The following is a 57,671-nucleotide window of genomic DNA, read 5'->3' as shown; positions in this document are numbered from 1 at the left end:
GGCCGTTGCGCAATACCTGTACCGAAACGTATTTCCAATCCGTCTCTTCCACAACGCCCGTTACCGGTACGCGCGCCTCGCTCGCAGGATCGCGCGGGTAGAGTTGGTAATCCTGCGGCAATTTGCTGAACAGGACGGGATCGAAACGCTGCGCAACGCTGTAAGTAACTGCCGGGAGCGTTAAAATTATTAGTAACAAGAGGGATTTGGCGGCTCTTTTCATGAAGAGTCCGCCCTGGTAGAGGGATTTCAGCACAGGGTTTAGTTGTTTATTTTAAACGAACAGGTTTGACGCCTTCCCGTGTGATTTTTACGGGATTGATCATGCCCTTTTCGTCGAAAGACATTACATCTATACAGGTTTCGCGGTGGTTACCGTCGGTTTCGGTCAGCGGGCGGCGGTGGTATACAATGTACCATTCATCCTTGCCCGGAACCTGGATAACCGAGTGGTGGCCTGCGCCCGTCGCTACGTTCGGGTCCTGTTGCAGGATTTTTCCCACGCGCTCGAACGGCCCGAAAGGCGAATCGGCGATGGCATAGGCCACCGAGTAGTTAGGCCCTGTCCAGCCGCCTTCCGACCACATGAAATAGTATTTGCCATTACGGATAAACATGAACGGCCCTTCTACATAGTTTTCCGGGGTGATCTCGCGGAATATTTTACCATCTTCAAAAGGGATAAAACCGGTGAAATCGCTTTTCAGCTTCGCCACATTGCAATGCTTCCAGCCACCGTAAAACAGGTAATACTGGCCGTCCTTGTCTTTGAAAACGAACTGGTCGATTGGCTGCGCGCCATTATGGAACTTGTCGATCAGCGGCTTGCCGAGGTAATCCTTGAAAGGGCCTTCCGGACGGTCGGCCACAGCCACGCCGATGCCCCCTTTTTCATTATCGTTCTGAATATCGTTGGCGCCGAAAAAGAGGTAATATTTCTTATCCTTTTCGATGATAGAGGGTGCCCACATGGCCCTTTTTGCCCATTTGACAGCGGAGGTGTCGATAATATTCGGATGTTTGTTCCAGGTAACGAGGTCTTTGGACGAAAATGCGTCCATATGCACCTGTTTGTTGTACGGCGCCGAGAAGGTAGGGTAAATCCAGAATGTTTTGTTAAAGATAATGCCCTCGGGATCGGCATACCAGCCGGGGAACACGGGATTGCCCGACTTTGCCGCGCCGGATGTTTTGGCGGATTGTGCAAAAGCGTGGTAACAACAAAGGTTTAGAAGCGTAAAGGCAAGCAGTTTTTTCATGATTAAAGTTTCGGTAAATGGTAATGTAACCGCTGCAAGTTCTAAATTTTTGTCCAATTAATAAGTCTCTCCCGCACCTCCGCCGCCGAATGTACCACCGCCGAATTCGAGCGATGGGCCCGCCGGTGTAACGCCAAGCTCCCGGGCAGTAATGACCGCTTGCAGGTTTTCAAGGCTGTTTTTGCGATTTTGTTCGTCTGAAATGCCGTGTTTGGGTGTATGTAAATATTTGATCAGCGCTATCGCCGCCGCGATCATGAGCGCGCCCGCGAGTACGAGCCCCTGCGAGGCGGTCAATGTCGAGAAATAGTGCTTGTAAGTATAGACGGAGAATGCAAAGGCTATCAACCCGATAATGAACAGGATACGATCTGCCCTTTTCAATCCGAAGAATACATAGGCGGCAGGTATAATGAATGTGAAAAAGTAAAAGAGTGGCGCGAAAGCAATTTGTGGTGCAACTGACACATTCAGATCGCTGATTAATGCATTCAATTCCCTCACTACCAGGTAATTTCCTCCGAGATAAAAAGTTACCAGTGAAAGCACTTCCAGAATCTGGCGGCATTCGTGGTAGTAAATGTCCTTGTTTTTTCTGGCCAAAATATAAATCAACGCCGACAGCATCATAACGGCGAACGGTAGCAGGGCTTTACCGAGCGGGAATTTCATCATCCATTCGGCCATGATCGTGAATATCAATCCGAAAATCGCGATCGGGCCAAGGAGGTCGGCGTAACGCAGTGTGGCCGGGACGATGACCGCAAGTGCGATGAGGCAATATGCCCAAACCGGCGCGTGCTGGAAAAGCAGGAATACCGGTACCATTGCCGCTGTTACCCCGGCATACAGCAATGCGTTATCGACACCGGAATGGAAAAGGTTTTTGGTTTTAATTAAATACTCCAGAACAAAGAAGAAACAGGCGCAGCAAATGAGACTCAATGTCGAAAAGCCGATTTCAGAACTTGCATCAAGCAAAAACAACGACAGGAAACCAACAAAAAACGAAGTGGCCACGACGGCAAAGCAAAACAGTCCGATCTTGACAAATATCCCCGGACGATAAAATTTTTCCGGGAACAGTTCTTTCACCTGTGTTTCCTGCTCTTCGGTAAGCAGGTTGCGGTACTTCCATTCGGCCGCCTGACGTTGCAGGTGGAGATTTTCGACCCAGGTTTGGTTATATGCCTTTTTCATCTTTTGGTCCCGAAGGTTTGATACCCAGAAATTTTTTAAAGTTCAACAGGAAGTAAATCACCCCGACACTCGAAAAAAGGAAATAGAAAATCCCGAGCCCCAGTGCCGCATCGATTCCGAGACTGGTGAAAATGGTGTAAGTGATAATGCAATAGCCGTAAACCGTGCCCATCAGCAGGAATACCAATGATTGCGCCTTCCGTGCGCGTCGGACGAAGAAGTAGCAAAGCCCCAGCCCGATGAAAAAATAAAGGACTTTGGGACTATGGCTGAACAGCCCGATCTGCGCCGCAATGCACGCCAGGTTTCCGCCCATGAGCATGTATGTGAATGCGAAATGCTTTTTGACGTTCTGTTCTTCCGAGATCCATCCCACCGCCGTGAGCACGCAGCCCAGTCCAATGGCGGGAATGATCAGCTTGCCATCGGAAAAGTCATTGTCGGCTAATACGGATAATGGTGCGATGGTGAGCCCGAGCCACGAGGCCAGACCGGTAATGCCCATAGACAGCGCGCCGCGGTGGTCGAAACGGTAGGCGCAAAGGAAGAAAATGATCGTGGGAATGATGACAGCCAACCCGTAGCGCGTGCCGAAAAGGTTGTACTGATATTGCAGGTAGCCTTCAAGCCCCAGAAACGTCGAGCAACCCAGCAGCAGCACGTAGTCGGCGAGCTTGTTCGGATTGTCGATTTCTTCGTGTGAGTAGGGGAGGCTGTTTTTATAAGCGTAGTAAAAACAACCCGCAGTAATGAGCGCGATCACCGCGATGATCACCTGGTGGCCGATGGTGTCGATATTCTCGTATATGAGTATCCCGGCGCCGGAGCTGAAAAACAGGATGCCCAGGTAAAGGACAGCGCGCAGTTCCCAATGAATGGAAAAGGCCTTTTCCCTTTCAAACGAAACGATCGTATCGGCCTGCTGATCGGAAATGATTCCCTTGCTTGTCAGGGAATTAAGGATAGATTTTGGTGTCATGGAAGTTGAGACGAGGGAAAGTAAAGTTAACAAACTTTACCATGATCGCTGCGTCGCAAAACTTACACAATTATTTAGCGGAACCGACGGTATACTTAACGGTACAATATCAAAAGCGGAGCGTAAAATCTTCTTTTACCTGCTCGTCGCGGAAGAATACCAGGCCGATCCAGAACAGGTCGACCGTTACCGTTACCTGCGGGTGCGCTTTGATATATTCCCAGGCCTTCGTCATTTCCTCCGACCAGTATATGTCGTCAAAAATGAACAGCGAGCCGTTTCGGGCATGCGAAAGGCATTGTTCAAAGTAGCGAACGGTGGGTTCGTAGCGATGGTTGGCGTCAAAATAGGCGAAGTCGATCGGGCGATCGAGCGTTTTGAGGCGCTTGGGAAGTGTTTCGTCGATATTACCAAGCACGATTTCGACATTATCCGCGCCCTGGCGGCTGAAATGCTGCTGCGCCTTATCTGCCGTCTGGGGGCAGCCTTCGAATGTGATCAACTGCGCGTCGGGCTTCGCTTTCGACATATATAAGGTAGTCAGCCCGAGCGAGGTGCCGAGTTCGAGAACGGTCGCCGGTTGAAAACGCTTGATGAGCCGGTAAAAAAGCCGCCCGAATTTGGCGGGTTTTTCTGCGTTTTTTGCGATTGTTTTGAGCTGCCGCAGGTTGGATTTGTTCACCCGCGAACCAGCGCCCAGGTCGACGATTTCGATTTGCTCGTCGGAGCGGAGCAGTTCCTTGCGCAATGCGCGGATAGGCTCGTACGCGGGATTATCATCCTTCCGGACCGCAATCACGTTATTGTAGAGCTCGAACAGAAATGGGGAATGGATGGAGTGCTCGTTTCCGGAGCGCAAAAGGTACTTTATATAAGCAGCAATCAATGCAATGGAATTTTAAAATCGGGTTAGCCGACGATTTAATTGAGGCGGTAAGGTGCTACCAGCGAAAATGCGGGGATCACGACGCGGAACTGGCGGCCGTCGAGCACGCGTTCCATCAGGTAGGTGCCGGCCATTTTGCCCATGTCCGTCCGCAGGTTGCATCCCGATACATAGTCGTGCACATCGCCCGGTTCCAGCACGGGTTGCAGCCCCACAATGCCCGCACCTTCTACTTCACGAACCGTTCCGTTGGCGTCGTAGATCAGCCAATGCCTTCTCAACAGCTTGACGGTGTGTTCACTATGGTTCTCGATCAGAATCTTGTACGTGAACACAAAATGATCCTGGCCCGGATTGGAGTAATCGGGCTGATATTCCGTCAAAACGGTGACTTTGACACCATCTGTAACTTTGGAAACCATATAGATCGAGGGTGTTGAAAAGTATTGGGACTCTCGGAGTAACGGCAAATATACCGCTTTGCAACGCACTTTTAACGAAAATAGTAATCAATTGCTGATAAAACCAAATCAAAAAACACATAATTTGGATTCCAAAATAAATTCAACCGCATGGATGTAAAAATTGAGCAGTCGTGGAAAGAGCGACTCGCCCCCGAGTTTGATAAGCCCTATTTCGCCTCGCTCACGGCTTTTGTCAGGGAGGAATATCAGACCAAACAAATATTTCCACCTGCCAGGCAGATATTCAACGCATTTAACTATTGCAGCTTCGACGAATGCAAAGTAGTGATTCTCGGGCAGGATCCCTATCACGGGTTGGGACAGGCCAATGGCCTCTGCTTCTCGGTCAACGACGGCGTGCGGATGCCGCCTTCGCTGCTCAACATTTTCAAGGAAATCCAGCAGGACCTGGGAAAGCCATTCCCGGAAAGCGGCAACCTCGAACGCTGGGCCAAGCAGGGCGTACTGCTTTTGAATGCTACATTGACGGTGCAGGCAGCCTCGGCGGGCTCGCACCAGGGAAAAGGATGGGAGCAGTTTACCGACGCGGTCATCAAATGCGTGTCCGATGAGAAAAGCAATATCGTGTTCATGCTCTGGGGCAGGTACGCGCAGGAGAAAGGCGCGGTGATCGACGCAGCAAAGCATTATGTGTTGAAAGCGAAGCACCCCTCGCCGATGTCGGCTAATGGTGGCGGCTGGTTTGGAACGAAGCATTTCAGCAAGGCCAACCAATACCTGGAAAGCAAAGGTCTCGAACCGATCAACTGGTAGTTGTGCAAATAAAAAGAGAGCCGGGATGCCCGGCTCTCTTTAAGATTTTCACTCCTATTACTATTATTAATTACTTCTCGATGTTGGAATTCATCTCCAACACTTTGTCCCAGTGGCCTTCGTTGGCCTTCACGAATGCAACTCTGTCGGCATTCAATGAGTATTCCCGGGCAGCTTCGTTGGTGCGGAAAGTCAGGTAGTGGATCACATCAAATTGCTCACCGTTGTTATCCGACTTCTGCACATGTCCCGCCGAGTAGGCTACGACATCTTTTACTGCTTTCTTCATGGTCGCAAAATCGCGCAGGTGTTTTTCAACTTCCTGTGTAGTAGTACCCGGTTTGAACTTGATACAAACCACTCGCTGGATTTCGGCGGGCTTGTGTGGCACATAAGCTCCGTAAATGACCAGCATGAATACGCAAAGCGCGAAAATAGGGACTAAATATCCTAATGTTTTATTTCTAGTTCTCATTGTAGCAAATTCAATAAATGCAATTGTCTATTTCTCTTGCTACAAAGGTAAAACTTAAATCGATTATTGTATTATTTGGATATTAAATATAAATAATTTTGAAAATTTAATAATTAAGAAAAGAAACATCCCCCGAAGATCTACTTTCCAAAATATTATTCTGAGACTAATTTTTTGTAAAATTTTCTAATAGCCCTGTCAATCAGGTAACTATCGGTGCCTTCGGAGATAAAAGTTTACCGTTTGGAAAAAACAAGTTTCAAAAAAGTGCATTTCTGTTACCTTTTTTTGCAAATGACGTCTCAACAGGTGTAAAAGTCATAAAAACACCTTCCAAAGATTGTATGGGACCATTTGCTATTTCAAGGCGAAAAAAATCTGAAAAAAACCGATTTATTTTTAAAAATGTGCTGAATTTCAGCCTGCTTGTCCTGTTTTTGACGCTGGAATGCGGTGCTAAATGCCATTGGGGCTTCTGGGCGCACAAGCGGATCAACCGTTTGGCGGTTTTTCGGCTGCCGGTTGAAATGCAGGTTTTCTACAAAAAGTACACGGATTACCTGTCGGAGAATGCGGTGAATCCCGACAAACGCCGGTACGCGGTGGTAGGTGAAGCGGAGCGTCATTTCATCGATCTGGATGTATACGGCGACAGTGCATTTGCAGTACTTCCAAAATACTGGCAGGCTGCCGTGCAGAAAATAGGGGAGGATAGCCTCCGTAAACACGGTATCGTACCCTGGCATGTTCAGATAGCCGCTTCACAACTCACAGCCGCATTCAGGGAGAAGAATACCTCCCGGATTCTGCGCATTTCGGTGGACCTCGGGCATTATATCGCCGACGCGCACGTGCCGCTACACACCACGCGAAACTACAACGGGCAGCTTACCGGTCAGGATGGTATTCACGGTTTCTGGGAATCACGGTTGCCTGAGCTGTTTGCGGAGGATTACGATATGTGGCTCGGGCCTGCGGTTTACCGAAAGGATATTGCGAGGGACATTTGGAAAGTCGTCGAAGACTCGCATGCGGCCATGGATTCGGTGCTGTTATTTGAGCAGCAATTGACAGAAATCTTCAAAGCCGATAAGAAGTACAGTTTCGAGCTTCGGAACAATGTCCTTACCCGCATGCATTCGCGTGAATTTTCGGAGAAATATCACCATATGCTTGCAGGGCAGGTTGAGAAGAGAATGCGCGCTTCCGTGCAAATGGTGGGTGATATTTGGTACACGTCCTGGGTTAATGCCGGGCAGCCGGATTTGGCCACATTAATAAATTCCGGTGTCGATGAAACGGAGCCGAATACAGAAGCCGCCGAACCGCAAAGCTGGTTGCAGCGACTTCTGAATGTACGAGCGGAGTCAGACAATTAGCAATCGTTACTATTAATTGCTGGCCGATCCATTACCGGAACCGGAGATGAGCACTTTGGCGGTTACCAGCAGTTGCCCTACGTGCCGTTGCGTATGTTCGGCCGCGTGAAAAAGCAGGCCCAAATGCGTGGATGGCACCATAGCGCGGCCTACGTAACGTATTTCAGTTAAAGTATCTGGACTGGTATCACGGAGCTGTTTCAAAGCGATTTCCAGTTGGTTGCTGAACTGATCGAGCAAATGGTTATAAGTACAATCTTCAAACGGCTCCTTTCCCTCACTTTTCAGGAACGCCATCTGGCTTTCGCTCAGCGATTCCTCACGCGCATACGTGAACAGGCGGTCGAGCACACCTGCGAGGTGCTGCAAATGGAAGCCTACCGACGCGACGTTGGCCGGTTTTTCCCAAAGCAGTTTAGAAGGAAATGCATTGGCGAAAATGCCCAGTTCCTCACGCGCCTGTAACAATGCGTGCGCGACGGGTTGGAGCAGATCGGGCACGTCGGGAAGCGGCCCGCGGAGCCATACTTCGAGTTGTTCGTTGTTTTGCATGGCTGAAAATAAACGAAAAAGGGGCCTTTTTACAAGCCCCTTTCCGCACTAATTGTTGTCAGAATTTATTTTGCAATGTCGATCTGCACCGGCTTGCCTTTGATGGTGTTACCATCCATCGCACGCAATACCGCACGCGCATCGCGCTCAGGCACGTCCACGAATGTGAATTTGTCGTAAATGTCGATCGCACCGATGGTTTTGCCCGGGATGTTGGCTTCGCCGGCAATAGCGCCCACGATATCCTTCGGCATGATGTGGTCTTTGCGACCAAGGCTGAGGAACAAACGTGTCATACCAGCTTCGGGAGCGGATTGACGACGTTCGCCACGGTCACCACCGCGCTCACCACCACGTGGTGCGTAACGGTCGCCTCCGCGGTCTCCGCCACGGTCGCCAAAGCGGCCACCTTCACGACGGTCTCCGCCTCTTTCGAAACGGCTTCCGCCCTCACGGCGATCGCCTTTTGCATAACGGTCGTTGCCACCTTCACGGCGGTCGCCACGACGTTCTTCCCATGCCAGGTTGCTGTCGGCATATTCGTTTTTCTGAACGCCCATGATCTGCTTCGCCATTGCGCCAACGATTTGCTCGGTTGAGAAACCGCTGTGGTGCAGCATTTCCAGTACGTCGTTGTACAGGCCTTCGTCTTCGGTTTCTTTGATAGAGGCTGAAATATTCTCTACGAAACGCGCTTTACGAACACCTACGATATCTTCGAATGAAGGGATAACGCCTTTTTCGATTTTTACTTTGGTATATCCTTCAATGGATTTCAAACGGTATTTTTCGTCACGGGCTACGAGTGAGAATGCCTTACCGGACATCCCCGCGCGGCCTGTACGACCAATACGGTGTACGTAATATTCTTCATCCATCGGAATGTCGTAGTTAATCACGCCATCCAGGCCGCTTACGTCGATACCACGCGCCGCAACGTCAGTCGCAACAAGGATAGTGGTTACACCAGCCTTGAATTTGCTCATTACATTGCTGCGTTGTTGCTGGCGCAGGTCACCATGGATACCTTCGGAAGCATAACCGCGCAATTGCAGGTCTTCCACGATCTCGTCCACCTTACGCTTGGTATTACAGAAAACCAACAGGGACTTAATGTGGTGCATATCGATCAGGCGGGTCATTACCTCGACTTTCGCCTGTGGCTTCACCTCGAAATAAACCTGCTCGATATTCTGGTTGGTCAGCTCGTTGCGAACGACTTTGATCAATGTAGGGTCGTTCAGGAAGCGTTTGGTGATCGACATAATCGGCTTCGACATGGTTGCCGAGAAGAGGATCGTCTGGCGATCTTCCGGCATGTCGGCCAGAATGCTCTCGATGTCCTCACGGAAGCCCATATCGAGCATCTCGTCAGCCTCGTCGAGTACCATCATACGTACTTCGTCGAATTTCAGGGTGCGGCGCTCCATGTGGTCCATTACACGGCCAGGAGTACCTACTACTATATGTACTCCTTTTTTCAGGGAGCGGATCTGACGGTCGATCGAGTCACCACCGTAGATGGCTTCGATGCGCACACCGCGCACATATTTGGCCAGACGGCCGATTTCTTCGGATACCTGCACCGCGAGTTCGCGGGTTGGGCAAAGGATCAGGGCTTGTACTGCGTTGTTGGAAGTGTCAATTCTTTCCAGCACCGGAATTCCGAAGGCAGCCGTTTTACCGGTACCCGTCTGGGCCTGACCAATTACGTCAGAACCCTGCATTACTGCCGGGATTCCCTGTGCCTGTATCGGTGAGGGTTTTACAAAACCCATTTCTTGCAAGGCTTTCAGGATGTTTTCGTTGAGTCCAAGCTCTTCGAAAGTTTCAAAAGTTTCAGTAGTCATTCTATTGCTTTTAGTATTAATTCTTGATTTGAACGGCTGTTCCGGGGAAGGCGACGATGGCGGGCCATAACATAATGATCCTATGGGCAAGGCCCAACGTATGCATTAGTTCCAATAGAAATTGGACCATCTCACCGGTATCCGGCTGTAATCGGTAAATAATTGAAAGGGATCGCGCAAAGCCCACCACAACCATCCGTGGGGCTCTGCATGTGAACGGTAGGTCCAGCCGGGACAAATTTTTGAGGCTGGCAGGTGATCTGAAATGTACTAGACCGTTTATGAAGCAGAGAAGCGAACGGATGTTCCTTCAAAATTGTGACGCAAAAGTAAGAACAATATTCCGTAATCGCAATGCCTTCAAGAAAGTAATTGTAATATTTTTAGAAAACAAAAACCCGGCACATTAAAAATGGCCGGGTTTATCTAGTCAGGTTTGCTGATTCAGAATAATTCTTTGACGTCCGTATAAGGTAAATGCCATGCTTCGGCAACACCTTTAAATACTACTTTTCCGTGAACGACATTCAATCCTTTACGCAGTTCCTCGTTGGTAGAACAAGCCTGTTTCCAGCCCTGGTTGGCCAATTGCAATGCATAGGGGAGGGTGGCGTTGGTGAGTGCGAGTGTGGAGGTGTAGGGGACTGCGCCGGGCATGTTGGCCACGCAATAATGTACGACGCCGTCGACTTCATAGATCGGATCTTCGTGCGTGGTAGCTTTCGAAGTTTCGAAACATCCACCCTGGTCGATGGCCACGTCAACCATCACGGTTCCGGGTTTCATCAGTTTGAGCATATCGCGGGTAATGAGCGAAGGGGCTTTCGCGCCCGGTATCAACACGCCACCGATGATCAGATTTGTACTTTTGATCAATTCCCGGATGTTGTATTCGTTGGACATGACTGTATCCACGTTCGCCGGCATAATGTCTTCCAGGTAACGCAGCCGCGCGAGACTGATATCGACGATCGTTACATTTGCTCCTAATCCGGCCGCCATTTTGGCCGATTGCGTTCCTACGATCCCGCCGCCGAGTACCAGCACATTCGCCGGTTTCACGCCGGCGACGCCGCCGAGCAGGATACCGAACCCGCCCATGGGTTTTTCGAGGTATTTGGCGCCTTCCTGGATCGCCATACGGCCGGCTACTTCGCTCATCGGAACGAGCAATGGCAAGCTTCTGTCTGTTTTTTCGACGGTTTCATAAGCGAGGCAAACGGCTTTGCGCCCGATCATGGCGTGGGTAAGGGGCTCGGAGGAAGCGAAGTGGAAGTAGGTGAAGAGGAGCTGGTTTTCTTTAATTAGTGGGTATTCACTTTCAATGGGTTCTTTTACTTTAATGATCATTTCGGCAATGCCGTAAACTTCTTCGATCGTTGGGAGAATGCCGGCGCCTGCTTGTGTGTATTGTTCGTCGGTAAAACCGCTGCCTTTGCCCGCCTCTGCCTGCACGTACACTGTGTGTCCGTGCTTACGTAGCTCTGTGACTCCTGCGGGCGTTAAAGCTACCCGGTTCTCGTTGTTCTTGATTTCTTTGGGGACGCCAATGACCATCGGTATGTGTAGTGTTTTATAGTTTAGATTAATGGGTCAAAATTAAATTTTGGCAGAAAAACATACTATAAGGGGCAAAAAAGACAGAAAAGAAAACTATTTTTGGTCTTATCCGTAAGAAAAATTTCTGCCGGGAACGTTCACAGCCCACACTCAGCCACAAAAAATACTTTATGCAGCCCGACCAGACCGACCGTAAAATCCTGGACCTTTTGCAGCAGAATGCCCAAATGACGATCAAGGAGATCGCGAGTAAGATCAATTTGTCGGTCACGCCCGTGCACGAGCGCATACGTAAGCTTGAAAAAGAGGGATTTATCGATAAATATGTGTGCCTGCTCAACCGTAGGAAGCTGGGGAAGGGGCTAGTGGTATACTGTAATGTCACACTCGATAAACAGCGCAAGGAAAGCTTCGAAGACTTTAATCAGGCCATTGTGCAAATGCCGGAAGTGCTCGAATGCTCGGTGGTTTCGGGCAACTTCGATTACATGCTGAAAGTGGTCGTCGAGGATGGCGAGGCTTACAATCAATTTTATCAGCATAAACTTTCTGCCCTGTCGAGCGTGTTACACATCAGCAGTTATTTCGTAATTTCCGAAATCAAGTACACCACCGGAATCGCTGTATTGTAATTCACAACGCTATTTAAACTGATCATCAGGCCGGTAGGCGCGCGCTGATCGCATAATGCCCAGCATATGAACAAGAATTTTAAGGATGGCCTGAACCTGATGTCGAAAGTGACGCCGAAGCGTGCGTGGAATGCGGTGCAGATATTGGGAAGCTATTTTTATTCCAAAATGACGGGAAACCCGGTACACTGGGGAATGCCGATCGCCATTTCTTTCGAACCCACGACTTCCTGCAACCTCCGCTGCCCCGAATGTCCCAGCGGCCTTCGATCATTCACACGGCCAACCGGGATGATGGAAGAGCAATTGTACAAAAGGACGATCGACGAGCTCGGAGATACCTTATTATACCTGATATTTTACTTCCAGGGCGAGCCATATCTACATCCGAAATTCTTCGAACTCGTAAAATACGCGCACAACAAAGGTATTTACACCGCCACTTCCACCAATGCGCATTACCTTACCGACGAGAAAGCCCGCAAAACCGTGGAATCCGGCCTCGATCGCCTGATCATTTCCATCGACGGCACCACACAGGATGTTTACCAGCAATACCGTGTCGGCGGAAACCTTGAAAAAGTGCTGGAAGGAACGCGCAACATCATTAAATGGAAGAAGGAATTGAAATCCGCGACGCCGCATGTGATATTCCAGTTCCTGGTAGTGAAGCCCAACGAGCATCAGATCGAAGATGTGAGAAAGCTGGCCGAGGAGATGGGTGTGGATGAAGTAGGACTGAAAACCGCGCAGATTTACGATTACGAGGAAGGCTCCGATCTGATCCCCACCATTGAAAAGTATTCGCGCTACCAGGTGCAGGAAAACGGGAAGTATTCTATTAAAAACAAATTCGTAGACCATTGCTGGAAAATGTGGCATTCCTGCGTGATCACCTGGGACGGCGCCGTGGTACCCTGCTGCTTCGACAAGGACGCCGAGTACAAGCTGGGCGATATGAAAACTTCGACTTTCCGTCAGCTATGGAAGGGTAAGAAGTACCGAGACTTCCGCGCTTCGTTGATCAGATCCCGTTCAGAGATAGAGATGTGCAAGAACTGTACGGAAGGCACGCAGGTGTGGGCGTGAAACATTTTGCCAATTTTTCGTCCAATTTATTTTTAATTAAATAATAATATCATTTAAAATCTTGATAGTCAAGTAGTTTGATGTTTTCTTGAAAACTCCGTGGAACATTTCTTGGTAGATTGCCCCGAATAATAGAAATTTGACATTGGTAACTCAAATGAATACATGGGCAAAGTAATTGCAATTGCAAACCAAAAAGGAGGGGTAGGGAAAACCACCACTGCTATTAACCTTGCAGCCAGTTTGGCTGCGCTTGAATTCCGCACACTCATTATCGATGCCGACCCGCAGGCCAACTCAACGTCGGGGCTCGGTTTCAATCCGCAGGAGATGGAAAACAGCATTTACGAATGCATGGTGGAGCAGGCCAGAACTTCGGAAATTATCCTGCAAACCGATTTCCCCAACCTCAACCTGCTGCCGTCGCATATTGACCTGGTAGGAGCGGAGATCGAGATGATCAATCTTAAAAACCGGGAACACCGGATGAAGGACGCGATCGAAGAAGTGCGTAATGACTACGACTTCATCATTATAGACTGCTCTCCTTCACTTGGCCTTATCACGATCAACAGCCTCACCGCCGCCGACTCGGTGATCATTCCCGTACAATGCGAGTATTTCGCATTGGAAGGATTGGGTAAACTGTTGAATACCATTACCATCATTCAGTCGCGACTGAATACCAACCTGATCATCGAGGGTATCCTGCTCACGATGTACGACCTCCGCCTGCGTCTGTCCAACCAGGTGGTTTCCGAGGTTACCAACCACTTCGAATCTCTTGTTTTCAACACCATCATACCTCGTAACGTACGTATCAGTGAGGCGCCGAGCTTCGGGATTCCTGTCATGGCACAGGATTCGGACAGCAAGGGGGCCGTTAGCTATCTGAACCTTGCAAGAGAGATTCTCAGTAAAAACGGTTTGCTCTCTTCCGACAGAGTGAACTGATCACGATAGTACGAACAGGCAATGGAGAATAGCAGCAAGACGAAAAAAATGACCGGACTTGGAAGAGGATTAGGCGCTCTTCTGCAAGACTCCGAGAAAGTCAACACGACCAGGACCAATACGCGCCTGTCGCCGACGGAGGTCATCGGCTCGATGAACGAGATCGACGTGAGCCAGATCGAGGCGAACCCTTACCAGCCACGAACGAAGTTTGACCAGGAATCGCTGGAAGAACTCGCCGATTCCATCCGTGTACAGGGCATTATCCAGCCCATTACGGTACGCCAGCTTTCTGAGGACTCTTATCAGTTGATTTCCGGTGAGCGTCGTTTGCAAGCGTCCCGCTCGCTCGGGATGACGAGCATTCCTGCCTATATCCGTACCGCCAACGACCAGCAAATGCTGGAAATGGCGCTGATAGAGAACATTCAGCGTGAAAACCTGAATGCGATCGAGATTGCATTGAGCTACCAGCGGCTGATCCTCGAATGCAGCCTGAAACAGGAAGAGTTGGGTGCGCGCGTAGGTAAGAACCGCACGACCGTCAATAACTATATCCGTTTGCTCAAACTGCCGCCTGTGATCCAGGCATCGCTACGTGACGATAAGATCAGCATGGGGCATGCCCGGGCGCTGATCACGATCAATAGCGACCAGAGCCAGCTCAAAATTTTTAACCAGATCATCGAAGAAGGATGGTCCGTAAGGAAGGTGGAAGACGAGGTGCGCAAGCTCGGAATGATGAGCAATATCGCCACCGAGTCCAAAAAACAGCCGACAATTAATCAGGAAATAAAGTCGTTACAGTTCCAGCTTTCGTCCTTTTTTGGGGCAAAAGTGTCCGTTAAGAGTAATGATGAGCACAAAGGCGAAATCAAGATCCCTTTTGGCTCTCAGGACGAACTGAAAAAGATTTTAGAAACACTGAAATTCAAATAAGCGTTGAAAAACTGGGTATTGTTAGGGTTGATTTTGCTGGTATCAGGTCGGATCGCAGCACAGACAGAGCGTAAGAAAGATAGTCTGAATACCGAAAAATTGCCGGCTGTCGCGTTGGATAGCACTACTCTTGCCCGGGCGGATTCGTTAAAAAACGTTAAAAAGAAGTGGATGCCGGTGCCGAAAACCGCCACGAGATTGGCATTCATCCCAGGGGCCGGGCAGCTTTACAATCGCGATTACTGGAAGGCGCCCATCGTGTATCTCGCATTCGGGGGAGGGCTTTATACCTATTACCTGAACACGATCAAGTACCACGATTTTTTGAATGCGTACGAGTCGTTTTACATTCTGGACAAGAACAACCCGAAATACGGCCAACGAAAACCGGAGCTGGCCAGCGACGACTCCACAGTGAGGGTCAGGGTCAGGAACCTGTTGAACACGAGCAGCGAATACCGCGATGCGACGCACAGCCAGATCGTCCGTCAGAAGAATTACTGGCGCAGGAACCGGGGCTTTGCCATTATTGTAACCGGCCTGATTTACACGCTGTCGATTATCGAGGCCAATGTAGCAGCACATTTGAAGACCTTCGACCTTTCGGACGACCTGACCATCAATGTGAGCCCGAAACTGAACCAGCCGTCGATGCGGACCCCTACGCCGGGTGTGCGGGTGGTTTTTAATTTTAAGTGATTTAAAAGAGTACTGATTTTCAAATATTAGATTAATGAGAATACTATTACTGGGGTACGGAAAGATGGGGAAAACGATCGAACAGATTGCCGTTGACCGGGGGCATTCGATCGTGGGTAAAATTGATGTGCAAAACCGTGCGGATATGGATAAGCTGCAAACCGCCGATGTAGATGTGGCGATCGAGTTCAGCTCACCGGAATCCGCTTTTGAAAATATCATGTATTGCCTCAAAAAAGGCTGGCCGATCGTGTGCGGTACCACAGGCTGGCTCGACCGCCGCACGGAAGTGGAGGCACTTTGCAAGGCCCAGTCCGGATCCTTCTTCTACGCATCCAATTACAGCATTGGTGTTAACCTGTTCTTTCGCCTCAACCGCATGCTGGCTCGCCTGATGAACGGGCACGAGTACCAGAGTTCGATGACGGAGGTTCACCACATTCACAAACTCGACGCGCCCAGCGGCACAGCCATTACCCTCGCGGAAGGCATTATCGAGGAAATAGGGAACGTCGACGGCTGGAAGCTGGCTCCTGACAATGAAGAAGGTTACCTGCAAATCCTGGCCGAGCGCCGCGGCGAAGTACCCGGCACCCACATTGTCCGCTACGAATCGGAAGTGGATACGATTGAAATATCCCACACGGCCCACAACCGCCAGGGTTTCGCATTGGGCGCCGTGGTAGCTGCCGAATGGCTTCCGGGCAAATTCGGGGTGTTCGGGATGAACGACCTCCTCAAAATTTAAAGTATTCTAACTATCAATCATCGCATGGCTGTTAATAGAGAGTTGACTTCCAGTTCAGTTGAATCCAAAAAGAAGAAGTCACCGGTACGGGAGTGGTTCGACTCCATTTTGTTCGCGGTAGTGGCCGCAACGTTGATCCGCTGGCTGTTTTTTGAAGCATTTACCATTCCTACGCCTTCGATGGAGAACAGTCTGCTCGTGGGCGACTTCCTTTTCGTGAGCAAGCTGCATTATGGTACCCGCACGCCGAAAACGCCTTTGCAGGTACCGCTCACGCACCAGACGATCTGGGGAACCAACATTCCTTCTTACACGAGCCTGATCCAGTTGCCGCAATACCGCCTGCCGGGTTTCAGCGAAGTGAAGCGGGGCGACGTGGTGGTATTCAACTATCCTCCCGAATTGCAGCATCCGGTTGATTTGAAAACCAATTATATCAAACGCTGCGTCGGTATTCCGGGTGATAAAGTGGAAGTACGCGACTTGCAGGTGTACGCGAACGGCCAGGCGATGGAAAACCCGCCGCGCATGGAGAACGAATACTTCGTGGCAACTACGACGGCCGTTAATGAAGAGAAAGTTTTCCGTGAAAACGGGGTTTCGGAATTCAATACCTATACCGAAGGCGATAACGACACGATCAGAGGAAACGAGCAAATGGGTTACCTGGTTTTTACGACCACGGAGATCGCTGCGAAGCTTAAAACCTATGATTTTGTAAAAAACATTACCCTCGTGAAATCACCAAAGGATATCAGCGAGCCGATGCTTTATCCTAATTCGTCGCTTTTCAAATGGAACCGCGACAACTATGGCCCGATCACCGTGCCCAAAGAGGGCATGACGGTGCAGCTGACGCCTGAAAATATCGCGACTTACGGACCGGTTATCAAAAACTATGAGGACAACGAAGACGTCGTAATCGACGAAAAATCGGTTAAAGTGGGAGGAAAGGCCATTACCAGCTATACATTCAAGCAGGATTACTACTTTATGATGGGGGATAACCGCCACAACTCGGCGGATTCACGCTATTGGGGTTTTGTTCCAATGGACCACATTGTAGGTAAGGCTGTATTCGTGTGGATGTCCATCGACCCGAATCCGACCAGCTTCTTTAACAAGATCCGTTGGAGCCGCATTTTCAGGGTTATCAATTAGCGATCTGAATATAGATATTGTCGAAGGGAAGGCTGAAAGTCTTCCCTTTTCTTTTGTGTATTATATATAAATTAATATTATATAGTGATTATCGATTTATAGAGATAAAAAGTATATTGCGTAGCGAATTCATCGCTAACCCATTACTTTCTATGTCAGTAGCAGAAACAATTTCAAAGCCGACCAGCACCCCTAAAAAGAAATCTGCCGCCCGCGAATGGTTCGACTCGGTACTGTTCGCCGTCGTTGCCGCCACATTGATCCGCTGGTTATTTTTCAGCGCGTTCGTCATTCCTACGCCTTCCATGGAAAATAGCTTGCTGGTGGGCGACTACCTGTTCGTGAGCAGGCTGCATTATGGTACTACCACGCCGGTTACGCCCTTGCAGGTACCGCTCTCGCATCAAACGATCTGGGGTACGAATATTCCTTCTTATCTCGACTGGATCCAGCTCCCGCAATACCGCCTGCCGGGGTTTACGGATATTAAAAATGGCGATGTAGTCGTGTTTTACCTGCCGGTGGAACATCCGGATATGTACAAGAAATACAGCAATGTGCTTCCGGACCTGCATCCGCACCCGACCGATCTGCGTTCCAATTACATCAAGCGATGCGTGGGTATTCCGGGTGACAAGCTGGAAGTCCGGCTCGGGCAGGTGTACGTGAACGGGCAGGCGCAGGCGTCGCCCGTGCGTATGCAGAACGAGTATTTTGTTTCTGTTAAAACGGCCGTGAATGAGGAGAATGTGTTCCATAAAAACGGGATCGTAGACTACGCCCCATTTACCGAAACATTCGGCGACAGCATTGCTGCGAATGATGAAATGGGGTATGTGGTGAAAACGACGGGTGCTTTGGCGGAGAAACTGAAAACCTACGATTTCGTGAAGCGCGTGCAACCGGTGTTTATGGAAAAAGGACTGAAAGAACCTTATCTCTTTCCGGCCAGCGATGCCATTGACTGGAACAAAGATAATTACGGGCCAGTAATCGTACCCAAAGCCGGCATGACCGTTCCGTTAACCGAAGTCAATATTGCGCTTTACGGAGATATTATCCGCAATTTCGATGGTAACGAGAATGTAGTGGTTGACAAAGACAAAATCACGATCGGCGGTAAGCTAATCACCAGCTACACTTTTGAACAGGATTACTATTTCATGATGGGCGACAACCGCCACGATTCCGCCGATTCGCGGTACTGGGGCTTTGTACCCAAAGATCATGTGGTAGGAAAAGCTGTTTTCGTTTGGATGTCCATTGATCCAAATCCTACCAGTTTTATCAAAAAAATCCGTTGGGACCGTATTTTTAGGAGTATTGATTAGAAAGGAAAAGGAGGAAGAAGAAAGGGTCTTACGCCTTTCTTCTTCCTCCTTTTCCTCCATTAAAATTACTCTTCCTGCGAAAAGATCAAAGCCGAATAGGGCGGGATTTGCAATGAGCCGAATTGTCCGCAGTCGTCCATTTCACCTTCCATCGTGTCGATGTCGAAGACGCCGAGGTGTGAGAAATCCGCGTCATAATATTCGTTGTCGCTGTTGAACCGGAGGTTCCATTTACCCGCACGCGGGAACCCGACTTTGTAATCGGAGAAGGTTTCCGTTGAAAAATTGAAAACGACCACGACGCTGTCTTTGGGACCACCTTCGTCCCAGCGGTGCATTACGATCACCTTCTTCTCATTATCCTGCCTGATAATCGCTGAATTTTGTCCTTGGAGACCTTTGGTTACGCCAAACCAGTTTCTGCGGATGTGGATCATGTCGCGGTGCAATGCTGCGAAGCCGCTGAATTTTTCAAGCCTTGACCAGTCGATCGGGTCGCTGTCCGAAAACCATTTGTCTTCCAGCAGCGGCTGCCCCTGGAATATCATCGGAATGCCGGGAGAGGTGAGTACCAACGCTACGCCTAATGCAGCACGTTTTTTGGAATACCAGTTATTTACGTCGCCATCCGCGATTTCCTCGGCCACACGCGCCTGGCCATTAGCTACTTCGTCGTGCGATTCGGTGTAGATAATGCGCTGGAACGAGTCTGCATTGTAGCGGTTGGTGATGGCCGCCACCACGCTGTCCATATTTCGGTCCTGATCGTTGGCCGTAATGATAGCGTCGCGGATCGAATGCACGAACTCCGCGTCCCATTGTGAGCCGTATCCCAAACCGCCATTCTCGACCGAATTGGTAATGAAATCCAGCGAATGCATATCCTCGGCGATGGTAATGCAATTGGCGCAGCTTTCGCGGATATCCTTATTGATCCATTGCATGAGCGAAATGCCTTCCGGTATGTCGTCGCCGGGATTGCCGTTGGCTTTTACATTGCGTATGTAAGGCACCATATCCATGCGCAGGCCGTCGATGCGGTAGTCGCGGAGCCACATCATGGCATTGTCGTGTACGTATTGGCGCACTTCGCCGCGGCCATAATCGGGGCGGGTGTTGCCCCACGGCGTTTCGGAGCGCCAGTCGTTATAGAAATAAATTCCGCCGCCATCGTTCTCGTGCCAGCCGTCGAACTGCCAGAGATCAAGGTCGGAGGGCCCGAAATGGTTGTATACCACATCGAGGATTACGGCTATACCTGCCTCATGGGCGGCTTTGACAAATGCTTTCAATCCGTCCGGACCGCCGTAATCGGATTCGATCGCAAATGGATTGGCCGGGTTGTAACCCCATGACCTCGAACCCGGAAACTCCGAGCAGGGCATGAGCTCAACAGCATTAAAACCCATATCTTTTAAATAAGGAATCCGCTCGATAGCCGTGTAAAATGTACCAACCTGCCCCTGTTCCTTTACATTGAAAGTGCCTACGTGGAGCTCATAAATCACCAGCTCATGCCAGCCGGGCATTTGAAAACTCACATCCTGCCAGTCGAAGGTTTCGTGGTTGTACACGACGCAATTGCCAGCGGAGTTGGTCATTTTTAAAGCATAGGGATCGTTGCGATGCAACTCGCCTGACGGTGTTTCGAGGATGTATTTGTATTCGTCGCCCTCCTTCGAATTTTCGATCAGCGCGCCCCACATGCCGTTCTCCTCGGGTTGGAGCGGATTGGCGGAGGCATCCCAGTCGTTGAAACTTCCTATGACCGAAACGCTTTCTGCATGCGGCGCCCATACACGATAGTAAACCCCTTCGGGATGGCAGGTGGCACCCATGCCTTCAAAATGTTGCTCGGTTTCGGTTACTTCGGTTTCGAGGTTTTCCATATATGATTTTCAGATTATTGTTTATTTTTGAAAATGAACTGCTGACGTATATTCGCAAAATGCATGCCAGGCGTCGGCATTCCACAAACTCAACCTACACACTATATTATGCAAGCATCCTCCGACGCAGAGAAAATCTGCATCCTTTCGCTTATGCACACGCCCGGAATCGGGGCGGTGACTATCCGCCAGCTCATTAGCTATTGTGGAAGCGCTTCTCAGGTTTTTAATGCGGATTACAAAAAGCTCATTAAAATTCCCGGTATCGGCGACAAGATCGTGAAAGCGGTTTTAGGTAAAAACACGCTCGAACTGGCTGAAAAAGAGCTCGCGCAATGCCGCAAGACAGGAACCCAACTACTTTTCTTCAACGAGCCCGACTACCCGGCGCGACTCCGGCCGCTGTACGATGCGCCTGTTGCATTGTATGCGAAAGGGAATACCGACTTCAACTGGCCGCGCACGGTAGGGATCGTGGGAACGCGGAAAATCAGTGAATATGGCAAGTCGGTAACTGAAAATATCATTCGCGAGCTTGTACCTTACCAACCACTTGTGGTAAGCGGGCTGGCCTATGGTGTGGATATCACTGCACACCGGCAATGCATGAGAAGCAACCTGTCTACATTAGGTGTAATGGCCAGCGGGCTGGACGTGATCTATCCCGCCGTCCACCAGCGTACCGCATTTGAAATGCAGGACAATGGCGGGATCGTCACCGAGAATGCGCTGGGGACGAAGCCGGATTTTATGAGATTTCCGGCGCGGAACCGAATTATTGCGGGGCTGAGTGATGTTACCATTGTAGTGGAATCGGGGCGCACAGGCGGGAGCCTGATCACGGTAGAGTTTGCACAGAATTATCATCGGGAGGTTTTCGCGGTGCCTGGTGCTATTAACGAGCCGCAATCGGAGGGCTGTAACTTTCTGATCCGTGATCATAAGGCAGCGATTTTCACATCGGTGGCGGATATGGCGCAAGCGCTGGGCTGGGGTGAAGGAATACCGGAAACTACGCCTGCTGCTTCATTTGAACAGTCGGTAATGACTTTCGAGGGCTTTACGCAAGACGAAGGCCAGGTGCTCTCGCTTTTGAAGCAGCAGGGTGCGATGCAGATCGACGAGTTGGCGTGGCAATCAGGTATTCGCCTGAACCGGCTGGCTACGCTGCTGCTGAACCTCGAATTCCAGGGGATGGTCCGGTCGATGCCGGGCAAGAAATACGGGTTGATTTAAATGCATGGATAAGAGTATCATTCAGTTGATTAAGGAAGGGGAGGGGCTCACCATCGAGTTCAAGCGAACGGTGGATAGTCCTTTCAAGATTGCCAAAACCATTGTTTCCTTCGCCAATACCTCGGGGGGCGATTTGCTGATCGGCGTGGCTGATCATGGGGCTGTCCTGGGTGTACAATCGGAATTACGAGAGTTACAAAAGCTCGAAAAAGCGCTGGTGAAACTGATTGAGCCGGAGTTGGTGGTTCAAATCAAGACCGAGAATCTGGACGGTAAAAAAGTAATGCGGGTGACGATCCATGAAAGTGAAGACAAGCCACATCACGCATTGAATGAGAAAGGAGAACGCATCATTTACATTCGTGTGAAGGACAAAAGCATGCCTATTCCCAGGCTGTTGCTTTACAACGGAGCCGATAGCGAAACAGAGAAACTGTTGGCCACGCGGCATGTCAAAACGTTAATTACTTATTTGAAAGAAACAGATTCCGTGACGGCCAAAGCGTTTTCAAAAATCATCAATATCTCCGAAAAAAGGGCCGAACGCATGTTGCAGGATCTTGCCGCGCGGCAGATTTTACTCAAACTCTCCAAAGGAAAACCGGAAAGTTTCAGCCTCAAATGGACGGAATAAAAATGAGGCTTGCATCCGGATTTCCGGTTGCAAGCCCCCATTGTAGTTTTTCCTGAGAATTAGTTGATACCTACCAATTCCAGTTCAAAAATAAGGTCCTGGCCCGCCAACGGGTGGTTAGCGTCCAATACCACGTAAGTTTCAGTTACTTCTCTTACAACTACCGGGATAACCTGGCCGCCATCCTGGTGCATATTCAGCGTACCGCCAACTTCCAAAGGAATGTCAGCCGGAATCTGTGCGCGGTCGAATTTAACGATCATCTCATCGTTCAGTGGACCATAGGCTTCTTCGTTAGGAATATGAATGGTCTTTTTCGCGCCGATTTCCATGCCCGTTACGCCATCGTCGAATCCTTTGATCACCTGTCCGCTTCCCAGAGTGAAGCTCAAAGGCTCACGTCCCTCGGAGGAATCAAAAAGTTGTCCGTCCGGTAAGGTACCTTTATAATGTACCAGCACTTTGTCACCAGCCTTTGCCTGACTCATAGTTCTATATTGATTTGGTTGGAAAAAGCATTCGTAAAGTAATCTTCACGAATGCATGAGAATGTAAATTAGTATGCCCGGGCAAAAACCACGCGTCCTTTCGAAGGCTTGCCCGAGTAAATGCAAACGCCCTCTTCGGCTTCCTGGTTCAGAGGAATGCAGCGAATGGTCGCTTTGGTTTCTTCCTTGATCTTCTCTTCGGTCTCGGAAGTGCCGTCCCAGTGTGCAAGCACAAATCCGCCTTTGGTATCGAGAATATTGTTGAATTCTTCGAACGAATCTGTTTTATAGGTATTCTCTTCGCGGAACGTCAGCGCCTTTTTGTAAATGGATTCCTGAATGTCTTCGAGCAGGTTCTGGATGTAAGCCGCAATGCCGTCTACCGAAACCGTTTCCTTGGTTTTGGTATCGCGGCGCGCTACTTCCACCGTCCCGTTTTCGAGGTCGCGGCCACCCATGGCAAGTCTTACAGGAACACCTTTCAATTCGTATTCCGCGAATTTAAAACCTGGCTTCGTATTGTCGCTATTGTCGTATTTTACGCTGATACCCAGTTTTTTCAGGTCTTTCGTGATTTCCCCCACTTTCTCGGAAATCTGCGCGAGTTGCTCGTCATTCCGGTAAATAGGCACGATCACGACCTGGATAGGTGCCAGTTTCGGAGGCAACACCAGACCGGCGTCGTCCGAATGCGCCATAATGAGCGCGCCCATCAGACGTGTACTTACGCCCCATGAAGTTCCCCAAACGTAATCCAGCTTGCCTTCCTTATCCTGAAATTTCACATCGAATGCAGTCGCGAAATTCTGGCCCAGGAAATGGGAGGTCCCTGCTTGCAATGCTTTTCCGTCCTGCATCATGGCTTCGATGCAATAGGTATCTTCGGCGCCTGCGAAACGTTCGTTAGCTGTTTTCACCCCTTTGATAACCGGAACAGCCATCCATTCTTCGGCGAACTGCGCGTATATTTCAAGCATTTGCTTCGTTTCGGCGATCGCCTCCTGTGCGGTTGCATGCGCGGTGTGGCCTTCCTGCCACAGGAACTCGGCCGTACGCAGGAACAGGCGTGTACGCATTTCCCAGCGCACGACGTTCGCCCATTGGTTGATGAGCAACGGCAAATCGCGGTACGACTGGATCCAGTTTTTATAAGTGCTCCAGATCACCGTTTCCGACGTCGGGCGAACGATCAGTTCTTCTTCCAGTTTCGCATCCGGGTCAACGATCACCCCTTTGCCGTCAGGATCGTTTTTGAGGCGGTAATGCGTCACTACCGCACACTCTTTGGCAAATCCCTCCACATGCGAAGCCTCCTTGCTCAGGTACGATTTCGGGATGAAAAGCGGGAAATAGGCGTTCGTATGGCCTGTTTCCTTGAACATGTCATCCAGCGCGCGCTGCATTTTTTCCCAGATGGAGTATCCGTACGGTTTGATCACCATACAACCTCTCACCGGAGAGTTTTCGGCCAGGTCGGCGCGTTTCACTAACTCATTGTACCATTCGGAGTAGTTTTCACTTCGTGTTGGCAAGGCTTTACTCATTACTTTGTATTATTTTGGAAATGAAATGGAGTATTACGTTAATCCAGGCCTGTTTTTCAAGGGAGTTGCAAAGATAGTTTTTTATGTTAACTTTGGAATTAATGTATAGTTACGGACGTTTACTTGATATTGGGAACAGGTTTTTTAACTATATTAGCAACAAACTTTTAATCCTTCAAAAGCCATGAGTATGTTCAATAAAGCAAAACATTTGTCTTTGCTGGTGTTGTTGGGAGCTTGGGGATGTACTTCGAATCAATATGCATCACGCTCGGGCGACGGATATGATGATCTCTACGGAGGAAGCTCCGGCGGAGGCCTCGTATTGGCCGACCGCGGAGGTGATCAGGAAGTCTCCCGTTCGGATAATCCGGACTATGCTTATACCGGCAACAATTCCGAAAACGGAACAGCAGACTATTACGACGAAAATTATGTTTCGTCCAGAAACGTAAAACGGCAGGTATCGACAGACGTTGGCTACAATGCCGGTTTTGTCGATGGCTATAATTCAGCCAGCTTAAATAATCCTTATTATGGTGGTTTGGGCTCTTACTGGCCCGGCAGCTATGCAGGTCTGTCGCTTAACTTCGGTTACGGCGGGTTCAGAATGCGTCCTTCATTTGGATTCGGTTACGGATCAGGGTTCGGCTACTCGCCATGGGGCTACGGCAGCATGCTGGGTTATGGCGGTATGATGGGCTATGGCTATGATCCATTTGGTTACAGTCCGTGGGGGTACAGCCCCTGGGGTTACAACAGCATGTACGGCTGGGGTGGTGGCTATTACGACAGCTTCTACGGAGGTTACGGATATTCGCCCTGGGCTTACAGCCGTCCTGTTATCGTGATCAACAACCCGGAAAGAGGCTATTCAAGAACCTACGGCCCGCGTGTAGTGGATGCGAGCAGGAACCGCAGCAGCGAACGTTACAATTCGAACTTCGTGAACTCGTCACGTTCTGAAACTACAACAAGAGGAAGCCGCAATGGTAACCGGGTAATTTCAGGAGATACTTACTCTTCGCCAAGATCTGAACGTTCGGGTCGCGGTAATGCCGTAGCAAACGGCGGCGGAAGAACCAGCGGTGAATCTTACGGTTCACGTGGTGCAGTGGATGGCGGCAATGTATATTACTCACGCCCTCGTTCTGCCAATTCGGGTAACTACTCGTCTGAAGGCGGAAACACCAATGGCGGATCTTACTCATCGCCGCGTTCGTCCAGAGGTTCCTCTTCTACTTACAGCACGCCTTCATACAGTGTGCCGTCGAGAAGCCAGTCGGATTACAGTACGCCTAGCCGAAGCTATTCGACCCCAAGAAGTGAATCTTACAGCGCTCCGACCCGGACTTACAGTCAGCCGTCTCAGCCATCTTACAGTGCTCCTTCCAGAAGTTACAGCGCTCCATCCGGTGGTGGCGGCGGTGGCGGAAGTTCAAGCCGGTCTTCGAGAGGGCCAAGATAATTTACGATTGTCCTGAAACAGAGATACTCATGTCAAACCCTGCAAGATGTCATAATTTTGCAGGGTTTTCGTTTAAATTGTGTTGAAAAAAAGCATTAATTGCCATGTCTAAACCATACTCAGGAATAGCGCTCATATTGTCGCTACTCACTTCATCAGTTGCGTTCGCACAATACGCTACCGACGCCCTTCGGTATTCAGAAATCAACCAGACCGGAACGGCACGCTTTCAGGCGCTGGGCGGGAACCACGCAGCCATCGGCGGTGACGCCAGCTCCATCTATGGGAACCCGGCGGGATTAGGGTTTTATAGCCGCTCTGAGTTTACATTCAGCCCGGCGGTGACGATCGCCGGAACCTCGGCGAGTTACCTGGGAAATACCGATAAGCAAAGCAGCAGCCTGTTTAACATTCCGCAAGCCTCTATCGTGTTTGCCAGCCAGCCCGGATTTCAGCGGAAGTGGAAGCGGTCCTCATTTGGGGTCTCGTTTTCACGCCAGCAATCATTTCAGAACGGATATCTCTACGGCGGAAGGAACAATAATAGCGCATACATTGATAATGTATTGGAGAATGTCAACAATGCAAATCCTCCTTACACGATCAAAGAACTGGAAGATGGTTTGCAAAATAATCCGGGAGGCAATCCGGTAGCCAACTCTATACCGGTAGCCTATTATCAAATGTACCTGATTAACCCTACTAGTGCCTCGGGCCCTCCTTTCACCGCAATAGACGGGCAGAGCGTGGTAGATCAATCAGGTGACTTTACCTCTAAGGGAGCTACATCGCAATGGACATTCGCCTACGCGGGCAACCTGAATGATAAGTTTTACCTCGGAGGTAATGTAGGATTTAGCAGGATCAAATACGAATATTCGTCCAGGTTCAGCGACGATTATATCAACAGCCCGGCGTTGACCTACATTGATCAGTTTGAAGATTTTACGGTGCGTGGTACCGGATTCAATGCGTCGCTGGGTGCTATTTACAAAATCAATCCGATGTTCCAGATCGGAGGAACGCTCATTAGTCCGACTTTCAGCGCGATCAAGGAAACATACAGCCAAAGTGTAGCGGCGGGTTTTGTCGGCGGAAAGGTGAAGGACGCGGATGGAAATCTGATTACCCCGCCCTATACCTCGCTACCCATTTCGCCCAACGACTTTGAATATACCCTCATCGGCCCGATACGCGGGAACCTGGGTGGGACAGTGTTTTTCCAGAATAAAGGTTTTCTCACTGCGACCATTGAATATGCAGGTTACAGCGGCATGCGGGCCAGGACCAGTTTTCTGGATGCGACAGGTAATCAGGACTTTAAGGATAATACAAAAGCGGATGTCAAAGACACATTCCGCAATACCGTTAACTTCCGGCTTGGCGGGGAGATCCGGGCAAAAATCTTCCGTGCGCGCATCGGCGGGGCGTACATTTCCGACCCCTACCTTGACCGCACGGACGGCATCGATCGCAGTAAACTGTTGTTTTCAGCGGGTGTAGGTGTGCGTAATGATCGCTTTTTTGTGGATTTGACGGGCACATTTGCTACTTACAAATCAGCCTACACACCGTATTATCTCAACGATCCCAAAAACTTTGCATCGGTTGAAATTAAAAACCGGCCGGTGAATGTGATGCTGACCGGTGGGGTATTCTTCTGATCGATATTTGTTAAAGGTTATAACTGAAAAAACCTGCTCATCGCAGGTTTTTTCAGTTATAACAGAGGCGTAAGCACTTCGAGTAAATGGCTGACGTCTATTTCCCCTTTCAATGTAAAATCAGCCTTCGAGTAATACGGGAGCCGGTCGGTAATGCGGCTTTGCAGCGTGTCGACGAGCGAGGCAGCGCCGGAGAGAATAGGGCGGTCGTCCTTGCCGTGGTTTTCGATCCTTTTGGCAAGATCCACGGCGGGAACGTCGAGGAAAATACTGACGCCCATTTCTTTGATCACATCCATATTATCGAAGAAACAGGGAGTTCCGCCACCGGAAGCGAGTACAATGCCTTTTTGGATGGCGGTTTCCTTTAAAATCCGGCTTTCTACCTCGCGGAAATAGCTTTCCCCTTGCTGCGCGAAAATGGAGGAAATCTCCATTCCCTGGTCTTTCTCGATCAGCTTATCGAGGTCTACGAACTGGTAATTCAAGGCACGCGCGAGCTTTTTGCCCAACGTCGTTTTGCCGGAAGACATCATCCCGACGAGTATTATATTCTTCATTCTGATGTTGGTGTCGGTCACATTATTTGACTAGGCCCACCACTTCTTCGGCAGTCGGGGTGTCGTTGTAATGCCATTTGCCTTTCACAATGCCGTCTTTCAGTAGCCACAGGCCCGGGTTCGAGCGCGAAATGGTTTTTAGTACCGTCGCATCTACATAATAATATGGAGCAGTAAGCTGATGTTGCGAAAGGAAATTCTCGATATCGGCGCTGTTTCCCGAAGTAAGGATAATCGGCTCGACTCCCTTACCTTTCACGTTATTAATCAGCTTGTTAATATCCGGCAATGCGGCGGTATTAATGTCGGTAAGGCTTTTAATGATCAGGAAAAGTTTTTTGCCCTGGAATGTACCCTCCGTGAAATCTCCCGCATCGTTCCAGACTTTATAATCCGTGATTTTTGGTTTCGCATCTTCGTTGAGTACGATCATTTCCTTGAATTTCAAGGTAGTATCACTCGGATATTGCTCATATTCAAGCGTTTTGCCGTCTTTTTCAAATATGTACTGATATCGCAAAGGCTCCGAATTTTTCATCTGCGCCGGGATGCTCGCGCCTACGCGGTAAGGCAGCAAATCCACAATCGGCAGGTGACGCAACGCGTAAACGGCAACGCCCAGCGAAACGAGGGTGGAGATTACCACAATGATTCCCGTCGGGTACGATTTGAATTTCTTTCGGTAATATACGATCACCAGGATCAGCACCAACAAGAATATATCCTTGCCAAACGAGGTCCACGGCGTGAGCTTAATCGCCGCCCCGAAGCAGCCGCAATCGGTGACTTTATTGAAATACGCCGAATAGAATGTCAGGAATGTAAAAAATACAATGATCGCCAGTAGCAGCCAGGAAATGGTTTTCGGCTTGTAAGCGACGAGTAATGCAATGCCCAGCACAACCTCCGCCGTACAAAGGAATACCGAGAAATACAGCGCCAGCGGTACCAGTCCCATGAAGAAATCATGCAATGCGGGAAGGTCGGTCGCGAAAACCTCGAAGTATTCTTCCAGCTTGTACTGTGTCCCGATGGGGTCGTTCAGCTTGATGATTCCGGAGAAAATGAACAGTAATCCTACTACAACTCGTGAGATCTGGGCAAAGATTTTCATTGCAAACTGGACGGCGGTTTGGTGTGTCTTTGTTAGTTGGTCTGTAAGGCGTTCGATTTGATCAGGCAGAATACCGAATAGTTAATAATATCCTGGTACCCGGCTTTTACACCCTCTGAAACGAGCGTATGTCCCTGATTGTCTTCGATTTGTTTGATCCTTAGCAGTTTCATGAGAATGATGTCGGTCATGGAGCTCACACGCATGTCACGCCACGCCTCACCATAATCATGGTTTTTATTAAACAACAATTCCTTCACTTCGTTCACCTGGGAATTGTAAAGAATTGTTAATGCGGAATCGTCGATGTTTTCGTTTTGCTCTTTCGCCGCGATCTGGATCAGTGCCATCACACAGTAATTAATGATACCGATGAATTCGGAAGACACGTCCTCATTCACTTTCTGCACGCCCTTGTCCTGAATGGTACGGATGCGCTGGGCTTTGATAAAGATTTGATCGGTAATTGAAGGTAGCCGCAGGATACGCCAGGATGTTCCGTAGTCCTTGTTTTTTTTTGTAAAAAGATCTTGGCAATACTGAATGATTTCCTGATATTCCGATTCTGTGGATTTCACTGTTTCAAATGAGTTTTAGACTTTCAGACGGTAGGAAGAGAATGCTTTGATATTCATTCCTTTGCCTGTTTTTGAAAAGAATTTATGTTGCAAGTTAGTAAAAAAACGCTCAATATCCGGGGCACGCTGCTCGATCTGTCGACGCCCGTGGTGATGGGCATTATGAATATCACACCCGACTCCTTTTACTCCGGGAGCCGGGTCGCAGCGGTGGACGAGATCGTCGAAAAGGCTGGCCAAATGCTTTCCGAGGGGGCCGGCATGATCGACATCGGTGGGTATTCCACGCGTCCGGGTGCACGTGAAGTGAGCGCGCAAGAAGAAGCCGACCGTATCGAATCGGCCGTGGAGCCATTAGCTAAATTTTTCCCCGACCTCATCATTTCTGTTGATACCTTTCGGGCCGAAGTCGCTGAAAGGGGCATTCGCAAAGGCGCGCATATCATTAACGACGTGGCCGGCGGAACGCTCGACGACGCGATCTTCGACACCGTCGCCCGCCTGCGCGTACCGTACATATTAATGCATATGCGCGGGACACCGCAAACGATGAACGATCTGACGCATTACGAACGCCTCGTGCCGGACATTCTTCGTGATCTGAGGGAAAAGGCAATAATCTTGCAAAGCAAAGGAGTTGCCGACCTGATTATCGATCCGGGTTTCGGATTTGCGAAGACCATCGCGCAGAATTTCGAGCTGATGCGGGAGCTGGAACAGTTCAAATTGCTCGGTTACCCGGTGCTGGTGGGTATTTCGCGGAAGACGACGATTTATAAAACCCTGCATATTTCGCCCGATGAAGCGTTGAACGGTACCACGGTGCTCAATACGCTGGCGTTGGAACGCGGTGCGTCGATCCTGCGGGTGCACGATGTGAAACCGGCCGTGGAAGCGGTAAAACTCTGGATGGCCGCCGGTAACTATCCAAATTAAAATAGTAATTTAGTCGCTCTAAAATATCACCTTTCGTATGCGTGTGGGTTTTCTGAACATCAATTGGGCTGATATCCTGGATGTTTTTTTAGTGTCCATTCTTCTTTATCAGGTATATACCCTTGTTCGGGGGAGTATTGCAAGCAGGGTTTTTCTCGGTTATTTGTTCGTCTACGTCTTCTATCTGGTGGTCAAGGGGCTCGGCCTAGGCTTGCTGACGGCCATCCTGCAATACTTTATGGGCGTCGGTGCGGTGGCATTGATCGTGATTTTCCAACAGGAAATCCGGCGCTTTCTGCTCATCATCGGTAAATCGACGATTTATACCAATAATGGTTTTCTCAAAAAGCTGATCGGTAATTCGATGATGGATTTCAAGGTAAAAAACCTGAGAGAAGTGATCGACGCGAGCAAAACCATTGCAACGAACTTTACCGGCGCATTGATTGTGCTCAACAAGCGCGACGATCTGGGCAAATATGTAGAAACCGGTGAAATGCTCGATGCACGCGTTTCGAAGCCGTTGCTCGTATCGCTATTCAATCAGTATAGCGAGCTGCACGACGGCGCGGTAATTATCGTGGACGGCGTGCTGAAAGCGGCGCGTTGCGTGTTACCGGTCGCGGATGGCGTCGATGTCCCGTCGTCACTGGGCTTCCGGCATCGTGCTGCGATGGGCATGAGCGAGGCAACCGATGCGATCGTGATCGTGATTTCCGAACAAACCGGTAAAATATCACTGGCCGTGGAAGGCGAGCTGCACAGCAACATCCCTTACAACGAGCTCGAATCGCGGATCGAAGAGTACCTGGCCTCGGATGTGCAGCGCATGCCGAAGTAGGTTTATTTTAATTAAAATATATTTTGGAAGGAAATTTGGCGTTTTGGGAAGCAATTTCTATTTTTGCAGACCGAAATGAGAAATAGAAAAATATTCATTACAAATGGCAAATCATAAATCAGCTTTAAAAAGAATCCGCGCGAACGAAACCAAGCGTTTGCGTAATCGTTACCAGCACAAAACTACCCGTTCATACATCAAGAAATTGCGTGAAACGACTGATAAGGCAGTAGCTGTTGAAGTTTACAAAACTGTGTCTTCAATGTTGGATCGTTTGGCAAAGAAAAATATCATCCACAAGAAGAAAGCTTCTAATCAGAAGTCTAAACTGGCGAAATTCGTCAACGGACTTGCTGTTGCAGCGTAATTTTTACTTCGTGTGATCCGAAACCCCGGCAAATGCTTGCCGGGGTTTTTCTTTTTATTGTATATTGCGCGTTCTAAAAGGAACCTTGTACGGGTATAAACGTCCCTGCAAGGTTCTTTTGATGTAAGCTCAAATTGTTCAAACCACCTAAAACTTAAATTCTTTTCTATGAAAAAAGTTGCATTCTTTGCTGGTTTGGCTGCGTTGGGAAGCATCCCGGCGATGGCCCAATCACCCATCTCTTTCAATGCCCGTGGTCTGGTTGTAGTGTCCGATGCCGATTTGGCAGCTTCTGCATTGGTGGATGGAAAGCTATTAAGAGACAACACATCAAAAGACCAACTTACTACCATCAAATTCCCTATCGAAAGAGGAAGCAAAGGCCTGGGAAGCGCCCTGGTTTCCAATTCCGCACTGGGATATTCCAAAACGCTGGCCGTGTCGCCAACCGGAACGCTCGCATTCGTGCTTGAAAACCGGATCAGACCGGAGGACGGCGTAGGAGAATACAAAGATCTTTCCAAAGAGTTTCCGGCAGGGGAGAAGCTGTTTGTAGTAGACATCAGTAATCTGGCGGCACCGAAGGCTAAGTTTGGCTTCCCGGTAGGTAAAAAGCCGACTTCCATCGATGTCAATAAAAATGAGCTGATCCTCGCTACCAACGATACCGGCAAAGAACTCGTGTTCATCGAAGCAGGACCCGACGGCAAGCCTGCGAGGTTCCTGAACCTGCCTTCCGGATTGGATAGTACCAACCGCATTGTAGACATTTCGTGGCACCCGTCCGGGGATTTCATCGCATTCTCCCTTGACAATTCGAATGAAGTTGGACTGTATAAAGTGATCCGCGAAGCCGGAAAGCTGAAAAACGTAGAAATGGTAGGCAAGCCTGTGAAAGTAGGTGTAGATCCTACTTTCGGAAGATTTACGGCCGATGGCAAGCATTATTTCGTCCTCGACAGCAAAGGCACACCGGGTAAGGGCGCTGGCGAAGGCGAAATTTTTGTGGTGGATTTCTCGATGGACGGAGCCGTTGAGCACAAAGTGGCCGGTCAGGTACCGATTGGTTTGAATACCGGTTCGTTCGCATTAAGCCCGGACGGTACTTTGCTCGTAACTGCCAACGCAGGCAAGAGCGGCTCGCCCTGGGCGGAAGCAGGAGCAGGAACTGGCGCTTCGCTCTCATTATATAAGGTAGCAGCCACCGGCGCATTGACCAAAGTAGCCGATTATCCTTTCGACGGCATTTATCCTCAGAGCGTAGCTTTCGACAAAGACGGCTCTAACGTAGCGGTTTCTGTGTTTGAATACCTTGAATACGGCAGCGGCAACGGTGGCGTGGAATTCTGGTCGGTGACCAAAGGCGATACGCCGGCATTGAAAAAGCAGGGCGCGAAGGTAAGTGTGGCTAAGGGCGCGCATACATTGCGTGTGATCCCCTGACAGGCATATAATCCCCGATTTTAATACGCAGGCCGGTTTGTTACCGGCCTGTTTTGTTTGCATTTAGTTTACGCAAGGATGCTAAATCAGACCGATTTTTGTAATTTTGCGGTCTCATTCATAAATAATCAATTTTCAGATGATTACGGTTCAGAACGTATCGCTGCGATACGGTAAAAGGGTATTGTTCGACGAAGTAAATATAAAGTTTGTCCCTGGTAACTGCTATGGCGTAATTGGCGCTAACGGAGCCGGGAAATCCACATTTTTGAAGATTCTTTCAGGTGAAATCGAGCCGCAGACCGGTAATGTAAGCATGAACCCGGGCGAGCGTATGACGTTCCTGAAACAGGACCAGTTCGAGTTTGATGCGTACACCGTGATGGACACCGTGATACTCGGCCACGAGCGTCTTTATAAAGTAATGAAGGAGCGGGAAGCCATTTACGCGAAAGAGGATTTTACAGACGCTGATGGTGAAAAAGCAGCGGACCTGGAAGCGGAATTCGCAGATTTGAATGGCTGGGAGGCCGAAACAGAAGCTGCGCAGCTTTTGAGCGGTCTGAGTTTGGGCGAAGACCTGCACCATTCGCTGATGGGTGACCTCAATGCGAACGATAAGGTACGAGTTCTGCTTGCACAAGCACTTTTCGGTAATCCCGACGTGCTCTTGCTCGATGAGCCTACCAACAATCTTGACGTAGAGACGGTATTGTGGCTCGAAAACTTCCTCGCGGATTTTAAAAATACGGTGATCGTGGTTTCTCACGACCGTCACTTCCTCGATGAGGTTTGTACGCACGTCGTGGATATCGATTTCAGCAAGGTTCAGATGTTCTCGGGGAACTATTCATTCTGGTACCAATCGAGCCAGCTGGCATTGAAGCAGCGCCAGGATGCGAACAAGAAGGCAGAAGACAAGCGTAAGGAATTGGAAGACTTCATCCGCCGTTTCAGCGCGAATGCTTCCAAATCGAAACAGGCTACTTCGCGCGCTAAGTTGCTCGAAAAACTTACCGTGGACGATATCAAGCCATCTTCCCGCAAATATCCTTACATCGCATTCAAATCGGAGCGCGAGGTGGGTGACCAGATTTTGCGCGTGGAAGGGCTTTCCAAAACTGGCGAAGACGGTACCAAGCTGTTCGAAAACATCAGTTTCACCATTAATAAAGGCGATAAGATTGCATTTGTGAGTCGGAATGTACTGGCGATCAGTGCATTGTTTGATATTGTAAGTGAAGTGGATAAGGCTGATAAAGGCGACTTTACGTGGGGGGTTACCATCACGAAATCCTATTTCCCGAAAGATCCGGGACAGTTTTTCGATGTGGATCTGAACCTCGTGGACTGGCTGCGGCAGTACTCCGATGAGAAGGACGAAAGTTTCATTCGCGGCTTCCTGGGCCGGATGCTTTTCTCTGGCGAGGAGTCGCTGAAAAAAGCGAAAGTGCTTTCCGGAGGCGAGAAGGTGCGTTGTATGCTCTCGCGCACGATGCTCTCAGGCGCGAATGCACTCGTACTCGACGACCCTACCAACCACCTCGACCTCGAATCGATCACGGCATTGAACAACGGTCTGATTGATTTTACGGGCGCATTGCTGTTCTATTCTCACGATCACCAGTTTGTGGAAACCGTCGCGAACCGCATTATCGAGATAGGACCAAAAGGAATCCTCGATAAGTTGATGACCTACGATGAGTTCCTGACGGACGAAACCGTAAAGCAACAGCGTCAGAAATTGTATTGATTTTCAGTTTCAGATTATAGCAAAACAGCCCCGCTTCGAATAGAGGCGGGGCTGTTTGCTAATGCATTACAGTTTTAAAAAATAGAAAGCTGTTTCGCCGTCTTTTCGGTCAAAACCGCATAAGAACTCGGCTTAATGCCTTTCAAATAGGGTACCATATTCAAAAGCGCGAATTTGATTTTTGTAATGTAGTAGGCCGATTTATTCTTCCCGTAAAGCAGCTTCAAAACATCATCGTGATAGAAGTAGTTTATATCTTTCTTCACTTCAAAATTCTCAGATTTTAACAGAAACCTGAACAGCGACGGCGTGTAAATGTTAATGTGCCCGTAAGCGAGGAAATGCGCTAGTTTCCGGTCTACATAGAACGAAAAATCGATTGGTACTTCAAAAATCTGATATTTCGACACCCGCTTGATTTCCCTCAGCAATATCCTTTCATGTTCGACGTGCTCCAAAACGTGTGAGCAAATGACGAGATCGAAGTGATTATCGGGATACGGGATCTTATATCCGTCGAAAAGGAGAATGTCGTTCAGGTTCGGGATGCGTTTGGATTTGATCATTTCGATCCCGCTTTCCGAAATCTCGATGCAATTAAGGTCTTTGCAAAAATCCATTTGCGAGAGCCAGTTCAGCACACTTCCTTCTCCCGCGCCCACTTCCAGCACATTTTTAAACTGGATCGATTTGGAAAGTTCAATGATATTAAGCGCCTTGTAACGCGCGCCGGTGTTACGCCAGTTTACAGATTTTTCATCATATTGACTGGAATATGAATCTTTTACATTGTCGGATAACTGCATGTATAGGAGATTGATTTTGTCTCAAAGTTAAAAAAAAGTGCGCCATTGACTGTAAATGGCGCACCGCTTATTCTTAACATTTATCGATTTGGAAGGAGCTTTCAAAGCTTAATCGTAGCTCAAACCATACTGTTTCAACACATCTGCCGGAACACCTTCCCATACGTTCGGCGTGTTGCCTTTATAATCGAGGTCAGCAATACCGATTTTGGAAGTGTAAAATCCGGAAGCCGTCAGGTTACGCATTAACGTAAAGAATGCAACACCCTGGCTGTGAATTGGTTTCGCTTTTTGAGGATAGGCAATGTCGTCTACAATCTGGATTTGCTGTGCTTTGGTAGCCAGCGTAAACCCTTTGCCGAAACGGTTGAGCGATTCCCGTTCGAGCCATCTCAAACCTCCGCGCAGCGGCGTCTGGTGTTGCGGCATGTCCTTCACAATGAAGTCGATGAACTCCACCACGCCTGCTTGTGATGCACTGGCGGATTTCTCATCGGCCGGAATGATAATGTCTGCCAAAACCTTGATTGTCGCCAATTCCGCAACGGTCAGGAATTTCTCTTTCGCGATCTTGGCGTCGCGGATGGCTTCTTCTTTCGTCCGTCCTCCCGGAATTTTAAGCGGAGTTTCGGGCGGGTTTTGCATTTCGAGCTCCCGCTGCTCGGCTAATGCCACCTGAGGGCTCAATGCGGCGATCCCCAGCGAGCTCAGTGTCAATGACTTTAATGAATCTCTGCGTTTCATATGCTTATGATTTGAACAGGGTTCAAATGTTAGATATTTTTCTGTTTAACCTGATTGATAATGTACTCAGAAGCACGCATCGACAGTGCGAGGATCGTCCAGGTAGGGTTTTTGTCAGCCTGTGAGACGAACGAGCCACCGTCTACGACAAAGACGTTTTTCGCGTCGTGCGCCTGCGAGAACTTGTTCAATGCGGAAGTTTTCTGATCGTCGCCCATGCGTACCGTGCCTACTTCGTGGATGATACGTCCGGGAGCAGCCAGGCCGTAATTGGTGTCGGCACCAGGCTTGGTACCATTTGCCACACCGCCCAATGCATGGATCATTTCCTCGAAAGTATCGTGCATGTGCTTCGCCTGTTTGATCTCATAATCAGACCATTTGTAGTGGAAGCGCAGTACCGGAATACCGAATTTGTCCACCACGTTCGGGTCGATCTCACAGTAGTTGTTAAAATCAGGTACCGCTTCACCGCGACCGGCCATACCGATGTTGGCACCGTAGAAACGACGATAATCCTCTTTCAGCGACGCACCGTAGCCGCCCGCTTCCTTGGTTACACCCGCTTTGGTCGGATATTTACCATTCAGGTTTTCAATGCCCGAGCCGAAACCGTAGGCAGGCATACCCATACCGCCGCCGTATTCGATGTGGTAACCACGCGGGAAGTCGAGTTTTTTGTTGTCGAGCCACCACGGCGTGTACACGTGCATACCGCCTACGCCGTCCTCGTTGTAACGCTTGCGGTCCATCAGGTGGGGCAGGAATGCGCCGCGTGAAGCACCGGTAGAGTCGTGCAAATAACGGCCTACGACACCACTGGAATTGGCCAGACCATTCGGGTGGCGGGCTGATTTCGAGTTGAGCAACAGACGCGAAGATTCCGCCGCGCTGGCTGCAAGAACCACAACTTTCGCTTTAACGGTATGCTCTGTCAGTTTTTCACGATCAATGTAAGATACACCAGTGGCCAGCCCTGTTGAAGGATCGGTCAGTACCTCGCGGCACATCGCGTTGTTGATCAAGGTTACGTTACCGGTTTTGATCGCAGGAATACACAATACCGACGACGACGAGAAATCCGCGTAAGCCTGGCACGCCCGCGAGCATTGGCTGCAATAGAAACAAACCCCGCGCTGGTCGTTGATAGGCTTGGTAAGGATCGACAAACGCGACGGGATTACCGGGATATTCGCCTTTTTACCAGCTTGTTTCAGGAAAAGCTCGTGCAGACGCGGCTTTGGCGGAGGCAGGAAGATACCATCCGGCTCGTTGTCAAGTCCTTCTACCGTTCCGAAAACACCGATCAGCTTATCGACCTGATCGTAATAAGGTTTCACATCGTCGTAGCTGATCGGCCAGTCGTCGCCGAGGCCGTCGATGCTCTTTCTTTTAAAATCTTTGGGTCCGAAACGCAGGGAAATACGTCCCCAGTGGTTGGTACGTCCACCGAGCATACGGGACCTGAACCAGTCGAATTGTGTTCCGTTCTTGTGTGTATAGGGCTCTCCCTCGATTTCCCATCCACCCCAGGCGGCATCGAAATCACCAAACGGACGGTGGTTACCCGCACCACGGCGTGGCGATTCGTAAGGCCATTTCAGCTGCGTAATGTATTTGGGATCAGCAGGATCGAAATATCCACCTGCTTCCAAAAGCGCCACCTTGGCGCCCGCTTTGGCAAGTTGATAAGCTGCCATTCCCCCTCCCGCACCCGAGCCGATGATGGCGACGTCGAACACAGCAGGTTGTTCTTTGATTTGAAACATAGTAAAGGGTTGTTTAGATAGTACTATTTAACCAATAAATATAAACACGTATCAGATAACGCAGCGCCAAGTTTTGATCATTCCTGGTTATTTAAAAACAATCTAAATGCGGATACTCGGATTTCTTACGCGCCGCCGTATTTTTGTATTTTAAAAACAGAATTATATTTTGGCAGTCACCGGCAGCGACCTTCACGTCGCAAAAGAATTTCTGATAAAAGGCGAATTAGTAGCCATTCCTACCGAAACCGTTTACGGCCTGGCGGGCAATGCATTGAACGAAAAGGCTGTGCTTTCTATTTTCGAAGCAAAGAACCGGCCCGCGTTCGATCCGCTCATTATCCATACTGATTCGATCGAAAAAGTGGCTATTTACGTAGCCGACATCCCGGAAAAGGCGCGGGTACTGGCCGACCGCTTCTGGCCCGGGCCGCTTACCTTACTGTTGCCGAAAAAGGACATTGTGCCGGACCTGGTTACCTCGGGGCTCGATACGGTGGCCGTACGGATTCCCAACCACCCGCTCACGCTCGAACTGCTCGGACAACTGAGTTTTCCCCTCGCCGCGCCGAGCGCGAACCCGTTCGGCTACATTAGTCCCACCAAGCCGGAGCACGTCGACCAGCAGCTCGGAGACCGCATTCCTTACATTCTGGATGGCGGTGAATGTGAGGTAGGGATCGAATCGACGATATTGAGCTTTGAAAACGACGAAACGATCGTGTACCGATTGGGTGGGCTTGACATCAACGAAATTGAATCGCTGATAGGGCCGGTAGTGCTGATGCCGCATTCGACGTCCGATCCCAAAGCGCCGGGAATGCTCAAAAGCCATTACGCACCGCGGAAGCCATTGCATTTATATAGAAGGGACGAAATTGTGCCGGGCGATGCGGAAACAGGGTATTTGATGTTCGATCGGTACCTCGACGGCGCCGACCGCAAATACCAGCGCCTGCTCAGCCCGAACCGCGATTTGAAAGAGGCTGCGCACAACCTTTTCGCGTACCTCCGTGAGCTGGATGCCTTACCTGTTTCAGAGATCAAAGCGGAGCTGGTACCGTCCAGCGGATTGGGGCTGGCCATCAACGACCGCCTGCAACGCGCTTCGGTGCCTGCCTGACAATGCTTATTTGAAAAACTGCTGGTGAAAATTCATCAGGAAGACCTCGTCGGTAGCGCGGGTAATGGCGGTGTAAAGCCACCGGATGAATTCGGTATTGATTTGCTCGTCAGGTAGATATCCCTGATCGATAAATACCGCGCTCCACTGACCGCCCTGCGCCTTGTGACACGTGAGCGCGTACGCGAATTTCACCTGTAATGCATTCAGGTAGGGGTCTTTCCGCAACGCTTCGACGCGGTCCTTTTTGGATTTGATATAAAAATAATCCTGTTGGACGCTCTCGTATAGCTTCTTGTTGTCTTCCGATGACATCGATGCCGAGGGCGAATGCAATGTGTCGAGGAAAATCTTCGCGTCGAATTCGGGTTGTTTTTCGTAGTCCGTCAGGCGCAATGTTACGTCGGCGAAACGGAAACCGTGCATTTCCTGTGTTTTGCGGATTTTTAGCAGTTCTACAAAATCGCCGTTGGCAATGAATCCGGCAGGGGAGTCTTCGTCGAGGATATTGTAATTGTTCCGGACGACCATTAACCTGTCGCCGGCATCGAGCTCGTCTTCCGAGAAATTGATGACCCGGCGGATGTATTCATTATATTGAACAGCCGATTTGTTCGAACGGGTCAGGATAATGGAGTTTTCCGTACCATATTTATCATATGCGTATCGCAGGCCTTCTTCCAGCTTCTCTCCCGTCATCTTAAACACATCGCGGTAGGAGCGGGTGGTGATGTGGATATCCGCCGCCCCGGCGCCGAGCTGGTTACGCAGCTGGGTCGCATTGAAAAGAATGCCCGATTGCTCGTCCTGCCGCATTACTTCCTTTAATTCTTCCTGAAAAACAGACATGTAGAATGTCCTTTCGAGGTAATCGCCGTCCAATGCGGGGCTCAGTTCCTTGCCCACAGGTGGTAGCTGGGCAGTGTCTCCGACCAGCATCAACTTGTTTCCCGGATTCTCAAATACGAATTCAATGAGATCTGCAAGGAGGCTGCGGCTTCCGAAATCGGCCTCGTCGGTGATCATGGATGCTTCATCGACGATGAAAAGGGTATTGTCGTGGTAATTTTTCTGTCGCTGGAAAGTCAATGTGCCCGAAAATGCATCGGCGGTTTGTTTGTAAATCTTCTTATGGATCGTGAGCGCGATCTTTTCCGAGTACCCCGACATTACCTTGGCAGCCCGGCCGGTGGGAGCGAGCAGGACTGATTTATAGCCGAAGTTTTTAAGTACTTTAATAAGCGTGCTGATGATGGTCGTTTTACCAGTTCCCGCATAACCTTTCAGTAAAAAACAGTCCCGGTAGCGTTCCAGGCCCTTTTCTTCAATTAAAAAATCATTGGTCTTGTCGAAGAACCGAAGCTGGCCGTCGGTAGGCCGGAAAGGGAATTGTTTGCGCAGTAATTGGGAAGGCAAGAGTTTGTCGGTGTCCATGGAACGAATCTAACGCAAGGATTTCGATTATCAAAAACCGGATTTTTTAACAAAATAATACTCATATTTTATTGGACTTTATAAGGTCAAATCCATATATTAGACTCCCTTATCTGAAAATCCCCAAACCTAAACATCTATGCTGGTACAACATGTAATGGGCAACAAGCCTGTCAATGCGATTTGGTCGGTTACGCAGGACAACACAGTGTTTGAGGCTCTGGAACTCATGGCCGAGAAGAACATTGGGGCAGTTTTGGTACTTGAAGATAATGAATTGATCGGTATCTTCTCCGAGCGCGACTATGCGCGAAAAGTGATATTGCAGGGACGTGCTTCGAGAGACACGCTGATCCGCGACGTAATGACCAGCAGGGTGATTACCGTGGAAACGGACGCGAAAATCGAGGAATGTATGCAGATCATGTCGGACAAGCATATCCGCCACCTGCCCGTGAATAGCGACGGTCAGCTGGTTGGTATCATTTCGATCAACGACATTGTTTCCGCAATCATCCATGAGCAGAAAGAGCATATTAACACGCTCGAAAGCTATATTTCCGGAAGCCCGTATTCCTGAGCCTTCTTTCCGTTTTTTACAGAGAGATTGTCGTTGAACCACCCGTAAGCCACATGCCGGAAGCGGGGAGGTAGAATTATGTCTTGCCTATTCTGGTCGGATAGTTATCTTTGCTCATACAAAAAACAGGTTTTGCAGGCAATAAATGCAGATATAGGCACTATTTATGGCGGCTCGGTACGTGTGCGTGCGTGCGGGATTTGCGTGCATGAGGGCCGGATCTTGCTTGTAAACCAGGCGCTTTACGGGTCCGACGAGGCATTCTGGTCGCCCCCTGGCGGCGGCGTGTACTTTGGCGAGACGGCTGAGCACGCGTTAGCCCGTGAATTCAGGGAAGAAACGGGCCTGGATGTGACGGTAGGGCGCCTGCTGTTTGTGAACGAGCATATTGCCGCGCCGCTGCATGCGGTAGAGCTGTTTTTTGAAATCAATTCCTTTGAAGGAAGTGTGGTGTCGGGTTTTGACCCGGAACTGGCGGCCGACGGACAGATTATCAGGGAAGTCCGCTTTCTGGATTGGGAAGAAATCCAGCGGTACCAGCCCGGCCAGCGCCACCGCATTTTGAATATCGCTGGCTCGCTGGCAGGAATTTTTGAACTCAACAAGTATATTTCCGGAAATTGATACCGGCAAAACATTAAACAACACCACCCCGAACGTGGCAAATTCTGAAAACCAGTTAATAGAAGTTATTCCCACGCTGTTGGTAGGAGATAATTCCTTCGATGCGACCAGCATACCGCTTTGTACGCTCTGTGTGGAGCTGGACGAGCGGCGTATCCGTTTTTGCATTGTGAGGGATGAGAATATGGAATGCATCTGGCTGGAAGATTACTTCTTCGAAAATGCACTCACGCCGGCCGAAATTTTCGAGCGACTGAAACGGATTTTTAGCGGACACTTATCGTGGTCGTCCAACAATTGGAAGAATGTGCGTGTGACCGTCAATTCGCATGCATTCACGCTGGTACCCAATGTACTTTTCAAGCCGGAATCGGCTTATGAATATCTTTCGTTCGCATTGGGCAACCCGGTTTCGAAGCACGAGAAAGTGCTCTGGCATGATTTGCCGCTCGTACACGCGCAGAACGTTTTCAGCATTCAGGAGCTTTGGTACGATTGGGTCGTGAACCATTTCAGCTCTTCCACGGTCACATTCTACCATCTTACGAGCGCATTGGCAATCGGTTCGCTGGTGAACCATGTGGAACACCAGGAAATGCGGATGATGTCTTTGTATTTTGAAAAGGACCACTTCACATTAGTGGTGAGCGAAAGCCAGCAACTGCTGCTTTGCAATCGTTTTAAATATGCCCAGGTTCAGGAGCTTGCCTATATCATCCTGTTCACACTGAGCCAGTTGAATATCCTGCCGGAAGAAATCAAGGTACTTTGCTACGGAGAAATCGCGCCGGGCGCGGATTCTTATCACGAGCTTTCGCGGTTTTTCCCGAACTTGCACATGGGTACACGGCCGACAACGCTGAAATACAGCCCGCAATGCGCCGAAGTGCCCGGTCACAGGTATTTCGGATTGTTCAATACTTATCTCATTTCCTCCTGATTCCTCCCATGACTCGTATCGCATTATTTCCGGGCTCGTTCGATCCATTTACCAAAGGGCATGAAGATATTGTCCTGCGCGGGCTGAGGCTGTTCGACGAAGTGGTGATCGGGATTGGTAACAACGCCACCAAAAAGCGCTATTTCCCGTTGGACGTGATGAAAGAGATGATCGAGAAGACTTTCTCTTCCGAACCGAACGTGAAGGTGATTACCTACGACGACCTGACGGCCCACACTGCCCGTGAGTTAGGCGCGAGATTTCTGCTGAGAGGGTTGAGGAATACGACCGACTTCGAATATGAAAATGGTATCTCGCAGGTCAACAGGTATTTGTATGAAGAAATCGAGACCGTTTTCCTGATCACGTCGCCTGCCCTGGCGCCGATCAGTTCGAGCATTATCCGCGACCTGCACCGTTACGGACAGGCCGTGGACAATTTTCTTCCCTATTCATTATCCGAATTGAAAAAGGCGGAACAGAACATCTGATGTGCCTGTCCGGCTTTTTTTCAGGATTCTTTCAGATTGTGGATTTTATTGAGGCTGTCGACCACATAGCGGATCGAGCTGTATGACTGTATGAGCAACGGTTTTACATCTGAAGGCTCGTACCAATCCAGTTTTTCGATTTGCTCCTCGGCCTGGGGACTCATATTCGAATCGTCGAGGCAATCGAAGAGGTACCATTTCGTACGTTTCAGGATGCGGCTGTTGTTCAGCGAGTAGGTGTGCCAGGTGGTACAAATTTTGTCGCGGATCAGTGCCTTCACGCCGGTTTCTTCTTCGATTTCGCGGGTAGCCGCTACCTTGGAGTTTTCGCCTTTGTCGAGCTTGCCTTTGGGTAAATCCCACATTTTGCGGCGGTACATGAAAAGCCATTTGCCATCCTTTACCACCACGCCGCCTGCTGCCTTGATCACCTTGTATTGCGCCTTGATCCGGTCTTCCACTTCCGATTTTTCACGCGTCGCCATCGTGATCGAAAGCATATCCTTAGGGAACTCCTTTTCGAGCATCTGGATCACCTGAATGGCACTGGTAGTAGTGGAATTCAGGAACAGGACGTGACCTGTCAGCATGGTTCTCTGCAATTTTTCCAGCCGTAGATCTACGATGTGTTCAAAACGCGATGTTTCGGCGGCAGACAACTGATTGGTCCGTACAATTCTGACTGGACGGTCGTCGAAAAAAATGATCATTTTGGAATGGGTACGTGAATGGATCGCAAAATTAAGTAAAGAGTTTAGTTTAGGCAGAGATTATTATTGATAAATTTGTATTTGTAACAACTAACCAGTTCTTGGAACTCCTTATAATTCTATTTCTGGTGCTGCTCAATGGCCTTTTTTCCATGTCAGAGATAGCACTGGTTTCCTCCCGAAAATCGCGCCTGGAAGCAGCGGCCAAGAATGGCGATTCGAGCGCGAAAGCAGCATTAAACCTCGCGAATTCCCCTACCAAATTCCTCTCCACGGTTCAGATCGGCATTACGCTCATCGGTTTGCTGACCGGTATGTACAGTGGCGACAATATTACTGCCGATTTTGAGCAAATAATTTCCCGTGTGCCCGCATTCGTGCCTTACGCGCATTCGCTCGCGGTGGGCACCGTGTTGGTGGTAATCACTTATTTATCGCTCGTGCTGGGCGAACTGGTCCCGAAGCGCATTGGAATGTCCAACCCGGAAGCCATTTCAAAAGTGATGGCCACGCCGATGAACCTGCTTTCGAAGGTAACCGCGCCGTTCATTGCATTGTTGGGTTTTTCAAGTGATTTGATTATCAGGGTATTGAATATTAAACAATCGGAAAATGCGGTTACCGAGGAGGAAATCAAAAGCCTGATCCAGGAAGGTACCTCGGGCGGCGTTTTCGAGGAAATCGAGCAGGAGATCGTGCACAATGTGTTCCAGCTGGGCGACCGCAAGGTAACCTCGCTGATGACCAACCGGCAGGAGATCGTCTGGCTCGACCTGGAAGATACCGTGGAGGAAAACAAGGCAAAAATCCTTGACGCGAGGCATTCGATCTATCCGGTTTGCAGGGGGAATGTAGACGACGTGGTAGGTCTGGTGTATGTAAAAGACCTCATCGCGACCGACCTGGAAGTGCAAATGGCGCATTTGACGTCCATAATGCGCGATCCGGTTTATCTGCCGGAAAGCAACAGGGCCTATCAGGCGCTCGAAAAGTTCAAGGAGCAGCGCGTGTATTACGGCATTATCGTCGACGAATACGGCGGTACCCTCGGCGTGGTGACGATGCACGACATTATGGATGCATTGGTAGGAGACATTTCCGAGGATATCGAGGAGGCTTCGGAGATCGTGCGGCGCGAGGACGGGACCTACCTGATCGACGCGCAGCTGCCGTTCGACGATTTTATTCAGTATTTCAACATCAATATCCAGGAAAGCGAGCGGCGGGAGCTGGTAGGCTTCAATACGCTCGGCGGTTTCGTGCTGCACGTTCTGGAAAATATTCCCCAAACCGGCGAGAAGTTCAATTGGAGGCATTTCGAGTTCGAAGTCATCGATATGGACCGCAGCCGGATAGATAAGCTTTTAGTAACCAATTATAATAAACAGGAGGAATCCGAAGATTAATAATGTCGAACGATCTGGATATTACCAAACGAATCGCCGAGCTGCTGCTGGAAGCGCAGGCCATCAAGCTCAGCCCCGAAAAGCCGTTCCAATGGAGCTCAGGCTGGTTTTCACCCATTTATTGTGACAACCGCGTGGCATTGTCGTACCCTGACACCCGCACCTTCATTAAAAAGGCGCTGGCAGAGTTGATCCGCGCCAAATACCCCCATGCACAGGCGGTGGTAGGCGTTGCAACCGGCGGTATCGCGCAAGGCGCATTGGTAGCCGACCTGCTCGAATTACCTTTCGCGTACGTGCGTCCCGAGCCCAAAAAGCATGGCATGGGTAACCAGATCGAAGGAAGGTTGGAGAAAGGACAGTCGGTAGTGATTATCGAAGACCTGATTTCCACCGGCGGAAGCTCGCTCAAAACGGTAGACGCATTGCGCGAAGCCGGAATAGAAGTAGCCGGAATGGTAGCGATCTTCACCTACGGATTCCAGGTAGCCGCCGATAATTTCGTGGAAAAGAATGTTCAGCTCGATACGATCAGCAACTACAATGCATTGATCGAGGTAGCATTGGAACATGATTACGTTAACGCCGAACAAGTAGAAAGCCTCGCGGCGTGGCGTATAGCGCCGGAGAGCTGGGGAAAATAAGACGAATGGTCGATGGTCAGAGGTCGATGGTCAAATCAGACCATCGACCTCTGACCATCGACTATTTTACGCCTAACCGCGGTGATTATCGAGGCTTTCATACAATCCCCCAAACGCCTCCTCCTTCACCCCGTCGGATTTCAGGAATTCGTGCGGGAAGCCTAGTTCTATTTTACTTACCTCATGTAATTTTTGCAGCGCTTCCTCCGGGATGCGGAAATCGAGGCAGCCGAGAGAATCGATTAGCTGGCTCTCTTTCGATGCGCCTATGATCGGGATCATGACCTGGTCGCGGTGGCGGGTCCAGTTAATGGCGACTTGCGCGGGTGTCACGCCGAGTTCTGCTGCTACGTCTACGACGGTTTGGGCGATAATGCTACTCTCTTCGTTCCGGCGTGTGCTGTTGTCGGGTACGCGGCCGGTTTCGCCACGAAGGTATTTGCCCGTCAATGCGCCGCCGCCAATCGCTCCCCAGGGGGTTACTGCCAGGTCGAGGGCCTTGGCCATCGGCAGCAAATCACGCTCGGGTGTGCGTTGCAGAAGCGAGTACTCGAACTGAATGGCTGCAAATGCATTCCAGCCACGGAAATCGGCGATGGTATTGGCTTGTGAAACAATCCAGGCGGGAGTGTCGGATATGCCGATGTAATGTACCAGTCCACGGGTCACGAGGTCGTCGAGGCCGCGCATTACCTCCTCGGTAGGCGTGGTGTTGTCCCACATATGCACCCACAGCAGATCGATGTACTCGGTATTGAGGCGTTTGAGGCTCGATGTTACCGAGCGCATCATGTTCTTTCGGTGGTTACCGGCAAAATTCAGGTCGTCGTTGCGGTCTTTGAGCGTAAACTTGGTGGCGAGCACGAAATGGTCGCGGTCGGTTTCGATGAATTCGCCCACATATTTTTCCGAGGTGCCCTCGGTATACCGGTTCGCGGTGTCGATGAAGTTACCGCCTGCGTTGGCGAAGGCCTCGAAAATTCTGAAGCTCTCATGCTTATCCGCTCCCCATCCCCAGTCCTTTCCGAACGTCATGGCTCCAAGGCAAACTTCCGATACCCGTAAACCCGAGCGGCCTAATAATTGATAACGCATAGTGATTTAATGATAATTTTAAATGAAGATATAGCTTGGGAAACTTGGCTGACAGCGTTGTTTTTTGTACCGCAAAGTTATATCCTTACCCGCCAAATGTATTTATATTGTACCAAATTTTGAATCTTTTACACCACACTCAATGATCGACGTTGCCTATCCTTACTTTGATACTAATCTTAGCTGGCTTTCGAACAATTACAGGTTGCTGCTGGAAGCAAACGACGAAACGGTACCGGTAAGGGAGCGTTTACGGTTCTTGGGTATTTACGCGTACCAGACGAAGGAGTTCTACCGGGTGCGTATCCCGAACCTGCTCGCGATGGGGGAGGTGAGCAACGACATCCGTTCCAAACTGAATATTTTTCCGGAATCGCTGCTCGAACACGTTTACGAAACGGTTGAAAATCAGCTACGGGAATTCAATGATATTCTCATCTCGGGTATTTTGCCTGCATTGCTCGAACAAGGTGTGCATTTGTATTACCGTGAAGCGTTCGTGTCCGAACATGCCGCATTTGTGAGGCGTTTTTTTCTCGATAAGCTGTTCCGCTATTTGCAGCCCGTTTTCCTCGATAGCCGCCGCACGCTCAAAACACCTGCATTCGAATCCAAACAATTGTACCTGATTGTGCGGATGCAGCACAAAGAAGACGCCGAAGAGGATTGGTATGCGTCGGTGAATGTGCCCGCGGAGCCCTACGGCCGGTTCCTGGAACTGCCGGAATGGGAGGGGAAGCGCCACGTCGCTTTTTTGGAAGATGTGATCCGTGAAAACCTGCCGGTGCTTTTTCCCGGCTACAATATCCTGGAAAGCTATGCATTGAGAGTCGAAAGGGAAACGGAGCTGGCGATCGAGGATGAATACCCGATGCAGGTAGCGCAACGCATTCTGAAACAACTTGAAAAGCGGAATTTCGTGCAGCCGTCGCAGTATTTTTATGAATCGGGGATGCCGCTGTATGTGCGGGAATACCTGGTGGGTAAGGTGTCGATCCCGATGAACGATTTCCACGAACGCGGCGATTACCTGTTAATGCAGGACCTGGCCAAATTTCCGGTGGTATCCCGGCGACTCGATTACCCCTATCAACGGCCGGTCCAGAACCCGGAATTCGAGGAAACGACGATCTTCGAGGCCATTCAGCAGGCCGACCAGATGCTGCATTTGCCCTATCAATCCTACGAACCGATCGTGCGGTTTTTCAATGAGGCGGCAGTCGATCCGCATGTGCGGGAGATTCATGTTTCATTGTATAAAATCAGTCCTAACTCATTTATACTGAACTCGTTGATTAGTGCCTCCAAAAACGGAAAGCGCGTCACGACTTATGTGGAGCTGAATGCCAAACTGGATATTCAGGAGAACCTGCAGTGGTCGAAAAAGATGCGTGACGCAGGGGTAAAGATCCTGCTCAGCGCGCCGGGCCTGAAAGTACATGCGAAAATGGCATTGGTGAAACGCAAAGTGCAGAAAGGGTGGGAGCGTTACGCATTTCTCGGTACCGGTGGTTTTTACAGGCTGACGAGCCGGGAGATCGTCGATCACGCATTGCTCACATCGCACCGTGAGCTCACCAACGAACTGGAACTGCTTTTCGGGTACCTGTCCACGCAAGACGAGCCGAAGAAGTACAAGTACTTGCCATTCAATACCTTGCAGGTTACCCAGTTTAATCTCCAGAAACGGCTGCTCGATCTGATGGACCGCGAGATTGCGAACTGTAATGCGGGGCTTAAATCGTTCATTACCATTAAAATAAATCAATTGCAGGACCACATTCTGATCGACAAGCTTTATCAGGCGGGTCAGGCAGGCGTGCCTGTGCATGTGATCGTGAGCGAGAGCTGCGGGCTGATTTCGGGCCTGCCGTCGATCAGCGACAATATCGTGGTGAGCCGGCACGTCGACCGATACATCGAGAACACACGGATATTCCATTTCGGTAACCGCGGGAACGACGAGATTTACCTTACATCCTGCGATTGGACACACCGGAACCTGCACCGCCGGATCGACATTTGTTTCCCGGTACTGGACGAAACTTTGAAAAGCCAGATGCGGACAGTGCTTCGGAATTATGTGAACGACAACCAGAAATCGGTGCGACTGGATCTCTACCAGAACAACTTGCGCATTACCGACGAGTCGCGCGGAAAGGTACGGGCGCAGGAAGCGAACTACCGGTTAGTGGAGAAAATTGAGCGGAATGGGCTCTCGCGGCGTTCAGAAATATAAGCTTTCCGGCGGCTTAAAAAAATTTTATCAGCATTAAATTTCTGAATCGCCTGTCAGATTTAATGGATGGTGTTTGTAGAAAAGGTAAAGAAATTTTGAAGGACTTTTTTCGTTGTCACCACTTGCATGGTCTTGAAGTGTAAGGGGTATATCGTTATATTTGAAAACATATCTTTCTGAATCAATCCTAAAAGACATTTTTAAGCATGGGAATAGTAGAGCGAAGAGAGCGGCTTAGAATACAGGTACGCTCAGACATCGTGAAGACAGCCAAGGACATAGCCCGCGAGGACGGTTGGACAGCTGTCTCGATTCGCAAGATTGCCGATGTGATTGAATACAGCCCACCTATTCTCTACGAATATTTTGAAAGTAAGGACAAACTCCTGGAAGCCATCCGCATGGAAGGTTTCGACTATTTGCAGTCGGAGTTTGTGAAGATAAAGGGGCATTTCAGCAACCCCCAGAAACAACTGGTGGAAGTTGCGCATACGATCTGGCATTTCGCTGTCGAAAATCCGGAGGTTTTTCAGGTGATGTTCAATCTCGAAGGCGCTTATTGCGATTCGAAGAAAGCCTATTCGCAGGCAATGAGCATCAAGGATAACCCGGTTTGGGAAATGATAGCAGGTCTACGCCCGAAATCGGGCGAAATGGTGACCAAGACTTATTATGAATGGTGGTGCCTTACCTTCGGGTTTATCAGCATTACCATGACCACCCAGCCACGTTACGCATTTCCACAGGCCGAGCCTGTATATATGGAAGGCATCCGGAGATTTATCCGGAGCATTATGTAACAGAAGGCGAAGAATGTTGGCGTATCTCTATTTTGCTTTGGTGATAAACCAGGGAATATGGAGGTACGCTTTTCGTTAGCCAGGCATTTCCACCGATGATCGAATCATGACCGATCACCGTTTCTCCACCCAGGATAGTCGCATTGGCATATACCACCACATTATCTTCAATCGTCGGGTGTCGCTTATGCGATGCGAGCGACTTCGAAACGTGCGTAGCGCCGAGGGTAACGCCCTGGTAAAGCTTCACATTATTACCGATATGGGTCGTTTCGCCGATCACCACGCCGGTGCCGTGGTCGATGAAGAACGAATGGCCGATGGTCGCATTCGGATGGATATCGATGCCCGTCTGGCTGTGGGCGAACTCCGTGAGCATGCGCGGAAGCAACGGAATACCGCTCTTTGCAAATGAATTTGCAAAGCGGTAGGTAGCAATGGCCATAAAACCCGGGTACACCGAAATCACTTCTTCGATGCTTACGGAAGCCGGGTCGTTATCGGTAATGGATTTAGCGTCGGTGAGCAATGCCTCATAAATACCGGGGATTTGTGCAAACACTTCGTCCAGTATTTCCGCTGTATCACGTTCGAGCTGGGGCAGCAGCGGTTGGAGCATGCAGTTCAGGTCGTTGCGTAAATCGGCATATTTCATGGCCAGGTCCTTGGCCGGGCAGCTGGGGCAATCCTTGCTGATCGGGAAGAGGAAATTGATCAGGTTTTGGATGAATTTGCCCGCGTCGTGCCGCGAAGGCAGCTTGTACCGGTATTTTTCGTTCTGCGCAGAAAGGCGCTCAAAGAAAAGTGCTTGCTGGGTGGCTGTCATTAAAATAGAGGTTAACCTATACCGTTAAACCATTGCTGGCATTGCTTTTGAGTATGCAACAACGAAATGCATTGAAAAATTTTGAGAGTGGCGTTTTCTTTTCAAAAAAGGCCAATTGTCAGTTTTTTCTCCCGATAAAATCGTATATTGAAATATCCTGTGAATTTAGGAAATAAGGCAAGATTCTTTACGGCGTATGTTAAGTTTTAAATTACTTCGTTCGGTCATCCTGTTCCTCTCGTTATCTGTGTCACTGAGCTCCTGCTTTTCGCGGTACATTATTTCAGCCAAGGAAGTGCGGAAGCATTATGCCGATAGGAAGGTCAAGCCGAAGGAAATTTTCATCAAGAACGACACACTTTCCCTCTCGCTGGCCAGCATGGGGCCCGACACGCTTCCTATGCTGCTGCTCATCCACGGCGCTCCCGGCTCCTTGTGGGGGTATATGAACCTGATGGACGACGAAGACCTGCAAAAGCATTTCCACATTGTTTCAGTCGATAGGGTAGGTTACGGCAAATCCCGGCTGAAAAAACGGCGGTATGTGACTTCGATCGAGACACAGGCTCACGCCCTGCTTCCCGTATTTTCGCTTAATAAAAGCGACCAGAAGGTGATTGTGCTCGGCCGGTCGTATGGCGCGCCTATTGCCGCGAGACTGGCCTCCCTCGCTCCCGAGCAGGTGAAAGAGCTCATTATGGTGTCGCCTGTTATCGACCCCGAAACCGAACGTTTCTTCTGGTTTTCCAAATGGGGTAGGATGAGTTTCGTTCAACTTTTTCTGCCCGCTTCATTCAATGCCGCCACAGCCGAGAAATACAGCCACGCAGATGAACTACGCAAATTGCTGCCGGTCTGGGAGCAGCTCAGCGTTCCCACCACCGTCATCCAGGGCGGCAACGACTGGATCGCCGATCCCACGAATATTGATTTTGCCAAAAAACATATCAAGAGCAAACGTGCCCAATACATTTTCCTTTACAATGCAGGCCATATGATTACCTTTTCGCACGCTGCGATGATCAAAGAAATGTTGCTGAAAAGCAGGTTGTTCCAGGAGAAGATCACGGCATTGCAGCCGAAGGGCGAGGAAATGGGCAACGAATAGTTTATCAAACAGCATTCAAAAAAGAAAGCGGCAGATCACAGGACCTGCCGCTTTTCTGTTTAATAATTAACCTATGGTAATACGTGAAATTATATTTCACCTAAAACAACTATATTCCATAGGACGACATTCATGCCGGCTACCATTACATGCCAGCGGCATTATCTCAATACTTTCTGCGTGACGGAATCCTTCGCATTGCTCGCGCGGATGAGGTACACACCTTGCGCGAGGTTCCGCATATCGAATACCTCCTGCACCGAGATTTCAGGTATTTTGCTGGCGATCTCGGTCAGTACGCGGCCATTCATATCGATTAGCTGCAACCGGATGATATCCCGCTGCTTGCTGTACGCTTTCACAGTCACGAAATTCTCGGTAGGCACCGGATAGGCCTGAATCGCCATGGAAACTTCCGGCGATGAAACGACCGGCGTTGAAGTGATGAGGCCGCCGTATTCCGACGACTCGTAAGGCGGGATTTCCACCGTCTCTCCCGGTTTGTCGGTCACGGTCACCATACCCTCCCGGTAAGTTTCGGAAATCTTCGCGCCGTCGCGCCATTCCACCACCACCATCGCATAGAGGTAGTTTCCTACCACTTCCGGCGCCGTCCAAATCAGCTTTTTCTGCGCCGCATCGACTTTAAATGTGCCGCTTGCACTGATTTCGTTCGGGAAAAGGTAAGTGCGATCGAGCATGCGTACGCCGCAGGTTCCCGGCGATGGCCTGCTCAGTCGCACTACTCTGGCCGTAATGCTGTCATTATCGGCTATGGATGGTTTTAGATCGATGGAAAAAACCTGGCGGACACCGGCTTCAAACGACAGGTAGGGTAGCACCGGTGTGGAATTTTGTACCTGGGTATCGATAACGGTCCAGATGAACTGCGTCGTGCCCCCGGCGTTGGGGAGGTTGACGATGTTATCGCTTCGCTGATCGCTCGCCACGGAAATCTGGAAAATCCCGGAGCTTGGAAAAGTGTAGCGGTCTTCATATTCAAAGACTCTCACACCACCGGGCCGTACTTCCGAACTGACTACGCGCGGCAGGTCGACGATATTGCCGTCGCCCATGCAGACTTTTACGGAACTGAGTGCTTCGGGAACCATACCGAGACCCTCGTCTATGTACAGCCGCACCCTGATCTTATAGGACTGTGCTGAAACATAGGTCGCCATAATTTCACCGCCTTTCAGGTGGGTGGCTTCCGCAAACGCGCCCGAAAGCAGGATCAGTAAGAGAATGCTGTAAACTGATTTCATATAGAGGAAAAAAAGAAGCCGTGAGGTTACAAACTATATGTTCAAAACGCGGGAAACGCTTGTTTTTGTATGGCTTCTTTTCAAAACAAATGCAAAAAATCCCGCGGCAAAAACCTGTTTCCCGCGGGGTGCATTGTTAGTCCTTATAAATCAATATTTCGCGCTTGCCGTCGCTTTTAATGTACCCGCGGTACATTCCCTCGCTATTGAAGGGCATCGCCACATTACCGTTCCTGTCGATCGCGATGATACCGCCTTCGCCGCCCCTTTCGACCAGCTTTTTCATAACTACTTCGTTGGAGGCGTCGGCGAGGGACAATCCTTTGTATTCCATCAACGCCGAAATGTCGTGGGCTACAACCGAGCGGATAAAATACTCGCCATGGCCCGTTGCCGAAACCGCACACGTTGCATTGTTGGCATAAGTCCCGGCCCCGATGATAGGCGCATCGCCAATGCGGCCATATCGTTTGTTGGTCATGCCACCCGTCGAAGTACCGGCAGCGAGATTACCGAATTTGTCCAAAGCCACGCAACCCACCGTCCCGAATTTCTTCCCCTCCGTAAAAATCAGGTCTTCGACCGAATGGTAACCCGTTTTCGGGCCTTTCTTAACTTCTTTTTCCTCCTTTCCTCCATTCTCCTCTTTCCCGTTATGATCCAGCTCGGTTTTCTCCTGCTCCTTCGCCCGCTGCAACGCCTTGTACCTCGCTTCCGTGTAGAAATACGACGGATCGACGATTTCCAGCCCTTTTTCTTTCGCAAATTGCTCGGCACCCTTGCCGGCCATCATCACATGCACCGACTGATCCATAACCGCAATCGCCGCTGAAATCGGGTTCCTGATGGTGGTGACGCCTGCGACAGCACCTGCCTTCAACGTTTTTCCTTCCATAATTGCCGCGTCCAGTTCGTTTTTTCCTTCATTGGTAAAAACGGCGCCTTTGCCTGCATTGAACAGTGGAGAGTCTTCCATCACATGAATGGCTGCTTCGACGGCCTGAACGCTTGTCCCGCCTTTTTTGAGCACTTCATATCCTTTTTCCAAAGCGGTATTCATCGCGTCCCGGTATGCTTTTTCGCGCTCCGGACTCATGTTCGCGCGGGTGATCGTGCCTGCGCCCCCGTGTATGACGAGCGTGATCTTGTCGGAGAAATCCTGCGCGAATGCGGACAAGCAAGACAGGGCAATTAACAGGGTAACGGAAAGTTTTTTCATGAAATAGTAATTTGAGTGATGCTTTCAAATCTAGTAACTAAAATCCTATATCGCTATTCTTCTGATACCCCGGTCATTCGGTCTTCCGCTAGCAGATATTGCGGTTTTTTGTACAGTAGAGCCCATTCCGGTGCTACTTTTGGTAGTTCTAATTAAAATTTATTTAAAAAAAACCGAAACTCTGATGAAGAAAGTGGTGCTTAGCCTGGGACTTCTCCTGGGCAGCCTGTATGGCCCTGCCAGGGCACAGCAAACTGCCGACTGGAAGTATGTGCAAGGCAAGATCGTAACGCCATGGGCGGAAAAAGTGGTGGCAGCTACCCCGCTTCCTGAATACCCCCGCCCGCAAATGGTACGCCAGAACTGGCAGAATATCAATGGCCTGTGGAATTACGCCATCGTGCCCGCGAACGCGGGAGACGCCAAACCGGCGGCATTCGATGGCAAGATACTGGTCCCTTTCGCGGTAGAATCCGCATTGTCGGGCGTAGGTAAGACGGTGGGGAAAGACAGCATTCTCTGGTACCAGCGCTTAATCGATTTTGCACCTAAACTGAAAGACCAGCGCGTGCTCCTGCATTTCGGCGCCGTGGATTGGAAAGCCGAGGTATTCGTGAACGGCAAACCTGCCGGAAGCCACCAGGGCGGCTATGATCCTTTCTCGTTTGACATTACCGACCTGCTCGTGAAGAAAAAACAGCAGGAAATCGTCGTAAAAGTGTGGGACCCGAGCAGCGACGGCCCTCAGCCACGTGGCAAACAAATCAAAAACCCGCACGGGATCTGGTACACGCCTGTAACCGGCATCTGGCAGACAGTTTGGCTGGAAACCGTTGCTACGAGCCATATTAATAAGGTTACGCCAGTCGCGGACATTGATAAACAAACACTTACCGTCAATACGGAAGTAGTCGGCGCGGGTGCCGCCGATAAAGTGAAAATCACGGCCTGGGACGGTGTAAACAAGGTTGCCGAACAAGAAGTGGCCGCTAACCAGCCTGCTACGCTGACCATCAGCGACGCGAAACTATGGTCGCCGGATTCGCCTAACCTGTACAACCTGACCGTGAGTCTTACCCGCAACGGAAAAGTGGCCGACGAAGTGAAAAGCTACGCCGCCATGCGTAAAATCGGCGTGCAGGTGGATGAGAACGGTATCCAGCGCATGACGCTGAACAACAAGTTCCTCTTCCAATACGGCCCGCTCGATCAAGGCTGGTGGCCCGACGGACTTTACACCGCGCCTACCGACGAGGCATTGAAGTTCGATATCCTGAAAACCAAGGAAATGGGTTTCAACATGATCCGGAAGCACGTGAAAGTGGAGCCTGCGAGATGGTACCGCTATTGCGATGAGCTGGGAATGCTCGTGTGGCAGGATATGCCAAGCGGCGACCTGGGCAACAACTGGGAAATGCGCCCGGGTATAACCGGCAACGAAACCGACAAGAAGCGTACGCCGGAGTCGGAGAATATTTATAAAACAGAATGGAAGGCGATTATGGACGCCAACCGTTTCTTCCCGTCCATCGTCGTTTGGGTACCATTCAATGAGGCCTGGGGGCAGTTCAAAACCGCCGAGATCACCAACTGGACAATGCAATACGATCCGTCGCGCCTCGTGAACAGCGCCAGCGGTGGTAACTTCGAGCCGGTAGGGCACATTATCGATTTGCACAACTATCCCGCGCCGGTCATGCCGCGCCCTGATTTGTTCGGACAGAAGCAGATCATCGTTTTGGGAGAATTCGGCGGACTAGGCTTACCGGTTGACCAACATGTCTGGCAACAGAAAGATAACTGGGGTTACCAGAGTTTTAAGAACAAGGAGGAGCTCTACAACCGTTATGCGACGTTTATCGATCGTTTCGAGCCTTTGATCAAAAAGGGCCTTTCAGCGGCGGTCTACACGCAAACGACCGACGTGGAAGTGGAAACGAACGGTTTGATGACCTACGACCGCAAGGTGATCAAGTTCCCCGAGACGAAGTTGAAGCAAATACATTCCAAGCTTTACGATCCTTCATTGGTGAAGTTAAAACCGTAAGAATGCATTGCGTAAGAAGCGAAAAGAGGGTGTCTCAAAAAGGCACCTTCTTTTGTTATATGGGCTTTGCCGATTTTCTGTGATTGATTATCTTTAGGTATTAGCAATCCAGGAAAGATGGCCCGACGACAACCTACCTTCAAGCCTTATAATCAGCAGCAATTAATGCTGCTTCCTCCAAGTTTAGATGAGTTAATCTCCAAAGACCATGCTTGTCGGGTGGTCAACGATGTGATCAATAGCATCAGTTTAGAGCCGCTTCATTCAGCCTATCACACGATCGGGTCTTCGAGTTATCACCCGCAGATGCTTCTTAAAGTGCTCGTTTATGGTTATGTGAGCAACATCTATTCAA

56 protein-coding genes (1 of these 56 running past the window's edge) are annotated in these 57,671 nt (G+C 49.8%); 31 read left to right on the top strand and 25 right to left on the bottom strand.

Annotated elements, in window-relative coordinates; genetic code table 11:
• From BMW93_RS33230 to apaG, 6 genes are all read right to left on the bottom strand, one after another.
• Positions 1-256 carry the beginning of a sialate O-acetylesterase gene (locus BMW93_RS33230; RefSeq protein ID WP_090386817.1) on the bottom strand. The gene continues 1,787 nt to the left of window position 1, outside the view, so only the first 256 of its 2,043 coding nucleotides appear in the window; its start codon is at positions 254-256; its stop codon lies off the left edge, out of view.
• A gap of 13 nt (positions 257-269) precedes the next feature.
• Positions 270-1,259 carry a glycoside hydrolase family 43 protein gene (locus tag BMW93_RS33225; RefSeq protein ID WP_090386815.1) on the bottom strand — a complete coding sequence of 330 codons (990 nt, stop codon included), beginning with the start codon at positions 1,257-1,259 and terminating at the stop codon, positions 270-272.
• Between the two features lie 57 nt (positions 1,260-1,316).
• Positions 1,317-2,459: a hypothetical protein gene (locus tag BMW93_RS33220; RefSeq protein WP_090386813.1), complete on the bottom strand. Its 1,143-nt coding sequence runs from the start codon at positions 2,457-2,459 to the stop codon at positions 1,317-1,319.
• Positions 2,443-3,438, bottom strand: coding sequence for a DUF2157 domain-containing protein (locus tag BMW93_RS33215; RefSeq protein WP_090386811.1), 996 nt, complete (start codon positions 3,436-3,438; stop codon positions 2,443-2,445). Before BMW93_RS33215 ends, BMW93_RS33220 begins: the two co-directional genes overlap by 17 nt.
• A gap of 109 nt (positions 3,439-3,547) precedes the next feature.
• Positions 3,548-4,324, bottom strand: coding sequence for an O-methyltransferase (locus BMW93_RS33210; RefSeq protein ID WP_090386809.1), 777 nt, complete (start codon positions 4,322-4,324; stop codon positions 3,548-3,550).
• 35 nt (positions 4,325-4,359) lie between these two features.
• Positions 4,360-4,746 (bottom strand): Co2+/Mg2+ efflux protein ApaG, encoded by a 387-nt coding sequence (gene apaG / locus BMW93_RS33205; RefSeq protein WP_090386807.1) that lies wholly within the window; start codon positions 4,744-4,746, stop codon positions 4,360-4,362.
• A gap of 150 nt (positions 4,747-4,896) precedes the next feature.
• Between apaG and ung the strand changes: the two genes are divergently transcribed.
• Positions 4,897-5,562, top strand: coding sequence for a uracil-DNA glycosylase (gene ung, locus BMW93_RS33200; protein ID WP_090386805.1), 666 nt, complete (start codon positions 4,897-4,899; stop codon positions 5,560-5,562).
• 70 nt (positions 5,563-5,632) lie between these two features.
• Here ung and BMW93_RS33195 read toward each other — a convergent pair whose 3' ends face one another.
• The gene (locus BMW93_RS33195; protein WP_090386803.1) at positions 5,633-6,037 is read right to left on the bottom strand and encodes a Dabb family protein; all 405 of its coding nucleotides are present in this window, start codon (positions 6,035-6,037) and stop codon (positions 5,633-5,635) included.
• A gap of 407 nt (positions 6,038-6,444) precedes the next feature.
• On the opposite strand from BMW93_RS33195, the gene BMW93_RS33190 reads away from it, so the two are divergent.
• A complete protein-coding gene (locus BMW93_RS33190) occupies positions 6,445-7,416 on the top strand; it encodes a zinc dependent phospholipase C family protein (RefSeq protein ID WP_229241094.1) in 972 nt (323 codons plus the stop codon).
• 12 nt (positions 7,417-7,428) lie between these two features.
• On the opposite strand, the gene BMW93_RS33185 is transcribed toward BMW93_RS33190, so the two are convergent.
• The 3 genes from BMW93_RS33185 to ald form a co-directional block, all read right to left on the bottom strand.
• Entirely contained in the window at positions 7,429-7,968 is a 540-nt protein-coding gene (locus tag BMW93_RS33185; RefSeq protein WP_090386798.1) for a DinB family protein, read from the bottom strand.
• 65 nt (positions 7,969-8,033) lie between these two features.
• Positions 8,034-9,818: a DEAD/DEAH box helicase gene (locus BMW93_RS33180; RefSeq protein ID WP_090386796.1), complete on the bottom strand. Its 1,785-nt coding sequence runs from the start codon at positions 9,816-9,818 to the stop codon at positions 8,034-8,036.
• Between the two features lie 444 nt (positions 9,819-10,262).
• The gene (gene ald / locus BMW93_RS33170; protein WP_090386791.1) at positions 10,263-11,375 is read right to left on the bottom strand and encodes an alanine dehydrogenase; all 1,113 of its coding nucleotides are present in this window, start codon (positions 11,373-11,375) and stop codon (positions 10,263-10,265) included.
• A 173-nt stretch (positions 11,376-11,548) separates the two neighbouring features.
• Here ald and BMW93_RS33165 point away from each other — a divergent pair, with 173 nt between their 5' ends.
• The 8 genes from BMW93_RS33165 to lepB (BMW93_RS33130) all read left to right on the top strand — a co-directional run bounded on the left by BMW93_RS33165 (position 11,549) and on the right by lepB (BMW93_RS33130) (position 18,931).
• The gene (locus BMW93_RS33165; protein WP_090386788.1) at positions 11,549-12,010 is read left to right on the top strand and encodes an Lrp/AsnC family transcriptional regulator; all 462 of its coding nucleotides are present in this window, start codon (positions 11,549-11,551) and stop codon (positions 12,008-12,010) included.
• 66 nt (positions 12,011-12,076) lie between these two features.
• Positions 12,077-13,099: an SPASM domain-containing protein gene (locus BMW93_RS33160; RefSeq protein WP_090386786.1), complete on the top strand. Its 1,023-nt coding sequence runs from the start codon at positions 12,077-12,079 to the stop codon at positions 13,097-13,099.
• A 165-nt stretch (positions 13,100-13,264) separates the two neighbouring features.
• The gene (locus tag BMW93_RS33155; protein WP_090386784.1) at positions 13,265-14,053 is read left to right on the top strand and encodes a ParA family protein; all 789 of its coding nucleotides are present in this window, start codon (positions 13,265-13,267) and stop codon (positions 14,051-14,053) included.
• 21 nt (positions 14,054-14,074) lie between these two features.
• A complete protein-coding gene (locus tag BMW93_RS33150) occupies positions 14,075-14,992 on the top strand; it encodes a ParB/RepB/Spo0J family partition protein (protein WP_090386782.1) in 918 nt (305 codons plus the stop codon).
• 3 nt (positions 14,993-14,995) lie between these two features.
• The gene (locus tag BMW93_RS33145; protein WP_090386780.1) at positions 14,996-15,691 is read left to right on the top strand and encodes a DUF5683 domain-containing protein; all 696 of its coding nucleotides are present in this window, start codon (positions 14,996-14,998) and stop codon (positions 15,689-15,691) included.
• A gap of 34 nt (positions 15,692-15,725) precedes the next feature.
• Positions 15,726-16,439 (top strand): 4-hydroxy-tetrahydrodipicolinate reductase, encoded by a 714-nt coding sequence (dapB, locus tag BMW93_RS33140; RefSeq protein ID WP_090386779.1) that lies wholly within the window; start codon positions 15,726-15,728, stop codon positions 16,437-16,439.
• A 24-nt stretch (positions 16,440-16,463) separates the two neighbouring features.
• On the top strand, positions 16,464-17,600 hold the full coding sequence (gene lepB, locus BMW93_RS33135) for a signal peptidase I (RefSeq protein WP_090386777.1): 1,137 nt from the start codon (positions 16,464-16,466) through the stop codon (positions 17,598-17,600).
• A gap of 152 nt (positions 17,601-17,752) precedes the next feature.
• The gene (gene lepB, locus BMW93_RS33130; protein WP_090386776.1) at positions 17,753-18,931 is read left to right on the top strand and encodes a signal peptidase I; all 1,179 of its coding nucleotides are present in this window, start codon (positions 17,753-17,755) and stop codon (positions 18,929-18,931) included.
• 65 nt (positions 18,932-18,996) lie between these two features.
• Here lepB (BMW93_RS33130) and BMW93_RS33125 read toward each other — a convergent pair whose 3' ends face one another.
• On the bottom strand, positions 18,997-20,820 hold the full coding sequence (locus tag BMW93_RS33125) for an alpha-amylase family glycosyl hydrolase (protein ID WP_090386774.1): 1,824 nt from the start codon (positions 20,818-20,820) through the stop codon (positions 18,997-18,999).
• Positions 20,821-20,928: 108 nt separating this feature from the next.
• Between BMW93_RS33125 and dprA the strand changes: the two genes are divergently transcribed.
• Together dprA and BMW93_RS33115 are read left to right on the top strand one after the other, a co-directional pair.
• Entirely contained in the window at positions 20,929-22,056 is a 1,128-nt protein-coding gene (dprA, locus tag BMW93_RS33120; RefSeq protein ID WP_090386772.1) for a DNA-processing protein DprA, read from the top strand.
• Between the two features lie 4 nt (positions 22,057-22,060).
• The gene (locus BMW93_RS33115) at positions 22,061-22,690 is read left to right on the top strand and encodes a helix-turn-helix domain-containing protein (RefSeq protein WP_090386770.1); all 630 of its coding nucleotides are present in this window, start codon (positions 22,061-22,063) and stop codon (positions 22,688-22,690) included.
• Between the two features lie 59 nt (positions 22,691-22,749).
• On the opposite strand, the gene BMW93_RS33110 is transcribed toward BMW93_RS33115, so the two are convergent.
• On the bottom strand, positions 22,750-23,178 hold the full coding sequence (locus BMW93_RS33110; protein ID WP_090386768.1) for a peptidylprolyl isomerase: 429 nt from the start codon (positions 23,176-23,178) through the stop codon (positions 22,750-22,752).
• Positions 23,179-23,246: 68 nt separating this feature from the next.
• Positions 23,247-24,722, bottom strand: coding sequence for a proline--tRNA ligase (proS, locus tag BMW93_RS33105; protein WP_090386766.1), 1,476 nt, complete (start codon positions 24,720-24,722; stop codon positions 23,247-23,249).
• Positions 24,723-24,912: 190 nt separating this feature from the next.
• Here proS and BMW93_RS33100 point away from each other — a divergent pair, with 190 nt between their 5' ends.
• Positions 24,913-26,190 carry a hypothetical protein gene (locus BMW93_RS33100; RefSeq protein WP_229241092.1) on the top strand — a complete coding sequence of 426 codons (1,278 nt, stop codon included), beginning with the start codon at positions 24,913-24,915 and terminating at the stop codon, positions 26,188-26,190.
• A 104-nt stretch (positions 26,191-26,294) separates the two neighbouring features.
• Complete coding sequence (locus tag BMW93_RS33095) at positions 26,295-27,854, top strand: OmpP1/FadL family transporter (protein ID WP_090386763.1); 1,560 nt, start codon at positions 26,295-26,297, stop codon at positions 27,852-27,854.
• A gap of 56 nt (positions 27,855-27,910) precedes the next feature.
• Here the strand turns inward: BMW93_RS33095 and BMW93_RS33090 are convergent, their stop codons facing one another.
• From BMW93_RS33090 to BMW93_RS33080, 3 genes are read right to left on the bottom strand one after another with little or no spacing between them, the layout of a single operon-like run.
• Positions 27,911-28,414, bottom strand: a complete 504-nt coding sequence (locus BMW93_RS33090) for a shikimate kinase (RefSeq protein WP_090386922.1) — start codon at positions 28,412-28,414, stop codon at positions 27,911-27,913.
• Between the two features lie 22 nt (positions 28,415-28,436).
• Positions 28,437-29,528 (bottom strand): BT_3928 family protein, encoded by a 1,092-nt coding sequence (locus BMW93_RS33085; protein WP_090386761.1) that lies wholly within the window; start codon positions 29,526-29,528, stop codon positions 28,437-28,439.
• Positions 29,529-29,560: 32 nt separating this feature from the next.
• Positions 29,561-30,106, bottom strand: a complete 546-nt coding sequence (locus tag BMW93_RS33080; RefSeq protein ID WP_090386760.1) for a DUF1599 domain-containing protein — start codon at positions 30,104-30,106, stop codon at positions 29,561-29,563.
• 84 nt (positions 30,107-30,190) lie between these two features.
• On the opposite strand from BMW93_RS33080, the gene folP reads away from it, so the two are divergent.
• From folP to BMW93_RS33055, 5 genes are all read left to right on the top strand, one after another.
• On the top strand, positions 30,191-31,042 hold the full coding sequence (folP, locus tag BMW93_RS33075; RefSeq protein WP_090386759.1) for a dihydropteroate synthase: 852 nt from the start codon (positions 30,191-30,193) through the stop codon (positions 31,040-31,042).
• Between the two features lie 37 nt (positions 31,043-31,079).
• Positions 31,080-31,883: a diadenylate cyclase CdaA gene (gene cdaA, locus BMW93_RS33070; protein ID WP_090386757.1), complete on the top strand. Its 804-nt coding sequence runs from the start codon at positions 31,080-31,082 to the stop codon at positions 31,881-31,883.
• Between the two features lie 103 nt (positions 31,884-31,986).
• A complete protein-coding gene (gene rpsT / locus BMW93_RS33065) occupies positions 31,987-32,250 on the top strand; it encodes a 30S ribosomal protein S20 (RefSeq protein ID WP_019944067.1) in 264 nt (87 codons plus the stop codon).
• Positions 32,251-32,418: 168 nt separating this feature from the next.
• Entirely contained in the window at positions 32,419-33,693 is a 1,275-nt protein-coding gene (locus tag BMW93_RS33060) for a hypothetical protein (RefSeq protein ID WP_090386755.1), read from the top strand.
• Between the two features lie 139 nt (positions 33,694-33,832).
• The gene (locus BMW93_RS33055; protein ID WP_090386753.1) at positions 33,833-35,446 is read left to right on the top strand and encodes an ABC-F family ATP-binding cassette domain-containing protein; all 1,614 of its coding nucleotides are present in this window, start codon (positions 33,833-33,835) and stop codon (positions 35,444-35,446) included.
• Between the two features lie 74 nt (positions 35,447-35,520).
• Here the strand turns inward: BMW93_RS33055 and BMW93_RS33050 are convergent, their stop codons facing one another.
• From BMW93_RS33050 to BMW93_RS33040, 3 genes are all read right to left on the bottom strand, one after another.
• Positions 35,521-36,252, bottom strand: coding sequence for a class I SAM-dependent methyltransferase (locus BMW93_RS33050; RefSeq protein ID WP_090386751.1), 732 nt, complete (start codon positions 36,250-36,252; stop codon positions 35,521-35,523).
• A 108-nt stretch (positions 36,253-36,360) separates the two neighbouring features.
• Entirely contained in the window at positions 36,361-36,996 is a 636-nt protein-coding gene (locus BMW93_RS33045) for a gluconate 2-dehydrogenase subunit 3 family protein (protein ID WP_090386750.1), read from the bottom strand.
• A 29-nt stretch (positions 36,997-37,025) separates the two neighbouring features.
• Positions 37,026-38,765 carry a GMC oxidoreductase gene (locus BMW93_RS33040; protein WP_090386748.1) on the bottom strand — a complete coding sequence of 580 codons (1,740 nt, stop codon included), beginning with the start codon at positions 38,763-38,765 and terminating at the stop codon, positions 37,026-37,028.
• A 169-nt stretch (positions 38,766-38,934) separates the two neighbouring features.
• Here BMW93_RS33040 and BMW93_RS33035 point away from each other — a divergent pair, with 169 nt between their 5' ends.
• Positions 38,935-39,888 carry an L-threonylcarbamoyladenylate synthase gene (locus BMW93_RS33035; RefSeq protein ID WP_090386746.1) on the top strand — a complete coding sequence of 318 codons (954 nt, stop codon included), beginning with the start codon at positions 38,935-38,937 and terminating at the stop codon, positions 39,886-39,888.
• Positions 39,889-39,894: 6 nt separating this feature from the next.
• Here BMW93_RS33035 and BMW93_RS33030 read toward each other — a convergent pair whose 3' ends face one another.
• On the bottom strand, positions 39,895-41,322 hold the full coding sequence (locus BMW93_RS33030) for an ATP-dependent RecD-like DNA helicase (RefSeq protein ID WP_090386744.1): 1,428 nt from the start codon (positions 41,320-41,322) through the stop codon (positions 39,895-39,897).
• A gap of 157 nt (positions 41,323-41,479) precedes the next feature.
• Between BMW93_RS33030 and BMW93_RS33025 the strand changes: the two genes are divergently transcribed.
• The 4 genes from BMW93_RS33025 to coaD all read left to right on the top strand — a co-directional run bounded on the left by BMW93_RS33025 (position 41,480) and on the right by coaD (position 43,957).
• On the top strand, positions 41,480-41,902 hold the full coding sequence (locus tag BMW93_RS33025) for a CBS domain-containing protein (protein ID WP_090386920.1): 423 nt from the start codon (positions 41,480-41,482) through the stop codon (positions 41,900-41,902).
• A gap of 132 nt (positions 41,903-42,034) precedes the next feature.
• Positions 42,035-42,526, top strand: a complete 492-nt coding sequence (locus tag BMW93_RS33020; RefSeq protein WP_090386743.1) for an NUDIX domain-containing protein — start codon at positions 42,035-42,037, stop codon at positions 42,524-42,526.
• Between the two features lie 34 nt (positions 42,527-42,560).
• Positions 42,561-43,466, top strand: coding sequence for a DUF3822 family protein (locus tag BMW93_RS33015; protein ID WP_090386918.1), 906 nt, complete (start codon positions 42,561-42,563; stop codon positions 43,464-43,466).
• An 8-nt stretch (positions 43,467-43,474) separates the two neighbouring features.
• Positions 43,475-43,957 (top strand): pantetheine-phosphate adenylyltransferase, encoded by a 483-nt coding sequence (coaD, locus tag BMW93_RS33010; protein ID WP_090386741.1) that lies wholly within the window; start codon positions 43,475-43,477, stop codon positions 43,955-43,957.
• Between the two features lie 20 nt (positions 43,958-43,977).
• Here coaD and BMW93_RS33005 read toward each other — a convergent pair whose 3' ends face one another.
• The gene (locus BMW93_RS33005) at positions 43,978-44,667 is read right to left on the bottom strand and encodes an NUDIX hydrolase (protein WP_090386739.1); all 690 of its coding nucleotides are present in this window, start codon (positions 44,665-44,667) and stop codon (positions 43,978-43,980) included.
• A gap of 101 nt (positions 44,668-44,768) precedes the next feature.
• Here BMW93_RS33005 and BMW93_RS33000 point away from each other — a divergent pair, with 101 nt between their 5' ends.
• Entirely contained in the window at positions 44,769-46,073 is a 1,305-nt protein-coding gene (locus BMW93_RS33000) for a hemolysin family protein (protein ID WP_090386737.1), read from the top strand.
• A gap of 2 nt (positions 46,074-46,075) precedes the next feature.
• A complete protein-coding gene (gene pyrE / locus BMW93_RS32995; RefSeq protein ID WP_090386735.1) occupies positions 46,076-46,717 on the top strand; it encodes an orotate phosphoribosyltransferase in 642 nt (213 codons plus the stop codon).
• 72 nt (positions 46,718-46,789) lie between these two features.
• Here the strand turns inward: pyrE and BMW93_RS32990 are convergent, their stop codons facing one another.
• The gene (locus BMW93_RS32990) at positions 46,790-47,812 is read right to left on the bottom strand and encodes an aldo/keto reductase (protein ID WP_090386733.1); all 1,023 of its coding nucleotides are present in this window, start codon (positions 47,810-47,812) and stop codon (positions 46,790-46,792) included.
• Between the two features lie 142 nt (positions 47,813-47,954).
• On the opposite strand from BMW93_RS32990, the gene ppk1 reads away from it, so the two are divergent.
• Both ppk1 and BMW93_RS32980 read left to right on the top strand, forming a co-directional pair.
• Complete coding sequence (gene ppk1, locus BMW93_RS32985; protein ID WP_090386732.1) at positions 47,955-50,051, top strand: polyphosphate kinase 1; 2,097 nt, start codon at positions 47,955-47,957, stop codon at positions 50,049-50,051.
• 206 nt (positions 50,052-50,257) lie between these two features.
• A complete protein-coding gene (locus BMW93_RS32980; protein ID WP_090386730.1) occupies positions 50,258-50,851 on the top strand; it encodes a TetR/AcrR family transcriptional regulator in 594 nt (197 codons plus the stop codon).
• Here BMW93_RS32980 and epsC read toward each other — a convergent pair.
• Positions 50,844-51,677 (bottom strand): serine O-acetyltransferase EpsC, encoded by an 834-nt coding sequence (epsC, locus tag BMW93_RS32975; RefSeq protein WP_090386729.1) that lies wholly within the window; start codon positions 51,675-51,677, stop codon positions 50,844-50,846. The genes BMW93_RS32980 and epsC overlap by 8 nt on opposite strands.
• Positions 51,678-51,873: 196 nt before the next feature.
• On the opposite strand from epsC, the gene BMW93_RS32970 reads away from it, so the two are divergent.
• Positions 51,874-52,785 (top strand): alpha/beta fold hydrolase, encoded by a 912-nt coding sequence (locus BMW93_RS32970; protein WP_090386727.1) that lies wholly within the window; start codon positions 51,874-51,876, stop codon positions 52,783-52,785.
• A 161-nt stretch (positions 52,786-52,946) separates the two neighbouring features.
• Here the strand turns inward: BMW93_RS32970 and BMW93_RS32965 are convergent, their stop codons facing one another.
• Together BMW93_RS32965 and BMW93_RS32960 are read right to left on the bottom strand one after the other, a co-directional pair.
• Positions 52,947-54,050, bottom strand: a complete 1,104-nt coding sequence (locus BMW93_RS32965) for a T9SS type A sorting domain-containing protein (RefSeq protein ID WP_090386725.1) — start codon at positions 54,048-54,050, stop codon at positions 52,947-52,949.
• A 136-nt stretch (positions 54,051-54,186) separates the two neighbouring features.
• Entirely contained in the window at positions 54,187-55,269 is a 1,083-nt protein-coding gene (locus BMW93_RS32960; RefSeq protein ID WP_090386723.1) for an isoaspartyl peptidase/L-asparaginase family protein, read from the bottom strand.
• Positions 55,270-55,453: 184 nt separating this feature from the next.
• Between BMW93_RS32960 and BMW93_RS32955 the strand changes: the two genes are divergently transcribed.
• Positions 55,454-57,316, top strand: a complete 1,863-nt coding sequence (locus tag BMW93_RS32955; protein WP_090386721.1) for a glycoside hydrolase family 2 protein — start codon at positions 55,454-55,456, stop codon at positions 57,314-57,316.
• 117 nt (positions 57,317-57,433) lie between these two features.
• On the top strand, positions 57,434-57,671 hold a 238-nt coding region (locus BMW93_RS35775; RefSeq protein ID WP_143061772.1), incomplete at its 3' end, for a transposase.

It is taken from the genome of Dyadobacter sp. SG02 (genome assembly GCF_900109045.1).
Classification (GTDB): domain Bacteria; phylum Bacteroidota; class Bacteroidia; order Cytophagales; family Spirosomataceae; genus Dyadobacter.
This window is presented reverse-complemented; position numbering and strand designations above follow the sequence as displayed.

What these genes read in the sequence shown, in the direction of transcription:
- BMW93_RS33150 (WP_090386782.1), top strand. Translation starts at nt 14,075, where the DNA reads ATGGAGAATAGCAGCAAGACGAAAAAAATGACCGGACTTGGAAGAGGA.
- BMW93_RS33100 (WP_229241092.1), top strand. Translation starts at nt 24,913, where the DNA reads ATGTTCAATAAAGCAAAACATTTGTCTTTGCTGGTGTTGTTGGGAGCT.
- proS (WP_090386766.1), bottom strand. Translation starts at nt 24,722, where the DNA reads ATGAGTAAAGCCTTGCCAACACGAAGTGAAAACTACTCCGAATGGTAC.
- dapB (WP_090386779.1), top strand. Translation starts at nt 15,726, where the DNA reads ATGAGAATACTATTACTGGGGTACGGAAAGATGGGGAAAACGATCGAA.
- BMW93_RS32990 (WP_090386733.1), bottom strand. Translation starts at nt 47,812, where the DNA reads ATGCGTTATCAATTATTAGGCCGCTCGGGTTTACGGGTATCGGAAGTT.
- ald (WP_090386791.1), bottom strand. Translation starts at nt 11,375, where the DNA reads ATGGTCATTGGCGTCCCCAAAGAAATCAAGAACAACGAGAACCGGGTA.
- BMW93_RS32965 (WP_090386725.1), bottom strand. Translation starts at nt 54,050, where the DNA reads ATGAAATCAGTTTACAGCATTCTCTTACTGATCCTGCTTTCGGGCGCG.
- BMW93_RS33005 (WP_090386739.1), bottom strand. Translation starts at nt 44,667, where the DNA reads ATGATCATTTTTTTCGACGACCGTCCAGTCAGAATTGTACGGACCAAT.
- BMW93_RS33025 (WP_090386920.1), top strand. Translation starts at nt 41,480, where the DNA reads ATGGGCAACAAGCCTGTCAATGCGATTTGGTCGGTTACGCAGGACAAC.
- folP (WP_090386759.1), top strand. Translation starts at nt 30,191, where the DNA reads ATGTTGCAAGTTAGTAAAAAAACGCTCAATATCCGGGGCACGCTGCTC.
- BMW93_RS33050 (WP_090386751.1), bottom strand. Translation starts at nt 36,252, where the DNA reads ATGCAGTTATCCGACAATGTAAAAGATTCATATTCCAGTCAATATGAT.
- BMW93_RS33095 (WP_090386763.1), top strand. Translation starts at nt 26,295, where the DNA reads ATGTCTAAACCATACTCAGGAATAGCGCTCATATTGTCGCTACTCACT.
- BMW93_RS33085 (WP_090386761.1), bottom strand. Translation starts at nt 29,528, where the DNA reads ATGAAAATCTTTGCCCAGATCTCACGAGTTGTAGTAGGATTACTGTTC.
- epsC (WP_090386729.1), bottom strand. Translation starts at nt 51,677, where the DNA reads ATGACAGCCACCCAGCAAGCACTTTTCTTTGAGCGCCTTTCTGCGCAG.
- ung (WP_090386805.1), top strand. Translation starts at nt 4,897, where the DNA reads ATGGATGTAAAAATTGAGCAGTCGTGGAAAGAGCGACTCGCCCCCGAG.
- cdaA (WP_090386757.1), top strand. Translation starts at nt 31,080, where the DNA reads ATGCGTGTGGGTTTTCTGAACATCAATTGGGCTGATATCCTGGATGTT.
- BMW93_RS33155 (WP_090386784.1), top strand. Translation starts at nt 13,265, where the DNA reads ATGGGCAAAGTAATTGCAATTGCAAACCAAAAAGGAGGGGTAGGGAAA.
- rpsT (WP_019944067.1), top strand. Translation starts at nt 31,987, where the DNA reads ATGGCAAATCATAAATCAGCTTTAAAAAGAATCCGCGCGAACGAAACC.
- BMW93_RS33215 (WP_090386811.1), bottom strand. Translation starts at nt 3,438, where the DNA reads ATGACACCAAAATCTATCCTTAATTCCCTGACAAGCAAGGGAATCATT.
- BMW93_RS32980 (WP_090386730.1), top strand. Translation starts at nt 50,258, where the DNA reads ATGGGAATAGTAGAGCGAAGAGAGCGGCTTAGAATACAGGTACGCTCA.
- BMW93_RS33225 (WP_090386815.1), bottom strand. Translation starts at nt 1,259, where the DNA reads ATGAAAAAACTGCTTGCCTTTACGCTTCTAAACCTTTGTTGTTACCAC.
- BMW93_RS33040 (WP_090386748.1), bottom strand. Translation starts at nt 38,765, where the DNA reads ATGTTTCAAATCAAAGAACAACCTGCTGTGTTCGACGTCGCCATCATC.
- BMW93_RS33110 (WP_090386768.1), bottom strand. Translation starts at nt 23,178, where the DNA reads ATGAGTCAGGCAAAGGCTGGTGACAAAGTGCTGGTACATTATAAAGGT.
- BMW93_RS33180 (WP_090386796.1), bottom strand. Translation starts at nt 9,818, where the DNA reads ATGACTACTGAAACTTTTGAAACTTTCGAAGAGCTTGGACTCAACGAA.
- BMW93_RS33160 (WP_090386786.1), top strand. Translation starts at nt 12,077, where the DNA reads ATGAACAAGAATTTTAAGGATGGCCTGAACCTGATGTCGAAAGTGACG.
- BMW93_RS33195 (WP_090386803.1), bottom strand. Translation starts at nt 6,037, where the DNA reads ATGAGAACTAGAAATAAAACATTAGGATATTTAGTCCCTATTTTCGCG.
- BMW93_RS33165 (WP_090386788.1), top strand. Translation starts at nt 11,549, where the DNA reads ATGCAGCCCGACCAGACCGACCGTAAAATCCTGGACCTTTTGCAGCAG.
- BMW93_RS33185 (WP_090386798.1), bottom strand. Translation starts at nt 7,968, where the DNA reads ATGCAAAACAACGAACAACTCGAAGTATGGCTCCGCGGGCCGCTTCCC.
- BMW93_RS33115 (WP_090386770.1), top strand. Translation starts at nt 22,061, where the DNA reads ATGGATAAGAGTATCATTCAGTTGATTAAGGAAGGGGAGGGGCTCACC.
- BMW93_RS33055 (WP_090386753.1), top strand. Translation starts at nt 33,833, where the DNA reads ATGATTACGGTTCAGAACGTATCGCTGCGATACGGTAAAAGGGTATTG.
- ppk1 (WP_090386732.1), top strand. Translation starts at nt 47,955, where the DNA reads ATGATCGACGTTGCCTATCCTTACTTTGATACTAATCTTAGCTGGCTT.
- coaD (WP_090386741.1), top strand. Translation starts at nt 43,475, where the DNA reads ATGACTCGTATCGCATTATTTCCGGGCTCGTTCGATCCATTTACCAAA.
- BMW93_RS32955 (WP_090386721.1), top strand. Translation starts at nt 55,454, where the DNA reads ATGAAGAAAGTGGTGCTTAGCCTGGGACTTCTCCTGGGCAGCCTGTAT.
- BMW93_RS33030 (WP_090386744.1), bottom strand. Translation starts at nt 41,322, where the DNA reads ATGGACACCGACAAACTCTTGCCTTCCCAATTACTGCGCAAACAATTC.
- BMW93_RS33090 (WP_090386922.1), bottom strand. Translation starts at nt 28,414, where the DNA reads ATGAAGAATATAATACTCGTCGGGATGATGTCTTCCGGCAAAACGACG.
- apaG (WP_090386807.1), bottom strand. Translation starts at nt 4,746, where the DNA reads ATGGTTTCCAAAGTTACAGATGGTGTCAAAGTCACCGTTTTGACGGAA.
- lepB (WP_090386776.1), top strand. Translation starts at nt 17,753, where the DNA reads ATGTCAGTAGCAGAAACAATTTCAAAGCCGACCAGCACCCCTAAAAAG.
- BMW93_RS33125 (WP_090386774.1), bottom strand. Translation starts at nt 20,820, where the DNA reads ATGGAAAACCTCGAAACCGAAGTAACCGAAACCGAGCAACATTTTGAA.
- lepB (WP_090386777.1), top strand. Translation starts at nt 16,464, where the DNA reads ATGGCTGTTAATAGAGAGTTGACTTCCAGTTCAGTTGAATCCAAAAAG.
- BMW93_RS33045 (WP_090386750.1), bottom strand. Translation starts at nt 36,996, where the DNA reads ATGAAACGCAGAGATTCATTAAAGTCATTGACACTGAGCTCGCTGGGG.
- BMW93_RS33220 (WP_090386813.1), bottom strand. Translation starts at nt 2,459, where the DNA reads ATGAAAAAGGCATATAACCAAACCTGGGTCGAAAATCTCCACCTGCAA.
- pyrE (WP_090386735.1), top strand. Translation starts at nt 46,076, where the DNA reads ATGTCGAACGATCTGGATATTACCAAACGAATCGCCGAGCTGCTGCTG.
- dprA (WP_090386772.1), top strand. Translation starts at nt 20,929, where the DNA reads ATGCAAGCATCCTCCGACGCAGAGAAAATCTGCATCCTTTCGCTTATG.
- BMW93_RS32960 (WP_090386723.1), bottom strand. Translation starts at nt 55,269, where the DNA reads ATGAAAAAACTTTCCGTTACCCTGTTAATTGCCCTGTCTTGCTTGTCC.
- BMW93_RS32970 (WP_090386727.1), top strand. Translation starts at nt 51,874, where the DNA reads ATGTTAAGTTTTAAATTACTTCGTTCGGTCATCCTGTTCCTCTCGTTA.
- BMW93_RS33060 (WP_090386755.1), top strand. Translation starts at nt 32,419, where the DNA reads ATGAAAAAAGTTGCATTCTTTGCTGGTTTGGCTGCGTTGGGAAGCATC.